This window comes from Cupriavidus sp. CuC1 (assembly GCF_044627735.1).
GTDB classification, from domain to species: Bacteria; Pseudomonadota; Gammaproteobacteria; order Burkholderiales; family Burkholderiaceae; genus Cupriavidus; species Cupriavidus ulmosensis.
The window spans coordinates 1-56831 of the sequence record NZ_JBIUHC010000052.1 but is presented as its reverse complement, the minus strand read 5'-3'; the positions used below and the strand labels follow the sequence as shown (position 1 = coordinate 56831).

At 62.7% G+C, this 56831-nt stretch carries 46 protein-coding genes and 11 pseudogenes (1 of these 57 running past the window's edge); 28 read left to right on the top strand and 29 right to left on the bottom strand.

Annotation, left to right across the window (positions count from 1 at the left end; translation table 11 throughout):
- Window positions 1-118, bottom strand: the beginning of a protein-coding gene (locus ACGLHR_RS22330; protein ID WP_400096402.1) for an SDR family NAD(P)-dependent oxidoreductase. It extends 632 nt beyond the left edge of the window; the window shows 118 of its 750 coding nt (coding positions 1-118); its start codon is at window positions 116-118; its stop codon lies beyond the left edge, outside the window.
- 124 nt (window positions 119-242) lie between these two features.
- Between ACGLHR_RS22330 and ACGLHR_RS22325 the strand changes: the two genes are divergently transcribed.
- The 3 genes from ACGLHR_RS22325 to ACGLHR_RS22315 all read left to right on the top strand — a co-directional run bounded on the left by ACGLHR_RS22325 (window position 243) and on the right by ACGLHR_RS22315 (window position 3193).
- Window positions 243-1163: a LysR family transcriptional regulator gene (locus tag ACGLHR_RS22325; RefSeq protein WP_400096401.1), complete on the top strand. Its 921-nt coding sequence runs from the start codon at window positions 243-245 to the stop codon at window positions 1161-1163.
- A 386-nt stretch (window positions 1164-1549) separates the two neighbouring features.
- On the top strand, window positions 1550-2977 hold the full coding sequence (locus ACGLHR_RS22320; RefSeq protein WP_400096400.1) for an ISL3 family transposase: 1428 nt from the start codon (window positions 1550-1552) through the stop codon (window positions 2975-2977).
- Between the two features lie 57 nt (window positions 2978-3034).
- The gene (locus tag ACGLHR_RS22315; protein ID WP_400096408.1) at window positions 3035-3193 is read left to right on the top strand and encodes a transposase; all 159 of its coding nucleotides are present in this window, start codon (window positions 3035-3037) and stop codon (window positions 3191-3193) included.
- 315 nt (window positions 3194-3508) lie between these two features.
- On the opposite strand, the pseudogene ACGLHR_RS22310 reads toward ACGLHR_RS22315, so the two are convergent.
- Together ACGLHR_RS22310 and ACGLHR_RS22305 are read right to left on the bottom strand one after the other, a co-directional pair.
- Window positions 3509-3673: pseudogene (locus ACGLHR_RS22310) on the bottom strand (peroxiredoxin); the annotation flags it as partial.
- Window positions 3674-3706: 33 nt separating this feature from the next.
- Window positions 3707-4037 (bottom strand): annotated as a pseudogene (locus ACGLHR_RS22305) (hydroxyquinol 1,2-dioxygenase).
- A gap of 374 nt (window positions 4038-4411) precedes the next feature.
- On the opposite strand from ACGLHR_RS22305, the gene ACGLHR_RS22300 reads away from it, so the two are divergent.
- On the top strand, window positions 4412-5461 hold the full coding sequence (locus ACGLHR_RS22300) for an alpha/beta fold hydrolase (protein ID WP_400096399.1): 1050 nt from the start codon (window positions 4412-4414) through the stop codon (window positions 5459-5461).
- Window positions 5462-5526: 65 nt separating this feature from the next.
- Here ACGLHR_RS22300 and ACGLHR_RS22295 read toward each other — a convergent pair.
- Both ACGLHR_RS22295 and ACGLHR_RS22290 read right to left on the bottom strand, forming a co-directional pair.
- Window positions 5527-5913 (bottom strand): annotated as a pseudogene (locus tag ACGLHR_RS22295) (sensor histidine kinase); the annotation flags it as partial.
- 92 nt (window positions 5914-6005) lie between these two features.
- Window positions 6006-6440: pseudogene (locus tag ACGLHR_RS22290) on the bottom strand (winged helix-turn-helix domain-containing protein); the annotation flags it as partial.
- 257 nt (window positions 6441-6697) lie between these two features.
- On the opposite strand from ACGLHR_RS22290, the gene ACGLHR_RS22285 reads away from it, so the two are divergent.
- Window positions 6698-7162 (top strand): RidA family protein, encoded by a 465-nt coding sequence (locus ACGLHR_RS22285; RefSeq protein WP_400096398.1) that lies wholly within the window; start codon window positions 6698-6700, stop codon window positions 7160-7162.
- Between the two features lie 18 nt (window positions 7163-7180).
- On the opposite strand, the pseudogene ACGLHR_RS22280 reads toward ACGLHR_RS22285, so the two are convergent.
- Window positions 7181-8093: pseudogene (locus ACGLHR_RS22280) on the bottom strand (LysR substrate-binding domain-containing protein).
- 282 nt (window positions 8094-8375) lie between these two features.
- On the opposite strand from ACGLHR_RS22280, the gene ACGLHR_RS22275 reads away from it, so the two are divergent.
- From ACGLHR_RS22275 to ACGLHR_RS22265, 3 genes and pseudogenes are all read left to right on the top strand, one after another.
- On the top strand, window positions 8376-9071 hold the full coding sequence (locus tag ACGLHR_RS22275; RefSeq protein WP_400096397.1) for an SDR family NAD(P)-dependent oxidoreductase: 696 nt from the start codon (window positions 8376-8378) through the stop codon (window positions 9069-9071).
- Between the two features lie 133 nt (window positions 9072-9204).
- Window positions 9205-9949 (top strand): annotated as a pseudogene (locus ACGLHR_RS22270) (response regulator).
- Window positions 9946-11240 (top strand): annotated as a pseudogene (locus ACGLHR_RS22265) (ATP-binding protein). Before ACGLHR_RS22270 ends, ACGLHR_RS22265 begins: the two co-directional pseudogenes overlap by 4 nt.
- Window positions 11241-11270: 30 nt before the next feature.
- On the opposite strand, the pseudogene ACGLHR_RS22260 reads toward ACGLHR_RS22265, so the two are convergent.
- The 12 genes and pseudogenes from ACGLHR_RS22260 to ACGLHR_RS22205 all read right to left on the bottom strand — a co-directional run.
- Window positions 11271-11623, bottom strand: a pseudogene (locus ACGLHR_RS22260) (TolC family protein); the annotation flags it as partial.
- Between the two features lie 582 nt (window positions 11624-12205).
- Window positions 12206-12946 (bottom strand): FadR/GntR family transcriptional regulator, encoded by a 741-nt coding sequence (locus ACGLHR_RS22255; RefSeq protein WP_052279582.1) that lies wholly within the window; start codon window positions 12944-12946, stop codon window positions 12206-12208.
- Window positions 12947-13020: 74 nt separating this feature from the next.
- A complete protein-coding gene (locus ACGLHR_RS22250; protein ID WP_400096396.1) occupies window positions 13021-13953 on the bottom strand; it encodes a Bug family tripartite tricarboxylate transporter substrate binding protein in 933 nt (310 codons plus the stop codon).
- Window positions 13954-14099: 146 nt separating this feature from the next.
- Window positions 14100-14987 (bottom strand): fumarylacetoacetate hydrolase family protein, encoded by an 888-nt coding sequence (locus ACGLHR_RS22245; protein ID WP_400096395.1) that lies wholly within the window; start codon window positions 14985-14987, stop codon window positions 14100-14102.
- Window positions 14984-16033: a cupin domain-containing protein gene (locus ACGLHR_RS22240; protein WP_400096394.1), complete on the bottom strand. Its 1050-nt coding sequence runs from the start codon at window positions 16031-16033 to the stop codon at window positions 14984-14986. The genes ACGLHR_RS22245 and ACGLHR_RS22240 overlap by 4 nt, the downstream gene beginning before the upstream one ends.
- A 1-nt stretch (window position 16034) precedes the next feature.
- Window positions 16035-17621 carry an FAD-dependent oxidoreductase gene (locus tag ACGLHR_RS22235; protein ID WP_400096393.1) on the bottom strand — a complete coding sequence of 529 codons (1587 nt, stop codon included), beginning with the start codon at window positions 17619-17621 and terminating at the stop codon, window positions 16035-16037.
- A 578-nt stretch (window positions 17622-18199) separates the two neighbouring features.
- Entirely contained in the window at window positions 18200-18661 is a 462-nt protein-coding gene (locus ACGLHR_RS22230; protein WP_400096392.1) for an alpha/beta hydrolase, read from the bottom strand.
- 570 nt (window positions 18662-19231) lie between these two features.
- Window positions 19232-19551 (bottom strand): annotated as a pseudogene (locus tag ACGLHR_RS22225) (hypothetical protein); the annotation flags it as partial.
- Window positions 19552-19573: 22 nt separating this feature from the next.
- A pseudogene (locus ACGLHR_RS22220) lies at window positions 19574-19927 on the bottom strand (type VI secretion system accessory protein TagJ); the annotation flags it as partial.
- Window positions 19928-20353: 426 nt separating this feature from the next.
- Window positions 20354-21460, bottom strand: coding sequence for an ISL3 family transposase (locus tag ACGLHR_RS22215; protein ID WP_400096391.1), 1107 nt, complete (start codon window positions 21458-21460; stop codon window positions 20354-20356).
- A 118-nt stretch (window positions 21461-21578) separates the two neighbouring features.
- Window positions 21579-22376: pseudogene (locus ACGLHR_RS22210) on the bottom strand (diguanylate cyclase domain-containing protein); the annotation flags it as partial.
- A 117-nt stretch (window positions 22377-22493) separates the two neighbouring features.
- Window positions 22494-22949: a MarR family winged helix-turn-helix transcriptional regulator gene (locus ACGLHR_RS22205; RefSeq protein ID WP_400096390.1), complete on the bottom strand. Its 456-nt coding sequence runs from the start codon at window positions 22947-22949 to the stop codon at window positions 22494-22496.
- A gap of 260 nt (window positions 22950-23209) precedes the next feature.
- Here ACGLHR_RS22205 and ACGLHR_RS22200 point away from each other — a divergent pair, with 260 nt between their 5' ends.
- From ACGLHR_RS22200 to ACGLHR_RS22165, 8 genes are all read left to right on the top strand, one after another.
- Complete coding sequence (locus ACGLHR_RS22200; protein ID WP_400096389.1) at window positions 23210-24580, top strand: acyclic terpene utilization AtuA family protein; 1371 nt, start codon at window positions 23210-23212, stop codon at window positions 24578-24580.
- Window position 24581: 1 nt separating this feature from the next.
- Window positions 24582-24902: a DUF4387 domain-containing protein gene (locus tag ACGLHR_RS22195; protein WP_400096388.1), complete on the top strand. Its 321-nt coding sequence runs from the start codon at window positions 24582-24584 to the stop codon at window positions 24900-24902.
- Window positions 24903-24938: 36 nt separating this feature from the next.
- The gene (locus tag ACGLHR_RS22190; RefSeq protein ID WP_400096387.1) at window positions 24939-25955 is read left to right on the top strand and encodes a TauD/TfdA family dioxygenase; all 1017 of its coding nucleotides are present in this window, start codon (window positions 24939-24941) and stop codon (window positions 25953-25955) included.
- Window positions 25956-25975: 20 nt separating this feature from the next.
- The gene (locus ACGLHR_RS22185; RefSeq protein WP_400096386.1) at window positions 25976-27376 is read left to right on the top strand and encodes an MmgE/PrpD family protein; all 1401 of its coding nucleotides are present in this window, start codon (window positions 25976-25978) and stop codon (window positions 27374-27376) included.
- Window positions 27377-27385: 9 nt separating this feature from the next.
- A complete protein-coding gene (locus ACGLHR_RS22180) occupies window positions 27386-28120 on the top strand; it encodes a class II aldolase/adducin family protein (protein ID WP_400096385.1) in 735 nt (244 codons plus the stop codon).
- A gap of 10 nt (window positions 28121-28130) precedes the next feature.
- Window positions 28131-29129 (top strand): 2-dehydropantoate 2-reductase, encoded by a 999-nt coding sequence (locus tag ACGLHR_RS22175; protein ID WP_400096384.1) that lies wholly within the window; start codon window positions 28131-28133, stop codon window positions 29127-29129.
- A 93-nt stretch (window positions 29130-29222) separates the two neighbouring features.
- Window positions 29223-30632 carry an MFS transporter gene (locus tag ACGLHR_RS22170; protein WP_400096383.1) on the top strand — a complete coding sequence of 470 codons (1410 nt, stop codon included), beginning with the start codon at window positions 29223-29225 and terminating at the stop codon, window positions 30630-30632.
- Window positions 30633-30865: 233 nt separating this feature from the next.
- On the top strand, window positions 30866-31936 hold the full coding sequence (locus tag ACGLHR_RS22165; RefSeq protein WP_400096382.1) for a porin: 1071 nt from the start codon (window positions 30866-30868) through the stop codon (window positions 31934-31936).
- Window positions 31937-32282: 346 nt separating this feature from the next.
- Here ACGLHR_RS22165 and ACGLHR_RS22160 read toward each other — a convergent pair whose 3' ends face one another.
- Window positions 32283-33308: a Bug family tripartite tricarboxylate transporter substrate binding protein gene (locus tag ACGLHR_RS22160; protein WP_400096381.1), complete on the bottom strand. Its 1026-nt coding sequence runs from the start codon at window positions 33306-33308 to the stop codon at window positions 32283-32285.
- A gap of 183 nt (window positions 33309-33491) precedes the next feature.
- Here ACGLHR_RS22160 and ACGLHR_RS22155 point away from each other — a divergent pair, with 183 nt between their 5' ends.
- Window positions 33492-34874, top strand: a complete 1383-nt coding sequence (locus tag ACGLHR_RS22155) for an MmgE/PrpD family protein (RefSeq protein ID WP_400096380.1) — start codon at window positions 33492-33494, stop codon at window positions 34872-34874.
- Window positions 34875-34880: 6 nt separating this feature from the next.
- Here ACGLHR_RS22155 and tcuA read toward each other — a convergent pair whose 3' ends face one another.
- Together tcuA and ACGLHR_RS22145 are read right to left on the bottom strand one after the other, a co-directional pair.
- The gene (gene tcuA / locus ACGLHR_RS22150) at window positions 34881-36377 is read right to left on the bottom strand and encodes an FAD-dependent tricarballylate dehydrogenase TcuA (RefSeq protein WP_400096379.1); all 1497 of its coding nucleotides are present in this window, start codon (window positions 36375-36377) and stop codon (window positions 34881-34883) included.
- A complete protein-coding gene (locus ACGLHR_RS22145; protein ID WP_400096378.1) occupies window positions 36374-37357 on the bottom strand; it encodes a Bug family tripartite tricarboxylate transporter substrate binding protein in 984 nt (327 codons plus the stop codon). The genes tcuA and ACGLHR_RS22145 overlap by 4 nt, the downstream gene beginning before the upstream one ends.
- A gap of 74 nt (window positions 37358-37431) precedes the next feature.
- Here ACGLHR_RS22145 and ACGLHR_RS22140 point away from each other — a divergent pair, with 74 nt between their 5' ends.
- The 4 genes from ACGLHR_RS22140 to ACGLHR_RS22125 are packed head-to-tail and all read left to right on the top strand — an operon-like array spanning window position 37432 to window position 40510.
- Window positions 37432-38385 (top strand): SDR family NAD(P)-dependent oxidoreductase, encoded by a 954-nt coding sequence (locus ACGLHR_RS22140; RefSeq protein ID WP_400096377.1) that lies wholly within the window; start codon window positions 37432-37434, stop codon window positions 38383-38385.
- A 15-nt stretch (window positions 38386-38400) separates the two neighbouring features.
- Window positions 38401-38982: a cysteine hydrolase family protein gene (locus ACGLHR_RS22135; RefSeq protein WP_400096376.1), complete on the top strand. Its 582-nt coding sequence runs from the start codon at window positions 38401-38403 to the stop codon at window positions 38980-38982.
- A 5-nt stretch (window positions 38983-38987) separates the two neighbouring features.
- Window positions 38988-39689, top strand: a complete 702-nt coding sequence (locus ACGLHR_RS22130; RefSeq protein WP_400096375.1) for a hypothetical protein — start codon at window positions 38988-38990, stop codon at window positions 39687-39689.
- Window positions 39686-40510: an aspartate/glutamate racemase family protein gene (locus tag ACGLHR_RS22125; protein WP_400096374.1), complete on the top strand. Its 825-nt coding sequence runs from the start codon at window positions 39686-39688 to the stop codon at window positions 40508-40510. Before ACGLHR_RS22130 ends, ACGLHR_RS22125 begins: the two co-directional genes overlap by 4 nt.
- A gap of 132 nt (window positions 40511-40642) precedes the next feature.
- Here ACGLHR_RS22125 and ACGLHR_RS22120 read toward each other — a convergent pair whose 3' ends face one another.
- The 6 genes from ACGLHR_RS22120 to ACGLHR_RS22095 form a co-directional block, all read right to left on the bottom strand.
- Window positions 40643-41473 (bottom strand): LysR substrate-binding domain-containing protein, encoded by an 831-nt coding sequence (locus ACGLHR_RS22120; protein ID WP_400096373.1) that lies wholly within the window; start codon window positions 41471-41473, stop codon window positions 40643-40645.
- Window positions 41404-41559, bottom strand: a complete 156-nt coding sequence (locus ACGLHR_RS22115) for a LysR family transcriptional regulator (protein ID WP_400096407.1) — start codon at window positions 41557-41559, stop codon at window positions 41404-41406. The genes ACGLHR_RS22120 and ACGLHR_RS22115 overlap by 70 nt, the downstream gene beginning before the upstream one ends.
- Before the next feature lie 149 nt (window positions 41560-41708).
- Window positions 41709-42779, bottom strand: a complete 1071-nt coding sequence (locus ACGLHR_RS22110; protein ID WP_400096372.1) for an electron transfer flavoprotein subunit alpha/FixB family protein — start codon at window positions 42777-42779, stop codon at window positions 41709-41711.
- Window positions 42776-43567 (bottom strand): hypothetical protein, encoded by a 792-nt coding sequence (locus ACGLHR_RS22105; protein ID WP_400096371.1) that lies wholly within the window; start codon window positions 43565-43567, stop codon window positions 42776-42778. The genes ACGLHR_RS22110 and ACGLHR_RS22105 overlap by 4 nt, the downstream gene beginning before the upstream one ends.
- Complete coding sequence (locus tag ACGLHR_RS22100) at window positions 43564-44940, bottom strand: FAD-dependent oxidoreductase (RefSeq protein WP_400096370.1); 1377 nt, start codon at window positions 44938-44940, stop codon at window positions 43564-43566. The genes ACGLHR_RS22105 and ACGLHR_RS22100 overlap by 4 nt, the downstream gene beginning before the upstream one ends.
- A 19-nt stretch (window positions 44941-44959) precedes the next feature.
- On the bottom strand, window positions 44960-46405 hold the full coding sequence (locus ACGLHR_RS22095) for an FAD-dependent oxidoreductase (protein ID WP_400096369.1): 1446 nt from the start codon (window positions 46403-46405) through the stop codon (window positions 44960-44962).
- 249 nt (window positions 46406-46654) lie between these two features.
- Here ACGLHR_RS22095 and ACGLHR_RS22090 point away from each other — a divergent pair, with 249 nt between their 5' ends.
- Window positions 46655-47623 (top strand): Bug family tripartite tricarboxylate transporter substrate binding protein, encoded by a 969-nt coding sequence (locus tag ACGLHR_RS22090; protein WP_400096368.1) that lies wholly within the window; start codon window positions 46655-46657, stop codon window positions 47621-47623.
- 201 nt (window positions 47624-47824) lie between these two features.
- Window positions 47825-48778: a tripartite tricarboxylate transporter substrate binding protein gene (locus ACGLHR_RS22085; protein WP_400096367.1), complete on the top strand. Its 954-nt coding sequence runs from the start codon at window positions 47825-47827 to the stop codon at window positions 48776-48778.
- Here the strand turns inward: ACGLHR_RS22085 and ACGLHR_RS22080 are convergent.
- A complete protein-coding gene (locus tag ACGLHR_RS22080) occupies window positions 48759-49784 on the bottom strand; it encodes an IS1595 family transposase (protein ID WP_400096366.1) in 1026 nt (341 codons plus the stop codon). The genes ACGLHR_RS22085 and ACGLHR_RS22080 overlap by 20 nt on opposite strands.
- A 250-nt stretch (window positions 49785-50034) precedes the next feature.
- On the bottom strand, window positions 50035-51834 hold the full coding sequence (locus ACGLHR_RS22075; RefSeq protein ID WP_400096365.1) for a sigma 54-interacting transcriptional regulator: 1800 nt from the start codon (window positions 51832-51834) through the stop codon (window positions 50035-50037).
- A 429-nt stretch (window positions 51835-52263) separates the two neighbouring features.
- Here ACGLHR_RS22075 and ACGLHR_RS22070 point away from each other — a divergent pair, with 429 nt between their 5' ends.
- From ACGLHR_RS22070 to ACGLHR_RS22050, 5 genes are all read left to right on the top strand, one after another.
- Entirely contained in the window at window positions 52264-53169 is a 906-nt protein-coding gene (locus ACGLHR_RS22070) for a VOC family protein (protein ID WP_400096364.1), read from the top strand.
- A gap of 104 nt (window positions 53170-53273) precedes the next feature.
- A complete protein-coding gene (locus tag ACGLHR_RS22065) occupies window positions 53274-54158 on the top strand; it encodes an alpha/beta fold hydrolase (RefSeq protein WP_400096363.1) in 885 nt (294 codons plus the stop codon).
- 77 nt (window positions 54159-54235) lie between these two features.
- Window positions 54236-54733 carry a flavin reductase family protein gene (locus tag ACGLHR_RS22060; RefSeq protein WP_400096362.1) on the top strand — a complete coding sequence of 166 codons (498 nt, stop codon included), beginning with the start codon at window positions 54236-54238 and terminating at the stop codon, window positions 54731-54733.
- Window positions 54734-54775: 42 nt separating this feature from the next.
- Window positions 54776-55981, top strand: a complete 1206-nt coding sequence (locus tag ACGLHR_RS22055) for an acyl-CoA dehydrogenase family protein (protein WP_400096361.1) — start codon at window positions 54776-54778, stop codon at window positions 55979-55981.
- 72 nt (window positions 55982-56053) lie between these two features.
- On the top strand, window positions 56054-56831 hold a 778-nt coding region (locus ACGLHR_RS22050; RefSeq protein ID WP_400096360.1), incomplete at its 3' end, for a DUF1302 domain-containing protein.

The following is a 56831-nucleotide window of genomic DNA, read 5'->3' as shown; positions in this document are numbered from 1 at the left end:
CCGCTTCTTCGCGGCGACCGCTGATGACGACGCTGTTTCCTTCGTGAGCGAAGGCGATGGCAGTGGCGCGACCGATGCCGGTCAATGCGCCAGTGATCACGACGACGGGTTGGTTCATGTCAGTGCTCCTTGGGGGTGTGGGGTTGCGCGTTTGCGTAAGTGAACTTTGACTGATTCCGGATCGCCGATATAGAGGGTGTATGCTCATATCACTAATTCCAGCTGGGCATATATCGAAGACCATGGACAAACTGCAAGCAATGAAGACTTTCGTGCGGGTCGTGGAAGCAGGGAGCTTTTCAGCGGTGGCCCACGAGGCTGATACGACGCAGAGCGCGGTGAGCAAACAGGTCGCGGCGCTGGAGCGCGAACTGGGAGCTAAGCTGCTGACGCGCACCACGCGGTCGCTCGCGCTGACCGAAGAAGGCGCGCGCTACTTCGAGCAGGCGCGGCGCCTCGTTGCGGAAATTGATGAGGCCGAGAGCGCCTTGCGAGTCGGTGAGCAGCAGTTGTCGGGCTGGCTTCGGATTGCGGCGTCGGTCGGCTTTGGGCGCTTGAAGCTCATGCCGCTGGTGCAGTCGTTTCTGGCCGAGCACCGCGGCGTGAAGATCGACCTGCGTCTTCACGACGGTTTCATCGACCTGGTGGAACAAGGTATCGACGTGGCCGTGCGCATCGGCGAGTTGTCGGACAGCAGCCTGGTCGCGAGGCGCATAGGGACGACCTGCCGGATGGTGGTGGTGCATCGCAACTACCTGCGTTCGCTGCCGGGCGTGATGAAAAGGCCACGTCTTCCTGAAGACCTGATCTACCACAACTGTCTCGTCTACACGGAGCTGGCCGCGCACAATGCCTGGAGTTTTACGGCCGGCCCTGGCGCTCCTGAACCCGTGGGAACGACGCGTATCGTGCGGGTGCAAGGCAATCTGCAAACCAACAGCAGTGAGGTGATGAGGGCATCGGTCCTCTCAGGCATGGGCATCGGCTATTCGCCGACATGGCTTTTCGACGAGGAGCTTGCCAGCGGCGAGGTTCAGCAGTTGTTGCCGGATTGGGAAACGGTCGCCATGCCGATTCATCTGGTCAGCCCCAGTGAGCGTCGGCATTCGGCCAAAGTCAAAGCCTTCGCCGAATATGTCGGCAAGGCACTGGATCGTGGTTGAGACCAAGGAAGATGCAGCAGACGAACAACGCACTAACACCACTTGGCCAAGCTCAGTAACGATCGGCTGCAGGGTGTGCGGGGGCGGAATCGGCTCGCCGGTGCACATCGTTCCGCCGGGCAACGCGGCGATGCACGTTGATCAGAGGACCGGCGTCGAGCTCGCCATAGAGGGAAGACCGCCTTGGGTAGCTATGACAGTCCGCTCGGGCCGGCCAGCGGAAACTGAACGCGCCATTGGTGCTCGCCTCATGTTAGCCGGCAAGCAGGCATTTGCAAATATTCCTCGGGCCTCGAACAAATCAAAAGTGGGTCTTCCGCACTTTGTGTGACGGCCGCGTCGAGGGCTTGATTTCGGGCCGATCTAGCCCTACGTTGATCGTTACCATGAGCCAAGTTCTCGGTGGGATCGATCGTATTCTCGCCCGTGTGGGTAAGCGCGTCGTCTCCAGCGACGCGCGAGGGGAGACCATCACTGTCGAAGCCTGCAGTACGGTTCGCGCGGCACCTTGTCCCGCCTGTCGTCGTTGGAGTAACCGACTCCACGGCGGCTATGTGCGCAGGCTGGAAGAACGTCCGATGCTTGAGCAGCGGGTCGTTCTCGCCGTGGAGGTGCGTCGCTTCAAGTGTACGAATGCCGGCTGCCCCCGTCGTACGTTTGCCGAGAACATCCACGCCTTAGCCGGTCGGCATCAGCGTCGAACGCGATCACAGGCTCGGGCGTTGCACGCGCTGGGCCACGCCCTCGGTGGTGAGGCGGCGGCCCGGCTTGCTAACGTCTTGGGCTTGCGCACCAGTGCCGACACCGTGCTGCGGGAGTTGCGAAGAGCTCCTGGGCGCAAGCGCAAACCACGACCGCGGGTCGTCGGCATCGATGACTGGGCGATCGCGCGCGGTCACCAGTACGGAACGATCATCGTCGACCTGGAGCGACGTGAGCCGATCGAAGTGTTCGCCGGCAGGGAAACAACTGCGGTGACGGCGTGGATGCGTGCGCACCCATCGATCGAGATCGTCGCCAGGGACCGGGCGGGGGCCTACTCCGAGGCGGTCGACATCGCGCTGCCGGCAGCCAAGCAAGTCTCCGATCGCTGGCATCTCCTGTGCAACCTGCGCGACAACGTCGAGAGGCTGCTGTACCGACTCGGACCGCAACTGCGCCACGCCGCGCAGCAAGTCGAGGTGGGTGGCGTGACCCTGGGCCGGCAGGGGGTGCTGAGCCGCACCTCACTCCGGTCATGGCAGCGCCTGAGCGATCAGCGACGCGCCACGCGGCTGGCGCTGTACGAGCGGGTGATGGCGCTACGCGCCCAGGGCGACACGATGAAAGGAATCGGGCGCGAGCTCTCAATCAACCATCGAACCGTGCGCAAGTTCGTCACCGCGGGGGCCTTCCCCGAGCGCGCACCCAAGGCGCGGGGTCCGACGCCTTTGGATCCCCATCGCAGCTATATTGAGGAACGAATCGCCCAGGGCTGTCGCTTTCCTGAACTGATCTGGCAAGAACTCAAGCAGCGAGGCTATACGGGCAGTCGCGCCGCCGTGCAGAATTGCGTGGTCCGCCTCCTCTTTCCGCAGGGCAAGGTACCGCTTGTCCAGGCACCCGTGCGCACGATGCCATGCCCGTCGGCCCGGCGCGTGTTCGGATGGCTTGTCGGATGGAGGAAGCTCGCCGTCGAGGAGCCCAGGAGTGCGGACCACGAGCGCTTCGTGCTGGCGCTGTGCAAGATCGAACCCGTGGTGGGCGAGGTCCGCAGCCTCGCGCGGGAGTTTCTCGGGCTCATGCACCGGCGAAGTCTGTGGCAGTTCGATTGATGGTTGAAGCGTCTGTCGCGCTGCGACGCCGCGGAAATGCGTAGGTTCGCGTAAAGCCTGCGCGCCGACTTACCGGCTGTGCGGGCGGCCTTCAAGCTGCCATGGAGCAATGGCCAGACCGAGGGTCACGTCAACCGGCTCAAGTTCCTCAAGCGCCAGATGTATGGCCGCGCGAACATCGAGCTTCTGCGGCTGCGGGTATTGAAGTCAAACTGAACGACCAGCCTGCCTTGTCTTGCTGGACGCTAGTCCGATCGCCATCGCAGGCGGGTGAACTCGTGCGGCCGGCACGAGGCTGGCGGGCTCGCCCACGTTCGTCAACAAGAAGAATGGTGGTGGGCGGTGGAGACGACGGTCGTTCCACGCTGCAACATCCTCCACGCCAGTGCGTCCTCGTCACACAAAGTGCGGAAGACCCATCTTTACTACACTTCACGCTCACTGCCAGGCATTCGTCGCCTGGTACAACACCGTGCATCGGCACTCGGGCATCGGATTCATGATGCCGCACAGCGTTCATTACGGGCACGCCCCCGTGGCCAGCAACTGCTCCGGGTTTGTGCCGCGGCCTTTGGTGCCCGGCGACGACAACTGCAGGTTCAGGCGGCCATCATCGCGTTGGGCCTCGCCGTCGCGCCCGCCTGCGGTGATATGGACTTTGCCGGAGTATTACAGCACTTTTTCGATACGGGTCATGATTGGCTCCTTGGTCATGCAGAGTGTCGGGGTTCAGGCGTAAGCGCCGTCAAGATAGGGGGTCGACGCTGCGGGCCGGGTCCGCCGAGGGCCCCGTGCGGTCCATGCCGGCCAGGGTACGAGCACCGCCGTAGTACGTGCGGGCGCCGTCGTAGTACGGATCAACGGCTCGCGCACCGTCCGTGAACGGATCGACAGCACGTGCCCCATCGCTGTACGGGCTGCGGGCCTCTTCCACCGAACGGGCACCGTCGGTGAAGGGGGCTCGCGCACCCACATGGGACGGTCCAGCGGCCTGCGCACCGGCAGCGGCGGCAAGCAGGGCGATGGCAAGTACGAAGCGCTTGGCATTGTTGGTAGTCATGATCGGTTTCCTTGAAGGTTTGGGTTGGGTTTCGTGCGGCCGGGGGATCGCATCATTGCGGTTCGCGGCCGGGGCCACGGAACGTATTTAAGGAGACCGGTGTATCGCACCTGTAGCGCGCAACGGCCACTTTTGTCAGAACACGTGTCGTTGCGGCAGTGTGATGCAGACAGGTACAAATCTCGTACGGAAGGGAGTTCGACGGAGGGGGCTACTGAGAGTTTGGGAGTGGTGCAACAGGGCGCGCTTTGTATCGTTTTGTATCTCGCGCCTGCGCCGGACAAGATACCTTTCAAATCGGACGGTTCAAAAAACAGGCGCGATACATTTGCCGCCAATACTCGCTATCGGAATCAGTCCGAATGGAGGATCAAATGTCTGAATCGATCAATCATCTGCGCCGCCGCCTGTTCGGCTCGGCCGCACTCACGCTGGCAGCCGCGCCGCTCGGCCTGCCTGACCTGGTACATGCCGAATCCGGGAGGTCAAAGGCGAGTCTGCCGGCTGTGAAGCCGGGCTCGCATACCCGATTCGCGACGATCAAGCAGGTGGACGCCGGAGAACTCAATATCGGCTACGCAGAGGAGGGTCCCGCCGATGGACCCGTGGTGATCTGCCTGCATGGCTGGCCGTACGACATTCACAGCTTTGTGGACGTGGCTCCGCTGCTGGCTTCCGCGGGGTATCGCGTGATCGTGCCACACCTGCGCGGCCACGGCACCACACGCTTCCTGTCGGCCAGCTCCATGCGCAATGCGCAGCAGGCGGTGGTGGCCCTGGACATCATCGCGCTGATGGATGCGCTCGGAATCAGCAAGGCCATCCTGGCCGGCTACGACTGGGGCGCCCGCACGGCAAACATCATCGCCGCGCTTTGGCCCGACCGCTGCAAGGCCATGGTGTCGGTCAACGGCTACCTGATCAACAACCGCGAGGGCAACCAGATTCCGCTGCCTCCAAAGGCGGAGCATGGCTGGTGGTACCAGTTCTACTTCGCCACCGACCGCGGCCGCGCCGGCTACGACAAGAACCGCAAGGAATTCAACAATCTCATCTGGAAGGTGAACTCGCCGAAATGGGCGTTCGGCGAAGCCTTGTTCGAGCGCAGCGCCCAGTCGTTCGCGAATCCCGACTACGTCAACATCGTGATCCACAACTACCGCTGGCGCCTCAGCCTGGCGCAGGGCGATCCGAAGTATGATGAACTGGAAAGGCGCCTGGCCGCCGCCCCGGCCATCTCCGTTCCGTCGGTCACGCTCGATGGCGACTCCGACGGCGTGGCGCCGGCAACCGACGGCACCGCCTACGCCAGGCTGTTCACTGGCAAGCGCACGCACCGGATCATCGAGGGCGTGGGACACAACCTGCCGCAGGAGGCGCCACAGGCGTTCGCGGAGGCGGTGCTCGAAGCGGACAGCTATTGAACCTGGCCGCCCTGTGCCCTCCGCGGCCTGCGGCGAAGGGCAGGGAGGGACGGTTGCCGGGCCGGTCAGCCAAGCCGGACTTCCGCCGCCAGCCCTCCGCCCTCGCGGTTGCGCAGCTTGAGCGAGCCGCCAATTGCCACCGCAAGCCGCTGCGCAATCGCCAGACCCAGCCCGGTGCCGCCGGTCTCCCGGCTGCGTGAGTCCTCGAGCCGGACAAACGGTTGCAGCACGGCTTCGAGCTGGTCTTCCGGGATGCCGGCGCCGCGGTCGAGCACTTCAATGACCACGGCGTCATGCTCGTGGCGCACGCTCAGTTCTGCCGCCCCGCCGAACTTGATGGCGTTATCGACCAGGTTGATCAGGATGTGGCGCAGGGCGTGGGGGCGCGTCGCGATGGCGCCCCCGATGTTCCGCAGGACAGTTACTGCCTTGCCGGTGTCCTGGTAGTCGTAGGAACGACAGGCCATGTGCGACGATCAGCCCTGGAGGAGGATCAGGAAGAGCCGCGATCCCAGCGTACGAGCCCAGACCCAGCCGCGCCCAATTACTGGCGTGCCTCCTTGATCTCCACCGGCATCGAGAACAGGTAGCCCTCGCTGCGCACGGTCTTGATGTAGCTCGGCTCGTGCGCATCGTCATTGAGGCGCTGGCGCAGGCGGCTGATCATGAGGTCAATCGACCGCTCGAACATTTCCGCCTCGCGGCCCTGCGTGAGGCTGAGGAGTTGGTCGCGGTTGAGCACGCGCTGGCGATGGTCGACCGGCACGCGCAGCAGCCTGTACTCCGCGCCGCTAAGCGCGACGATGGTGCCCCCGCGGTCAATCAAATGTCGCGCGGCGGTATCGAGGTGCCAGTCACCGAACTCGAGGAGTTTCCCGGCCGCGGTGATCTGCAGGTTGGGCGGCAGCATCCTGGTGCGGCGCAGCAAGGCTTTGATGCGGGCCAGCAGTTCGCGCGCTGCGAAGGGTTTGGCCAGGTAATGGTTCTGCCGCGCAAAATCCAGCGCGGCGCGAATGCGGTCAGAGCGCGGTTCCAGGTCCAGCGGCCTTGCTGATACAGAAGCATACAAAAAGGCTGGCTTCCGACTTGTTACGCCAAGTACCAATTCCTGTTCCCGCCCATGCCTTTATCCCCGGCCAATGTGCTCATAGAGTTAGCCACGAGAGCTTAGGTAGCCGAGCACGGCGCGCAGCGCCACTCGCTCGCATTGCGATGATTTATCTGACTGGAGCCACTATGTCTGTTCACACACGACTCGCAGCGCGCGGCCTGGCGCTACCGCATCCCCCGCAGCCTTTGGGCAGCTATACCGCGGTCAGCCAGGCCGGGGATCTGCTGTTCATCTCCGGGCAGCTGCCATCGCAGGATGGCAAGGTGGTCTGGCAGGGCCAGATCGGCAAGGACCTGACTGTCGACGAGGGCAAGCGCGCCGCCGAGCTGGCCGCGCTCAACGTGCTGGCGCAGGTCCACGCTTACCTGGGTGGTTTCGAGCGCCTCGATCACATTGTCCGCGTCGACGGCCATATCGCCAGTGCGCCAGGCTGGTTCGGGCACCCAGCAGTCCTGGACGGCGCTTCGGACCTGTTCCGTGACGTGCTGGCAGAGAAGGCCGGCCATGCGCGAACCATCTCTTCGCATTTCCAGCAGCCAGCGAATGCGGCCGTGATCCTGGTGGTCATTGCCCAAGTCAGGCCTGGGTGAGTGCGGCGTCCGTTGCCGCTACGTTGAGAATTTCTCGATCAGGAAGTCGACCAACGCCCGTACCCGGCGTGTGACATGGCGCGCGGACGGGTAGAGCAGCACAAAAGGCCGCGTACTGCCGCCGTAGTCCTTCAGCACCTCCACCAGCGTGCTGTCGCGCAGGTCCTGTTCCACGACGAAGCGGTAGGTCTGGAACAGGCCGGCGCCGGCGCGCGCCAGCGTAGTCCCACCGAGAAAGTCCTCTGACGCCGCATAGGCGCCGGTAGTGACAATATCCGTGTCATCCCCGCTGACCCGGAACGTCCATGGAATCCTGCGGCCGCTGCTTGGCCGCTCGAACTGGATGCACTCGTGCCGGAGCAAATCCTCCAGCGATTGCGGCGTGCCGGCGCGCCGCAGATACCCGGGCGTCGCCACCACAACCATCTCGGCATCTTCCAGCTTGCGTGCGATCAGGTTCGAGTCGTCCGGCGCGCGTCCTCGCACCGCGAGGTCATAGGTGTCATCCGCGAAGTCCACGTTGCGGTTGCTGATGTGCACATCGATCTCGACTTCAGGGTACCGATCTCGGAATGCCGGCAGCACCGGCAGCACGCGATAGTGGGCGTAAGGCGTTGGCAGGCTGATCCGCAGCCGCCCCGCGGGGGCCGCGTGCTGGCCACTGATCTGCCGCTCGGCATCCACAAGTTGCGCCAGTGCAACGACGGCTCTGCTCGAAGTACACCCGTCCTTCGTCGGTCAGGCGGATCTGCCGCGTGGTCCGGACAAAGAGGCGGACCCCCAGGCGTTCCTCCAGCCTCTGGACCGTGCGGCTGACTGCCGGCGGTGTCACGCCGGCGGCCACTGCCGCCGCGGTGAAACTGCCCAGCTCCGCGGCCAGGCAGAACAGTTCGATGCTGCCAAGCTGAAGGTCGTCGAATTGCCGTTTCATTCCTGGACGTCGGTGGCGGTGGGGGCCTTGCATCAAGCGCTGTCCCGATCATATGTGCGCCATCGCGAGATGTCGATGGCGAAGCGCGCGTCGCCAGTTGAAGTGATCGGGAGCCTACCTCGCAACCACGTCCAGGGCGCGTCAGCCTGCGTCATTTGTACGCAACGCGCATAACTGGCGAGGTCTTCGAAAACCGCAGTAAAACCCCTAGATTGGAACCCATCGGAGCCATGGGCCCCGGTCGGCAAGCCAGCCGATTCACCATGCAGCGTGGAATGAGAAATGAGTGCAGCACAGAAAGTTGTTGTTATCACGGGCGCATCGCAAGGCATTGGCGCCGAACTGGTCAAGGCATTCCGTGAGCGCGGCCATCGCGTTGTCGCCACGGCGCGCAGTATCAAGCCGTCCGATGACCAGGACATCCTGGCGGTCGCCGGCGATATCGCCGATCCGTCGACCGCGCGCCGCGTCATCGCCGAAGCCGTGGCGAAGTTCGGCCGCATCGACACACTGGTCAACAATGCCGGCATCTTTGTCGCCAAGCCGTTCACCAGCTATACCGACGCGGACTACGCCGCGGTCACGGGCATCAACCTGACTGGCTTCTTCCATATCACGCAACTGGCCATCGCCGAAATGGAGAAGCACCGCAGCGGCCATGTGGTCAGCATCACCACCAGCCTGGTCGACCACGCGATCAGCGGCGTGCCGTCGGTGCTGGCCTCGCTGACCAAGGGCGGCCTAAACGCGGCGACCAGGTCGCTGGCCATCGAATACGCCAAGACCGGCATCCGCGCCAATGCGGTCGCGCCCGGCATCATCAAGTCGCCGATGCATGCGCCGGAAACGCACGCGGCGCTGGGTGCCCTGCACTGCGAGATGCGCGACATCGTCAACGCGGTGCTGTATCTCGACGCCGCGCCCTTCGTCACCGGCGAGATCCTGCACGTGGACGGCGGCCAGAGCGCGGGGCATTAAGCGGCGCGCCTATTCGTCACTGCCCGTACTCGACAGCGCGATGGGGGAATACCTGTCGCGCCGTATTGGGTTACCCCCTCTGTGCCCGGTGTCCCGCTGGCAGTTCTCCATCAACCATGCTGAGATGACGCAGATGGACGCAAATCCCGACCATATCCTGATCGTCGATGACGACCGGGAAATCCGTGAAACTGGTCTCGACCTATCTCACCAGGAACGGCTTGCGCAGCACCGTGGCGCCCGATGCCCGGCACATGCGATCCGTCCTGGAAGCCAATACCGTCGACCTGATCGTGCTCGACGTGATGATGCCCGGCGATGATGGCCTGGTGCTGTGCCGCGAACTGCGGACGGGCAAGCACAAGAGCACCCCGGTGCTGATGCTGACCGCGCGTAACGATGAGGCCGATCGCATCCTCGGCCTGGAAATGGGCGCCGACGATTATCTTGCCAAGCCGTTCGCGGCACGCGAGCTGCTGGCCCGCATCAAGGCGGTGCTGCGCCGGACCCGGATGCTCCCGCCCAACCTGCAGATTTCCGAGGCCGGGCAACTGCTGGCGTTCGGCGACTGGCAGCTGGACACCACTGCGCGTCACCTGGTTGACCCGGATGGCAGCATCGCCGCGCTGACTGGCGCGGAGTACCGGTTGTTGCGCGTGTTCGTCGACCATCCCCAGTGCGTGCTCAACCGCGACCAGTTGCTCGGACTGACGCAGCGCCGCGAAGCGGAAGTGTTCGAACGCTCGATCGACCTGCTGGTCAGCCGGCTGCGCCAGCACCTCAGGGACGATGCCCGCGAGCCCCGGTACATCAAGACCGTGCGCAGCGAGGGCTATGTGTTCTCAATGGCCGTGGAGATCAGGGAGGCACGCCAGTGAATTTCCGCTCCTTGCCGTGGCCCCGGACATTGGGCTCGCGCCTGTTCCTGACCCTGCTGGCCGGCCTGGTCGTCGCCCATGGGCTGTCGTTCGGCGTGCTGTTCTCTGAACGCTACATCTCCGCACGCCAGGTCATGCTCGGCACGCTGGAAACCGACGTCTCCACCTCGATCGCCATCCTGGACCGCGTGCCGGCCGCCGAGCGGCCGCAGTGGTTGCCACGCGTGAATCGCGGCAACTATCAATACATGCTGGGGCCGGGCTCGCCGGGCGTGCCCGAGATGACCTCACGCGGCAAGGATATCGCTGACCGGATCACGGAAGCGAGCGGCGGGCGCTTTCCAGTCACGGTGGAGTCCGTTCCCGGCCATGGCAATCAGCTGCAGGCGCATCTGACGCTGAGCGATGGCAGCCCGCTGACCATCGACGTGCATCCGCGCTTGATACCGATCGCGCAGTGGCTGCCCTATGTACTGGTGATCCAGTTGCTGCTGCTGATCCTGTGCTGCTGGATCGCCGTGCGACTGTCGATCCGCCCGCTGGTGGCGCTGGCCGATGCCGCTGATGCCCTCAATCCGAACGCGAAGACACCGCCGCTCGACGAGACCGGTCCAACCGAGCTGGCACGTGCCGCGCGAGCGTTCAATGCCATGCGCGAGCGCATAGCCCGCTTTGTCGAGGAACGCGTGCAGATCCTGGCTGCGATCTCACACGACCTGCAGACCCCGATTACGCGCATGAAGCTGCGCGCCGAAATGGCCGAAGACTCCGAGGAGAAGCGCAAGCTGGTACACGACCTCACCGAGATCGAATCGCTGGTGCGCGAGGGGCTGGCGTATGTGCGCACCGCCCATGGAGATGGCGAGAAGCCGTCGCGCATCGACATCGGATCGTTCATCGAAAGCCTGGCGTACGACTACCAGGACACCGGCAAGGCCGTCACGATCGGGCAGAACATCGGCGGCACGATCCTGACGCGGCCCCACGCCTTGCGCCGCATCCTGACCAACCTGACCGACAACGCGGTCAAGTTCGGCGGAGCGGAGCGTGCGCCGCGACCGTGACGCCGTGGTCATCGACGTGCTGGACCGCGGCCCCGGCATCCCGGAAGACAGTCTCGAGTCCGTGCTGCAGCCGTTTGTTCGCCTGGAGCAAGTCGCGCAACCGGGAGACCGGTGGCAGCGGACTGGGGCTGGCCATTGCACACCAGCTCGCGCTGGCGATCGGCGGCTCGCTCACGCTGCGCAATCGCGAAGGCGGCGGCCTGGTGGCGCAGGTCAGGCTCGGCTGACCGGCAGACGCGTGCACGCGTCTCCTCCGCTCACCAGCCGCCACCCAGCGCGCGGAAGGTTGCCACGGCGGCGCGGGCGTTGTCGGCGCGCACGCGCGCCTGCTGGTCGCGTGAGGCCAGCAGCAGGCGGTCTTCCTCGAGCACTTCAAAGCGCGGGCATGGGCATCGACCTCCGTGGCCAGGTTCTTGCTCTGCAGTTCCAGTTGGGGCAGCGCGATGATTGCGTTCTCAACGTCCTCGGTGGCGTGCAGCATCGCCTTGCGGTAGTTGGCCAGGGCTTCGGCGCTGGCGCCCTTGGCCTGCGCCACCTCGGCGTCGACCCTGCCGAAGTCAAACAATCTCCAGCGCAGTCCCGCGATCGCGGCGGGCTGGGACGCGGCGGCACCTTGGGCGCATTGGCTAATGCATCCTAGCAGAGGCCACAAATGATATAAGACACCCCATTGGAAGCATTTGCCAAGCTTTGTGCATACCCTGGACGAGTTGAGCGCAGAAAAATTCGCATTTAGCATCGTGCCCGATGCGCCAATATCGTGCATTAGGCAAGCTCGCGAGTCGGATTACAGTGGCAGAAAATGCAATTAATCGCTGGCACTGGGCCCTCAACTGCACTGATAGTTCCACGCAGCGCCGTCTGACAACCTCGACCTTTGCAAGGGAACCCTAGCGTTGCCCACAAGGTACGTACGCCGCGGTATCGCCCGACCGCATCTCAGCGCTCGAGATAGCCGCCTCGTGTCACGGGAAATACATCGCGGCAGCATCGCCAAGTCGGCACCGACCAACGAACCGAACAGGTCGTGCAGCCCTGCCTGACGACATCCGTCTCCCCAACTTTTGCACGCTCTCGAAAGAGTGACAACTTTCCTTTGGTCTACGTCAAAGCCGACTCGCGCGTGAGGTTGTGTCGGTCCTGAAACCACTCGCAGCGTGGATGGGCGTCTGCCGCAACCTGCAATCGCCGGCTAAGACGGCTGTTTGAGACGTGCTTTCTCCGCCTTGGCCAGATAGGAGTGCAGCTTCTTAAGGTGCTCGGACATCAACAGGGAGGCTTGCTCGACCTCGCGCGCCCGAAGGTGCTGCAGAATGCGGAAGTGCGTCTTAACGGTCGTCGGCAAGGGCACCGCATTGTCCCTCTGCAGTAGCGAGGAAACCAGGTCGGTAAGGGCGCCGACCAGCAGCACCATCACTTCGTTGTGTGTGGCCCGTGCGAGGACGCGATAGTAGTCCAGCAGTTGGGCTCGGCGCTCTATCAGCTTGCCTTCCTTGGTGAGCGCCTCAGTCAACTCGATGCTGCGCTGTAGCGCGTCGAAGTCCGCCTCGGTGCCGCGCATGCAGGCGAGGCGAATGACTGCGTCCTGAACGATGGCCCGGCTCTCCGTCAGATCCTGGATCGAGATGCTGCCAAAACTCAGCAGGTCGTTCAGCGAGCTGGAGACCACGGACGAGCCAACCTGCGAGATGTAGGTTCCGCCCTTTGGACCTTTGCGCAGTTCGATCACGCCTGAACGCTCGAGGCTTCTCAGTGCCTCTCGGACTGCCGACCTGGAGGTTTGAAATCCCTCGGCGAGATCCCGTTCCGAAGGCAGCCTGTCGCCTGGCTTGAGGGCGCCGCTTGCCAGCTGCTCTTTGATCTTTTCGCAGATGTCCTCGAAGACCCGTGGCGGCCTGTCAGTCGTCGCGCTTGAATCTGGAGTTGGCACCATACCTGGAAATCGCACTGGATAGATAAGCAAAATGTGGGGCCGAGGATGAACAGCACTCTCTTGTCGCGCTGGCGCTACTCAGCAACTACGCCGGCAGCCTTGATCATGGCGGAGGTCTGCTGGCTTTCGGCTCGGATTGTATCAGCCAGCATCTTGCCATCGCCGGCTACAACGGTGAGACCCTTCGCATGGACTTGCTGCTCGACGAACACCGGATCCCTCAGCACTTCCGCTACGGCCGCCCGGATCTCTTTGACTACGGCGTCGGGCGTACCGGCCGGCGCGAACAGCGCATACCAGATCGAGCTCTTGGCATAGGGAAAACCTTGTTCCACCGTGGTCGGCACGGACGGGTACTGGCTCAGTCTGGTATCGGCTGCCACTGCCAGCGGCTTGAGCCTGCCGGACTTGATATGGGTTTCCATCACGGCGACGCTGCCGCTGGCAAGCTGCACGTCACCCGCGAGCAATGCAGTCAGATTCTGCGAGATGCCGTTGTAGGGGACATGCAGGAGTTGAATCTTCTCGTGATCGTTGATCGCGGAGAAGAGCAGGTGCGGCTGGCTGCCGTTCCCGTAGGAGCCGAAGTTCAGGCTGTCCGGCTTCTTCCTGGCCAGATCCACCAGCTCCCTGAGGGAATTTGCGGGCAGCTTGGCATTGGCCACGATCAACTGGTCGGCCTTGACCATCATGATGACCGGCGCAAAACTCGTCTCGGGATTGTACGGCAGCCTTTTGTACAGGAAGCGGTTCGAGACGACAGTCTGGTTCACCGTTGCCAGCAGTGTGTAGCCGTCTGCAGGCGCGCGCGCCACAAATGCCGCGCCAATCGCGGAGCCCGCGCCGGCCTTGTTATCCACGACGATCGGCTGCTTCCAGCGGGCAGTTAACCGACTTGTCATGGCGCGGACGAGGACGTCGATGCCGCCCCCGGCGGCGAACGGGACAATGACGTTGACGGGCTTTTCCGGATAGGCGGCCAGCACCGGCGCGGCAGCGAGCAGCAAGGCGCTGGATGCGAACAGCGTTATTTTCTTGAACATGTTGTCTCCTGATCTTCTTGTCCTGGTGCCGCCGGCAGTCCTTGCCTGCACCGGTTTATCGGACATCACGGCACGGTCGTCGCGACGCTGGCCACAATGCCCGGTCCGTTCTAGTACGCACGTGGTGCAACGGCTTCGCGTTCCTTGACGTCCAGACTCATTTCACCCACGCCCTGGATGGCAATCTTCAACGTATCGCCTGCCGCGAACGCTCCAACGCCTTCCGGCGTGCCGGTGGCGATGACATCGCCAGGCGACAGCGGCAGCACCGACGAGATCAACTCGATCAGCTCCGCCACGCCGACGATCATGTCCTGTGTTGACGCTTGCTGGCGCAGTTCGCCATTGACCCATAGCTGGTTGCTCAACCCGTGCGGATCGCCGACCTCGTCGGCCGTGACGATCCATGGCCCCAGCGGGGTGAAACCCTCAAAGGATTTGCGCATCGAGCGCTCTTCTTCCGCGACGCCGGGTTCGATACGCATGGTGGCGTCGATCAGGCAGGCATAGCCGAACACGTATTCCATGGCGTGTTCGCGCGGAACATCGCGACCCGCTTTCCCAATGATGATCGCCAGCTCGGATTCGTGATCGAAGCGCCGGGTGGAACCCTTGGGCAGGAAAATCGTACCGCCGGCCCCAACCAGGGAGCCGGGTGCCTTCAAGAAGAAGCCTTGTTCCCTGGCACTACGGCCGCCCTTGGTGACGACGCGGTCCCCCAGTTCGCCGATGTGCTTGCGGTAGTTTGCCGGCGCGGCAAATACATGCGGCGGGCAGGGCGTGGCGGGAAGCAGGCGCACCGTATCCAGGCGTCGAGGGAGGCTTGCCGCGCGGCATCGCTTGAGTTCCTCCTGGACACTGTCCCAGTTGGCGATGAGCCAGTTCAATCGCTGCTGCGGAAAAGCGTCGATACCGGCAGGCACCACCGCGGTGACATCGTACAGTTGGTCTCCTTCCACCAGACCAATTCGGTAATCGTCGAACGACCCGATCTTCATGCCAGTTCCTCTCTAAAGTAACCCAGTGATTTCAGTACCGGCAGATCGTTGACCTGCCACAGCAGGGCGTCTTGCCCGCCGGTGTTCTCATGTGCGTGCCAATCCCATGGCGCAACCGTGAAGAGGTCGCCCGCGCACCAAGCGAAGCGCTGGTCCCCGACGCTGGTCGCCCCTTCGCCGCGCATGACGTAGTAGAGCTTGCTGCCGGTGTGGCGCCGCTTCCGCCCCACAAAGCCGGACCGCAGCAGCTGCATCCGCATGGCGAGCGTTGGCATGGCAGGGCCGCCGCCCAGCGGATTGCGATACTCGAGCGCAACATCGTCATACGCATCACCCGGCATGCCCGCGGCGGCTGCGATAGCCTTCTCGGCCATGTCGAAAGGGTAGGCCAGCAGGGGGTTGGCGCCGCCGGCGCGAGGCTGCGCCCCAGGAGGCATCATCAAGCCGCTGCCGAACTGGCGCCAGCTCCGATCCGGCACCGTGTCCACCGGCTGCAGGCCATCCGTGTACGGTTCGAAGAACGTGGCTTCCAGCGCTTGCATCAGCGAGATGTCAAGGACGTCAAGCCAGATCATCGGCTGGTCGCCCCGATGCACGTGATCGTGCCACGCCCACGATGGCGTCAGCACGAGATCGCCCGTGCGCATCGGATAGCACTCGCCATCCACCGTCGTCCATGCTCCCTCGCCTTGCATGATGAATCGCAGGGCGTTGGCAGTGTGGCGGTGCGCGGTGGCAACTTCGCCTGGCAGGATGACCTGGATCGACGCCCAGAACGTATTGGTGGTGCCGCGCGGCAGGCCGGGGTTGTGCAGGCGCAGTGTCCGGCGCGGCCCACCTGCGGTCAGGTCGACCTCCTGACCGATGCGTTCCAGCAAGGGGCACAGATCCTCCCAGCGCCAATGCACGGACTGGGTCGCAGGCCGCGGGCTGCGCGTGAACAATGGGGGATCGTCTGGCTGGTGCACTCGGCAGTGGTACTTTGCCAGGTCCTGCTTCAGTGCACGTCTGCGATCCGCGTCCTGGCCGATGAGCTCGTCTGACATATCAGACCTCGGCCAGTTGGTAAGCGCGGCGCGGAACAGGACTGCCGGCGGCACTCATGCCCCGCACGACATCGACGATGCGGCGGGCATCTGCAGGGACAGTGTCGCCACGCCATGCCACCGAGCCGTCCGGTCGTACCAGCACCAGGCGGCGTCCATAGATGGCCTGGGCTTCGCCTTGCGCGATATCGGCCACCTCCAGCGGCAGACCGACCTCCGCAGCCGCCTGCGTGATGGCATCCACCCCGGGAGGATGATCGCCAAAGCGCAGCAGTACGTAGTGCTTGCCGAAAAGGTCCAGCGTGGACTTTCCTTTGGAAAGCCACACGTGGGGCGCGCGCGATCCCGGCCTCGCGCTCTGCGTGTACCGCGCCACCTCGTTGGGCGGGGCGGACGTGCCATCGGGAACGACGATCGGCGAATCCTCGTAGACATAACCGAGATGGATGCCGATGGAGAACCATTCGCGCTTCATCATCTCCGTATAACGCGCACCGTACTCACGGCGTGCCGCATCGATATGCACGTTGTCGCTGTCGAAGATGGCCGCTTCAGGCTTGACCACCCGCGGCGACAGCATCCGCCGGAGATTCTCTCCGGCTTCTGTGACGTTGCGCACCGCGACAGGCCGCTGCTCATCCTCGTAGGAATCGAGCAGAAGGGGGCCGCCCCAGCCCTGCAGCGTGCCAGCCAGCTTCCAGCTCAGGTTGACCACATCGAGGATGCCCGTGTTCATACCGAAGCCGCCTGTCGGGGAGGTCAGGTGTGCAGCGTCGCCGGCGATGAAAACCCGTCCCTTGCGGTAATGGTCCGCCACCAGTTGCCGCCTGACCCAGGGCAGGACCGAGAGGATCTCGAAGTCGAACTCCCGTCCCACGGCTCGGACGATGGCGCGGCGGATCTCTTCCTCGCCGAGCGTGCGCTTTTCGGCGTTGCCTACCAAAGAGAATCGCCATTGGTCACGGCCGTTGATGGCCACCAGCGTCGCCCAGGTGCCCTCCGGTCCGATGAAGATATAGCGGTAGCCGGGCTGCTTGGTGTGAAGCCGCTCGAGCCCGTCGCAGCGGAAGATGACGTTGGTAGTGTAAGTCAGTACGGCATCGCCCGACATGCCGATACCGAGTGCCTGGCGCACTGCGCTGGCACCGCCGTCGCAGCCCACCAGGTACTGCGCTTCGATCTGGTGGCGTGCTCCGGTTTTCCCATCCTTGACCGTCACGATTACGTGGTCACCACGGTCTTCCAGTGTCTCCAGCTCCGTCTCGTACACCAATTCCGCGACCCCCGTGCTGGCGGCAAAGCGCTGCAGCACCGGATCGAAGAAGTTCTGCGGGCAGCGCTCACGCTTTTGCGGGCTTTGGGGCGGGTAGTCCCGGTTGTAGCCGGCCTGTTCCACCGCCTCGACGATGCCCCAACGCCGGCAGAACTCCATGGTTCTGATGCCGACCATGTCCATGCGAGGCTGAGGAACGACTCCGTTGCTCCTTTCGATCAGGGTGCACTTGACACCACGCCATCCGAGATCGCCCGCCAATGCCAGGCCGACCGGTCCACCTCCCACGATCAGCACCGGGGTCTTCTGGATCATTCTGTCCCTCCATTCTTCATTTAAGCCGACGCTGCTGCCCGCTAGCCAGAACCGTCGACATGACTCGACAAAGCATTCCACCTCGGGGCATGCGCCGGACATTATTAAGTTGGTCAGACCAAATTGGTACGACCATGTTGGTCTGACCAAATTGTAGCGAAGTAGATCATTTGCGCGAGTTGGTAGAAACCCTGAGGCGACGATCGAGAGTTGAGGTGAATGCTCTTGAGGAAACACTGCGCACGTACTGGGAGCGCCGGGCCCGAGAGCCTGTTCGGCGGGGGATTTTGGATCGTTCGGCGACACCCGCAGGTTGTCGAGAATCAGGAGCACCTTCTTGCCTGCGTCGGCCGAGGAAGCTGATAAGGATATCGGTGATAAACGCGCCAACGCTTCACATCGACGCAACTTGCTCGCGCACGAGTGACAGCAGCCCGTCGAGTTCAACCGAGTGTGGCTCGGAGCGCGACACCAACAGCAACTCGACATGGGGGGGATCGCCTTCGAGCGGCCGGGGGCAGATCGCGCCGCCTGTCAGGGATGCGGCATACCCAGCCACATGCCAACGAGGTTGGGATTCAGAAGGATGTTGGTGGCGACCTGTACGACGTTGTGTGGCGGTATTCAAGCGGCAGCTCGTCGTCGTGCTCGACAAGGGAGACAAAGTCCTCGATGGCCTGAAGTTCCCCAGCCGCGGTGATTAGCGGCGCAATCTCAGGCAGGATCCGCCCGGACAGTAGGCCGAAGCCCCCAACCTGGCGCGGCTGCGTCAGCGCCAGGCCGGCGCTCATGATGCCGCACTGGCTGAAACTTGCGATGACAGTCTGCCGTGGCGCTACGCCGAAAGCTTCCTGCTGGGAGCTGACCAGGCGCAGCAGCTGCTGCCGGCTCGTCTCCGCGTGCGCAGAATCAATGCTGGGACCGGCCGGACCGAACCGGACCTGGAACCAGCCGAAAGGCAGATGCTGTACCGCTCGGAAGTGATCGCCGACGCGCTGTACCGGCGCATGGGACCCTTCGCGATACGGGACCTGCGACACGGCGTGGCAGCCGGCCGTTTCCGGCTGGATGATGCGGAGCTGGTATGGCGCCTCACTGTTGAGGACCGTTAATTCTGCGAGCGGCGCCCACTATATCTGCGAGCAATCACACTGGCATAACACATTGATTTGTAAGGGAGAGATGTCGGTTTATGGCGATATGCGCCGTTGCGTAGAGGCAACGGCCTTTCCCGCGCAGGGCCACAAATTCCGCGACTGTGGCTCGGCGGATCGGTGATTCTGCGAATGCGCGAACGCCTATTGCGTGATGGTAGGCAGGCGCTTCATAGCTTGCGAATGGTGAAGGGTACCGGGGCAGGGATGTCCCTTTGGTCGAGCCGCGTATTGGCTGAGCGAAAGATCCTAGAAATAAGGGGGCATTTGTGCGACCCCCGGCCACATGATGATCTGCGGGGCGGAGCTTACCTCTTCGAAGGGCACGCGAGCGTCAGCCGGACAGAGGACGTCCTTCCCCTTCGTCGTACCGATCCTGCTTGGTCGAAAGCCACATTCGCAGAATTAATGGGCGCCATTCGCAGAATTAACGCTCCTCAACAGCCGTTCATGTCATCAAATATCAGCAGCCGCAAAACCAGATGGGTTGACCTCGGTAAAGCGGGAGAGGTTGCTCAGGCCGGCAACCGATTCCGAATTGAATGTTGTGTTGCGGGTCGTCAGCGCCCACGCCATGCGTGCCAGCTTGTTCGCCAGTGCGCAGGCAACCACGTTGGAGTGCCGTCGTGTCAGCAAGGCACGGACCCAGACGGCGAGCCAACCGGATTGCCGGTCGAGTTGCCGCATGTAAGCCCGCGCGCACAGAACCAGTAGGCGCCGTCGCTGATTCCAAGCAGATTGGCCCGCCCACCAGTGCTGTACTGCTTCGGTACCAGAATGAAAGCGGACGGCCGTCAACTGGGAAAGCGGCCAGCAGCACAGCTCCGAGCAGAATTGTCTCTCCCCAAGGCCGGCTTGTTGCCACGCATTGAGCCATATCCAGGCCGTGCCGTGGCCAAGCTTGAGCTCATCGTCGACCCACTGCGATCCGACATAGCGTGCCGGCACGAAGCCGGCGAGCCTTATCCGGTTCCATAAGCGGATCTCGACCGGCCGCCAGATGCGGTCGAGCAGATAGCCGGGGGGCGGGAAGGTCATGGCGCTCATCATCTCGAGCGGGATCCAGAAATAGTTTCCCCCGAGGAACACCTCGCAGATCGGCCCGAGCCGCCCGCCGCTATGACATGACCTTCGGTCTGGCCATTGCTCCATTGCAGCCTGAAGGCCGCCCGCACAGCCGGTAAGTCGGCGCGCAGGCTTTGCGCGAACCGACGCATTTCCACAGCGTCGCAGCACGACAAACGTTTCAACCATCGATCGAAATGTCGCACACTTCGCCGGTGCATGAGTCCGAGAAACTCCCGCGCGAGACTGCGCACCTCGCCCACCACGGGTTCGATCTTGCACAGCGCCTTCACGAATCGCTCGTGATCCGCGCTCCTTGGCTCCTCGATGGCGAGGTTCCTCCATCCGACAAGCCATCCGAACACGCGCCGGGCCGACGGAATCGGCATCGTTCGCACGGGCTCCAGGACAAGCGGCGTCTTGCCCAGCGGAAAGAGGAGGCGGACCACGCAACTCTGCACGGAGCCGCGACTTCCCAAGTAACCTCGCTGCTTGAGTTCTTGCCAGATCAGTTCAGGAAAGCGACAGCCCTGGACGATTCGTTCCTCGATATAGTCGCGATAGGGATCCAAAGGCGTCGGACCCCGCGCCTTGGGTGCGCGCTCGGGGAATAATCCCCCCCCCAGTGACGAACCTGCGCACGGTTCGTTGGTCGATTGAAAGCTCGCGCGCGATTCCTTTCATCGAGCCGCCCTGGGCGCGTAGCGCCATCACCTGCTTGTACAACGCCAGCCGCGTGGCGCGTCGCTGATCGCTCAGACGCTCCCATGACCGTTGTGAGTTTCGGCTCAGAATCCCCTGCCGGCCAAGGGTCACCTTACTGACGTTTACTTGCTGGGCGGCTTGGCGCAGTTGTGGCCCGAGTCGGTATAGCAGCCTCTCGACGTTGTCGCGCAGGTTGCTCAGCAGATGCCAGCGATCCGAGACTTGCTTGGCTGCCGGCAGCGCAATGTCGACCGCTTCGGAATAGGCCCCGGCTCGGTCCCTGGCGACGATCTCGATCGATGGGTGCGCACGCATCCACGCAGCCACCGCAATGGCTTCCCTGCCGGCGAACACTTCGATCGGCTCACGTCGCTCCAGGTCGACGATGATTGTTCCGTACTGGTGACCGCGCGCGATCGCCCAGTCATCGATGCCGACGACCCGCGGTCGTGGTTTGCGCTTGCGCTCAGGTACTCTGCGCAATTCCCGCAGCACGGTGTCGGCACTGGTGCGCAATCCCAAGGCGTCGGCAAGCCGGGCTGCCGCCTCACCACCGAGGGCGTGGCCCAGCGCGTGCAACGCCCGAGCCTGCGATCGCGTACGACGTTGATACCGCCCGGCCAAGGCGTGGATGTTCTCGGCAAACGTACGACGGGGGCAGTTGGCGTTCATACACTTGAAGCGACGCACCTCAATAGCGAGAACGACCCGCTGCTCGAGCATTGGACGTTCTTCCAGCTTGCGCACATAGCGGCCGTGGAGTCGGTGACTCCAACTATGGCAGGCCGGGCACGGTGCCCTGCGAACTGTACTGCTGGCTTCGATAGTAATGGTCTCCCCTTGCACGTCGCTGGAGACGAAGCGCTTACCCACACGGGCGAGAATACGATCGATCCCACCGAGAACTTGCCTCATGGTAACGATAAACGTAGACCAAACCGGCCGGAAATCAAGGGCTTGACTCGGCCGTCACACAAAGTGCGGGAGACCCAACTTTACTTCGCAAGCGGAACATTGTTACTACACTTCACGCCTTGGCGGCAAACATCGCCTGGTCGGCGCACACCAGCAGGGCCTCGGCGTTGTTGGCGTCCTTGGGGTAGGTCGCCACGCCGATGCTGGCCGACACCACCACCAGCTCGCCGGCCAGGCGGTAAGGCGCGGCAATCCGCTCCAGGATCGCCTGGGCAATGCCCCCGGCAACGCCGGCATCGCCCACCGCGGGCAGGATCACGGTGAACTCGTCGCCGGCCAGCCGCGCCACGGTATCCGACGCGCGCACCGATGCCGCAATGCGCCGCGCCGCCTCCAGCAGCAACTGATCACCCTGATCGTGGCCGAGGGTATCGTTCACCTCCTTGAAGCGATCCAGGTCGATGAACAGCAGCGCCAGCGCATCCTGCATGCCGCGCGAGTGCTCGATCTCCAGCTCCAGCCGGTCGAAGAACAGGCGGCGGTTGGGCAGATCCGTCAGCGCATCGAAATTCGCCTGGTGCCGGATGACTTCCTCCGCCTGGCGCTTCTCGGTCATGTCATGGATCAGCGCAACGCGGCGGCGCTCGCCATACGCGTGGGCCAGGTAGGTATCCACGGTCAGGTAGGCGGGAAACTCGCTGCCGTCCTTGCGGCGGATCGAGAATTCGCCGCTCCATCTGCCCTTGGCTGCCACGGTGGCCCGCAGGCGTTCGACCAGCCCTGCCGCATTGCCTGCCCCGCTGACGCTATAGCCCGAGCGGCCCTTGATCTCCTCGACTGTATAGCCGGTGGCGGCGGCAAAGGCCGGATTCACGTCGATGATGGTGCCATCGAGCGACGTCACCACCATGGCCTCTCCTTCGAGCGCTCGAAGGGTTGGGGTTGACTATGCTAGTCGTTCCCAGGGATCACGTACCGTTACTTGAGCAGGCCGCTGCTCACGCGGTCCGCGAGGCACGGGCAGCTGCTATCATCAATCGCTTCCCAAACTCATATCTTCGGCGCGGGCAATCAGCTTGTCGATCAGCTTGCTGAACGTCGCCTGCTCCTGAGGTGTCAGCGCATCGAACAACATGCCGGCGTCCCGTTCGGCACGCGGGGAAATTTCGTCGAATTTCTTCTTTCCCGTCCTCGTCAGCCACAGCAGCACCCGGCGGTGATTGTCGGGATCGCGCGCCTCTTCCACTAGGCCAGACTTGCGCAGGCTGATCACGGCCCGGCTGACGTTCATCGGATGCAGGCCGGTCGCCGCGGCAATGTCCTGCGCGGCACTACCGGGCCGCTTCGCCAGCACAACGATGGCGCGCCACTCGTTGAGCGACAGCGCATGCTGCCGCGCAAATTCCGCGAAGAACGGGCGGCTGATCAGGTTCGAGAGCTTCAGCAAGCGAAAGCCCACCATCTCGGGCATTAGTGACGATTTGCCCATCGGTGCAGCTTCGCCCCCGGCAGGGTTTCGTGTCATAGAGTGTGACGTCTGGTTCATCGATGCAATACGCGCGGTAACTATATCAGGCCGATATTGTCCGCAACGCCTCATGGAAACGGCAGGGTAGGTGTAACCACCGATATCAATAACATTTGTTAAGTATAGCATTCGAGGAACGCGCAGCACATCCGGTCTGAGTTTTTCCGTTCTATGACTAACATTTGATATTGATAACAAATGAAAAATCGGAGCATCCATCCATGACACGCAGCATCCGCTACCTCTCGCCTACCGGCGTCCTGGGCGTAGGGTTCTCGGAACATCACTTCCGCGCCGCCCTCTCGCGCGACCTGGCCTTCATCGGTTGCGATGCAGGCTCGACAGACGGAGGGCCGGCCAATCTAGGTGGCAACAAGCCCTTCTTCTCACACGCCGCCGTGAAGCGCGACCTGCGCATACTGCTCACCGGCTCGCGCTCGATCGGTGTGCCGCTGCTGATCGGCTCTTGCGGCGGCAGCGGTGGCAACTGGAATCTCAACTGGGTGCGGGAGATCGTCCGCGAAATCGCCCAGGAAGAGAATCTGCACTTGCGCATCGCGGTCATCGAATCGGAGCCCTCGCGCGAGACCCTGCTGCGAAAGTACCGAGAAGGCAAGATCCGCCCGCTCGATCCGGCCCCGCCGTTGGATGAAAGCGTGCTCCGTGAGGCCGATCACATCGTGGCGATGATGGGCGCCGAGGCCTATGTCGCCGCGCTGGAAGCCGGCGCCGATGTGGTCCTGGCCGGCCGCTCAACCGACGCCGCCATCTTTGCCGCGATTCCGGTCGCGCGCGGCTTTCCGGCGGGCCTCTGCTGGCACGCCGCCAAGATCATGGAGTGCGGCGGCGCTTCGGTAGTCAAGATGGATAAGCCAGAAGGCATGATCTGCACGATCACCGACGACCATTTCACCCTCGAGCCGGTCAGTCCGACCCAGCAATGCTCACCGCTGAGCGTGGCCGCGCACGCGCTGTACGAGACGGCCGATCCCTACCGGATGCTCGAGCCCGGCGGCGAGATGGACCTGACCGAGGCGAAGTACGAAAGCGTCAGCGATCGCATGGTGCGCGTGACTGGCAGCAAATTTCACCCCAAGCCCTACACGGTCAAGCTCGAAGGCGCGAAAAAGATCGGCTACCGCGCCATGGTGCTCGGCGGCGTGCGCGATCCGGTGATCCTGGAGCAATTCGATGCCTGGTTCGACGGCCTCAAGGAGCACATAGCGGAGAACGTGGAGGGCATCTACGGTCCGTCGATCCGCGGGCAATACCGTATCGACTACAAGATCTATGGAAAGAACGGCGTGCTGGGCGAGCGCGAGACGCATCCGGAACGGGTCGGCAACGAGGTCGGTCTGCTGATGGTCACGCTGGCGCAAAGCCAGGAGGTGGCCTATGCCATCGCCGGTCAGGCCGCACACATGGTGTTGCACCACTCCGTACCGCAATGGGAGGGACTGTTGTCCAACCTGGCGTTCCCCATTGCCCCACATTTTTGGAGCCTGGGCGAAGCCTACCAGTTCGTCCTCAACCACGTGGTCGAACTGGACTGCCCGCTCGAACTCCACCCCATCCGCTATGAGGAGGTCTGACATGCCCCGCCTGCGAGACATCGCCAAGCTTATCCGTACCAAGAATGCCGGCCCGTTCCAGCTCACGCTGGACATCATGTTCCCCGACGCCCGCAGCTACGAACACGTGGTGGCCAGCGGCGTGATCAACAAGCCCGCGATGGCGCGCTTCTTCAAGGTCGACGAGTCGGCCGTAAAACTCTTCAACTACGCCCCGGGCAATGCCATCAAGGTCACGGTGCCGCGCCTAGTGCCCTCGGGCGATCCAGCCGACACCGACCTGTTCGGCGGCCAGCAGTTCGGCCCGCTGGTGGACATCGAAGTGCCACCGCTGGATGACTGATTCGCCTTCGCATACGTGAAACACCTGGATAAAGACATGAGCAAGCCTATTCTCCGTGACATTGTCACTGACACCGCTGCCTGGAAAGGCCCCGACCTGCAGGACGATACCTCCTGGATTTACCGGCTCACCGAGGTCGAAACCGACGAAATCGACCGCGCCCTACACGCCGTTCAGGCCAGCGGCCTGGCCTGGGGCGCCTTCGGCAAGGAGCGTTTTGCTCTGCCCACCTTTGCCCCCAAGCTCGCGGCTATCGATGAACAGATCCGCAACGGCCGCGGCTTTGTGCTGGTGAAGGGCTTTCCGGTTCAGCGCTATTCGCTCGACGAACTCAAGACGATCTACTGGGGCCTCGGCGTGCATATGGGCCAAGTGATCTCGCACAACGTCGCCGGCGACTTTGTGGCGCCGGTGACCGACCTCGGCCTGAAGTCGAGCGATCCGAACCGTCGCAACAACACAACCAACCACTTGCTGGACCCGCACACCGACCTCGCTGACGTGGTCGCGCTCCTCTGCGTAGAAAAAGCGAAGGAGGGCGGCATGAGCAGCCTGGTCAGCTCGGTGGCCATCCACAATGAAATCGTGAAGCACCATCCCGAGTACCTCGACGTGCTTTACGAGGGCTTCTATCACGACTATCGCGGCTACGGTCCCAACGCCGATCCCAACGAGGTTACCGCCACGCCCATTCCGGTTTTTGAATACAACAATGGGCGCGTGAATTGCGCCTTTGCCAAGAAGATCATCGAAACGGGTGCCCTCAAGCGCGGCGTGCCGCTGACGCCACTGCAACAGGCCGCGATCGACTACGTGCACGAGTTGGGCACTCGAGAAGACATGCGCATCGATATGATGTTGGAACCAGGAGACATCCAGATCATCAACAACTACATCACGCTGCATTCGCGTTCCAACTACATTGACCATGACGACGGCCCCAAGCGCTTCCTGTTGCGCATGTGGATCAACCTGCCAGACAGCGTCCAGTTGTCCGACGGTTTTGCCGAATTCGTGCGCCGGGGCATCCCCGCCATCAAACAGGCGGCCTGAGCACCGGCATGGATAGACACATGGAAAAATCAAAGACGCCCCCCGTCACCGCGCAACTCGCCCACTTCGCCGCCGGTCTGCGCTTCGAGGACCTTCCCGCCGAAGTCGTGGCGCGCGCCAGGCTGCTGTTCATGGACTTGGCGGGTATCATCGTGCGCGCTCAGACGCTCGACTCCACCCTCGTGCTCAAGGAGACCTTGCGCGACCTTGGCCAGCATTGCGGCCAGATCCGCGTGCTGGGCAGCAGTGAATCGTGGACACCCCAGGCCGCGGCGCTGCTGGCCGGCGCCGCGGCGCACAGTCTGGACTTCGACGACACCCACGCGCAGGCCCAGCTCCATCCCGGGGCGGCGGTGGTGCCCGCCGCGCTGGCGGCAGCGCAAATGACGGGCGCCGGCAGTCGGGAACTGCTTGCGGCCATCGTCGCGGGTTATGAAGTGATGATTCGCGTGGCCTTTGGCGTCAATGCACTCAGGCACGCCGAGCGCGGCTATCATCCCAGCGCTACCACCGGGGTCTTCGGCGCCACCGCGGCCGCTGGCAATCTGTTCCGCCTGAGCGCGCAGCAAATGGAGCACGCCTTCGGCACCGCGCTGAGCGAGTCCGCCGGCACCGGCCAGTTTGCCGTGAACGGCGCCTGGACCAAGCGCTTTCACGTTGGCAACGCCGCCGCCGGCGGCGTGTTGGCGGCCAGCCTCGCGCGCCGCGGTTATACCGGCGCCACGCAGGCATTGGAAGGTGGTGAAGGCTTCTTCAACGCCTATTCGCCTGATCCGAAGCCAGAAGAGGCGCTGCGCGGTCTGGGTACCGTCTGGGAAATCCTGCAATCCGGGGTCAAGCCCTACCCTTGCTGCCGCGGCATCCATGCGCCGCTGGACGCTGTGATGGCGCTGCACGCGCGGCACCATATCGACATCGCCCGCATCGAATCAGTACGCGTGGGCATGGCCCGGCGCAGCCTGCATGTGGTGGGCGAACCGCAGGCGCGCCGCCGCAACCCGAGCAATGTGGTCGACTGCCAGTTTTCGACCCATCTTTGCATCGCCGTCGCGCTCAAGCATGCGCACATGGGCTGGGACGACTACGAGCCGGCGCTGGCCGATCAGGAGATCCGCGCTCTCATGCAGCGCATCGACGTGTACGAGGATGCACGCTGCGAAGCGGCGTTTCCGCGCGCCTTCTCGGGCGTGGTCGAAATCCGCACCAAGGACGGCGAGCAATGGCGCGAGTTTGTCGAGGTGCCGCGCGGCGAACCCGCCACCATGCTCACGCCCCGGCAGCTTCGGGAAAAATTCTCCTTGCTCGTGACCGGCGTGATCGGCCCCCAGAATGCCGGCGCGCTGTCAGAAACCATCGGCATGATGGAGTGTGGCATCCCGCTTGCCGAGCTTCATCGGCACGCGCAACCGCTGCAAGGCTAGGGGGGACATATGCTTGTCGCCGACGAACAGACCCTGCGCCAGCAGCTTGCCGCCTGCTACCGCATCTTCGCCATGCTCGGCTGGACCGAGCTGATCTACAACCACATCACCATGCGCGTGCCTGGGCCAGCGCTGCACTTCCTGATCAATCCCTTCGGCCTGCACTACAGCGAAGTCACCGCCGCCAGCCTGGTAAAGGTCGACCTGTCCGGAGCGGTCGTCGGCGAATCGCCGTGGCCGGTGAACCCAGCCGGCTTTACCCTGCACTCGGCGATCCACAGCGGCATTGCCGACGCGCATTGCGTCATGCATATGCATACGACCGCGGGCTGTGCGGTGGCGTGCAGCCAGGCCGGCCTTTCCATGGACAACTTCTATGCCGCACAGCTCCATGGCCGCCTCGCCTACCATGACTTCGAAGGCGTCACGGTGCATGCCGACGAGGGCCCCCGGGTGGTGAAGTCGATCGGATCGGCGCAGGCGGTCATCCTGCGCAATCACGGGCTGCTTTCCCTGGGGACCTCCATCCCGCAGGCGTTCAGCTACCTGTGGACGCTCCAGCGCGCCTGCGAGATTCAGGTGGCGGGCGCGGGCCTCGGCGCCACGCTGGCCATACCCGAGTCGATCCAGCGCAAGGCCAGCGCCGACGCCCTGCAGTTCGACGAGCGCTATGGCGCGGGCGCCGACGTATTTTCCGCGCTGGTCCGCATGGTCGACCGCGTCGACCCAACTTACCGCCAATGAGGCCATCGACATGAACATCTGCATCTACGGCCTCGGAGCCGTGGGCGGCCTGATGGCCGCGAAGCTGGCACTGGCGAAGATTCCGAACGCGAAGGTCAACGCCGTCGTGCGTGGCGATACGCTGGAGGCGGTACGGCAGCACGGCCTGACCCTGATCGACACGTATGAAGGCGGCGAGCGAAGCCGCCGCGCATCCCTGGACGCGCTCGGGCGCCCGGAGCAGCTTGGCCCCCAGGATGTCGTGATTCTCGCCGTCAAGGCCACGGCCATGCCCGCCGTGGCACGCGACATCGCTCCGCTGCTCGGCCCGGACACCGCCGTGGTCTCGGCGATGAACGGCATTTCCTGGTGGTTCTTCCATGGCCTCGCGCCTGAACTTGCCTTGCAGCATATCCGGGCGGCAGACCCCGACGGCGCGACCGCCGCGGCCATCCCCGCCGAACGGGTGGTCGGTTGCGTCACGCATCTGTCCGCCACGTCGCCCGCGCCCGGCACGGTCAGGCACATCGCCGGCAATCGGCTGATCCTCGGCGAACCGGATCCGCACCGGCAAGGCAGCAGGGCGGGGCGCATTGCCGGCCTGTTGCGCGAGGCCGGCTTCGAAGTTGAGGAAAGCGAGCGCATCCAGCAGGAAATCTGGTTCAAGCTGTGGGGCAACATGACGGTCAACCCGATCTCCGCCATCACCGGCGCCACGGGCGACCGCATCCTCGACGACGAGCTGGTGCGCCAGTTCATGTCGCGCTGCATGCTCGAAGCCGCCGCCGTAGGCGAGAGCATAGGCCTGCAGGTCGGCGCTGATCCGGAATCCCGCCACGCCGTCACGCGCCGCCTCGGCGCCTTTCGGACGTCGATGCTGCAAGACGTCGAGGCGTGCAAGCCTGTGGAGCTCGATGCGCTGGTCGGCACGGTGCTGGAGATAGCTACCCACGCAGGCGCGCCTGCCCCGAATCTTGAGGCACTCTACGGCCTGGCACGGTTGCATGCTCGGGTACGTGGACTGTACTGATCGCAGCATCCCACCTCGGACCGTCGTGGCGCGCCCCCTTGACGCCATGAGCCACATGCGCCGAGACCATTACAAAGAAGCGGAGACAAATCAATGTCAGCATATCTTGCGGATGCAAAGAGAACCGTACACAGCGGTGCGCGGCTTGACCGCCTGCCGATCGGCAAATTCCACTATCGCCTGCTGTGGCTAATCGGCGGCGGCCTGTTTTTTGACGCCTTCGACGTCTATCTGCTCGCGGGCGTCACCGGCGCGCTGGTTAAGGAAGGGTTTTCCGACTTGCATCAGTCAGCCCACATCGTCTCGGCGACATACGCCGGCCTGGTGGCCGGTGCTTTGCTGGCGGGCTACGTTGGCGACCGCTTCGGACGCAGGGTCTGCTATCAGGTCAACCTGGCCATCGTGGCGATTGCCACCTTCGCCTCCGCGTTCGTGCCCAATGCCGAGTGGCTGATCGCGCTGCGCTTCATCACGGCCGTGGGTCTCGGCGCAGAGGCAGTCATCAGCTACGCGACGCTCAGCGAGTTCATTCCGCCCAGCCGGCGCGGACGGTGGCTCGGCCTGCTCGCCTTCATCGCCAATCTTGCGGTGTTCGCTTCCGCCCTCTGCGGCTATCTGCTACTGCCGCTCTCAGGCGGCTGGCGCTGGATGTTCGGGATTGCGGCAGTGGGTGCGTTGGTCATGTGGATCCTGCGCTGGCGGCTGGTGGAATCGCCGCGTTGGCTGGAATCGAAGGGCAGGCTCGATGAGGCCGAGGCCGTGCTCGGCAGAATCGAGGGCTCGTGCCTCGGAAAGCTGGCTGAGGTCGCCGACGCTCCCCCGCCGCCGCCCGTGGCGCGCGCTTCGGTTTCGACGCTGTTTCGCGGCCTGATCCTGCGCCGCACGTTGCTCGGCATGTTTCTCAATTCGGTGCAATACGTGGCCATCTACGGCCTGCTGGTCTGGCTGCCGGGGCTGTACGTCAAGCAAGGCCTGGCTCTGAGCACATCGCTGGAGTATTCGCTGTTCATGTCGGCAGGTGGGCCGGTGGGTGCCTTGCTTGCAGCCTTGCTCGCCGATCGCATCGGACGGCGGCGCGGCATCGTAGCTTTCTCGCTGCTGGCGTCCCTGCTCGGCATGGTGTATGCGATACAGACCTCGCCGCGCGCGGTGATCGTGGTCGGCTTCCTGCTGTTCACCGTGATCTACGTGCTGGCCACCTATGTATTTGCCGGCTACCTTGCTGAGCTTTTCCCCACCGCGGTACGTTCGCGCGGCGCTGGCCTGTGCAGCGGCGTGGGCCGAGCCGTCTCCATCGGCCTTCCCTATGCCGTCATTCAGCTTTTCGCGCTCGGCGGCATCACCGCCGTTGCGCTCGCGGTAGCGCTGCTTTTGCTGCTGCAGGCCGCCATTGTCTGGCTGTGGGGGCCGGAAACCAACAAGATGGCACTGGAGGCGCTGGAGTCCCAATACGACCGCGAACAGGTGTCTGGCGGGACATCGATGGACTACGCCAAGCCTTGAGCCAAAGGCTCTCCTTTCCGATCGCTGCGCTACCACCCCGTCTGGCAAGTCTTTCCCGCCAAGACGGCAATCCAGCATCCTGAAAGCCGCCAGTCTCCGCCTGCGGGCCTCGCATGGGGTACCCGCGGGGAAGACTGGCAACCAGCCGGCGCTCCGCCAGCTCGCTGAACCTTTGCCGTCTCAATACCGTTAGATACCAATAACATATGTTTTATAAGGAGGAGTGCATTTCCATGAAGAAGACCATCACGGGCCTTGCCCTGCTTGCCGCCACAGTGACGGCGTCGGCCGCCAACTCGGTCACAGTCTACGGCGTGGCCGACGCCAACGTCGAATACAGCAATCACAACTTCTCCGCCGGGCGCGACGGCGGCTCAAAGTTCGCCTTAAGTTCCGGAGGTCTGTCTTCCAGCCGCTGGGGCTTGCGAGGCGTGGAGGATCTGGGCGGGGGCCAGCGCGCTATCTTCGCGCTGGAAAGCGGCTTTAGCCTCGATAACGGCGTGGCCACGCAGGGCGGCCGGCTGTTCGGGCGCCAGGCCTGGGTCGGCATCGGCTCGGGCCAGCATCAGCTGACGTTCGGCCGGCAATACACCTCGCTCTTCCTGACCATGGCAAATTATTCGCCGACGGCCTATGCCACTTCCTACGAGCCGGTACCGACCATCGCCGGCCTGTTCCTGCGCGAGGACAATGTCATCAAGTACCACGGCGACTTCGGGCCACTGAGCGCGGAGATGCACTGGAGTTTTGGCGAGCAGCCCGGCACCTTCCAGGGCGCGGCGGGATTCGGCGGCGGCTTGGACTACCGGGCCGGGCCGTTCGGCGTGGCGGTGGCCTACGATGACGTCAATAGCGCCAAGACCGCCGGTGAATACAGCCGCGCCCAAAAAGCTGCGGTCGGGCTGCGATATCAGATAGGCAAGAACTGGCTTGCGCAAGCGGCATATCGCTATGGCAAGAACGACGCACCCCTTGCCGGTACGGTCGGGCGCGACGACCTGTGGTGGCTCGGCATCCACTATCAAGCCACTTCCGCCCTGGATATTATTACTGCCGTCTACTACGACAATATTAGGGTGTTGCGCACCGGCGGCGGAACAACGAATCCCAGCAATCCGTGGCAGGTTTCGCTCATAGCCGATTACGCGCTTTCCAAGAGGACCGACCTTTACCTGACTGCGGCATATACCAAGAATTCGGCGCTGAACTTTGACAGCTACAACGGCGTGGCCGCGGTCTACCAGCTCGCCCCCAATGCCTCAAGCCAGCTCGGTGGCGCAGTCGGCATGCGGCATCGATTTTAGGCGACACGCTGGCAAGTCGTTTCCTTGCTGACCGGCACCAATAAAAAAGAGTCAACGGATACGGCGTCTCACGAGGGAGGCGCCGTTGTTCAGAGAGAAGAGGCCGGGGTCGGTTCGGCGTGGCACACCCGACGCACACACCAAACGGCGTTTGACGTGCGGCGTCAGTACCTGCCGGTACAGCGATAGATTGCCGATTTCGGGATCTCCAGTCTTGCGCTGTCCTGCAGGCTCTCCGCAAACTGCCAGGTCCGACAAAGTCATCTCGGAAGCGGTCGGTATCCATCCCTAGACCCTGGATTTTGGGGGGCACCGAGGCGTACCTCCCGTACCGCCAACGAGAGATCTATTCAGGTACGATATTCGCCCGCTTGGCGATCTGGCCCCACCGACCATATTCGTCCTTGACCAGAGCGGTGAAGGCGCCTGCTGAATCGGAGGTTGCCGGTGTCATGGCAGCCCGAGCAAGCTGTGTTTTGACCTGCGGATCTCTCGATATTTCGCGCGCTGCCTCATAGAGCCTTCCCAGTATCGGTTGAGGCGTTTTGGCTGGCGCAAACAAGCCGATCCAGTTTTCCGCTATTACCGTTGGTATGCCTGCTTCGGCCGATGTCTGCACGTCAGGCAATGCCAGGCTACGTCGCGTTGCCATGACTGAGAGCGCGCGCAGCCTGCCTTCCTTGATCATGCCAAGGACCGCGGGCAGGTCCATTACGATGCCGTCGACGTGGCCAGCCACCGTATCCATGACGGCAGGCGTGGCGCCTTTATAGGGGACGTGCAGTAGCTTCGACTGTCCGATGCTCTTCAGTTGTTCGATTGCCGGATGCGGCATACCACCATTCCCCGATGACGCGAACGTGACTTCGCGCGCGTTCGTCAGGGCAAGCAGGTCCTTCATGCTTGTAGCAGAAACGGAGGGATTGACGGCAACGACTTCCGGCGCGATGGCAAGTAACGACACGGGCGCAAAATCGCGCAACGTATCGTACGGAACCTTGGCGAAGGTATGGGGGGCGATGACCAGAGGGGAGGCGCTGGCAAGCAGCAGGGTGTTGCCGTCCGGCGCAGACTTTGCCACATAGTTGGACCCGATCACGGCATTGGCGCCCGCCCGGTTCTCGACAACCACCGTGGTCTGCAGGATCTGACCCAGCTTGGGCGCAATGATGCGTGCCGCAATATCGTTCGAGCCGCCTGGCGGATATCCCACTACCAGCGTGATCACCCTGCCCGGAAAGCCTTGCGCGCTCGCGCCTGTACACAGGCCGACTGCGCCTAGCAGCAAGATGGATACTGCGCGCGCTGCGCGCCGCCGCCCGGCGTCGGCGGAACCTGAGCGCTTCGGAATGGCGGAATGTCGGGAAATCATCTTGTCTCGCTCCTGCGAATGGCTTCTTAGAATTCTATGAGCCGAAGTTTACTCCCCGGCCGGTGTCGCATGATTTGACATTCTCGAATGGTCTTTTCGAAAATGCGAAACGTCGATGTCGAATGAAAGCCACTATGCTGTCCAACGAACTTTACACTCGCAGCTCTTCAAGGACACCACCGCATGCAACTTGCTCGCACGCTCATCGGGCACATGACAGCATTGGGCACAGATATCCCGGAGAGGATATTGCGCCAGGTCCGTCTCCATACAGCAGACGCTATCGCCATTGGCTACGCCGGTGCCCGGCTGCCCGAGGGGCGACCGGCGCGAAAGCTGCTTGCAGCGTGTCAAGCGGGCGGGACAAGAGGCGCGAGCATGGTCATCGGCGCTACGCAGGCGCTGCCTCCCGCGCTGGCTGCCGGCGTTAATGCGGCAAGCATGCACGTTCTGGATTTCGACGACATCCATGATGTGGCGCGCCTGCATCCCACCAGCGTCTGCCTGCCCGCGGCACTTGCCGCCGGTCAAGTAGCGGATGTGGACGACGTCACGCTCGTGCGAGCCATAGCGCTAGGGGTAGAACTGATGTGTCGCCTCGGGGAAGCCATACGGCCTACCGGTTCCGGGCACGCCGCCGGCTGGTTCCTGACACAACTGCTCGGATACCTCGGTGCCAGCCTGAGTGCGGGCATCGCCTTGGGCCTCACGGAGGATGAGTTGGTGTCGTCCCTCGGGCTGGCCTATATGCAGGCCGCCGGCGGCAAGGAAGCGGCGAACGGCATCGGTACCGACGCTCGCGGCATCTATCCCGCCTTTGCCGCCATGGGGGGCGTACAGGCAGCGTTGATGGCGCAAGCCGGGGTGGCCGGTCCCGAAACCGCGCTGGACGGCAGGGCCGGCCTCTTCCCCTTGTATCTGGGAGCACCGCTCGGCGCCACTGCGACGGAGCGCGTGCTACGCCGCGGCGCCTGGGCGTTTTCCGCCACGGAAGTCAAGCGCTGGCCCAGTTGTCGGCTCTCGCAACCGTATATTGCTGCGGCTTGTACGCTGCGGCCAAGGATTGCAGACTTGGCGAACATTCGAGACATCAAGGTCAGCATTAACGCGTCCGCCGCGAAGCTCTGCGAACCGCTGGACCAGCGTCGCCGACCGCTTACCTTACACGATGCGAAATACAGCATTCCATTCATGGTGGCGTTTGCACTGACGCATGAAGAGGTGGGCCTGCACACCCTGACCGAATCTTGTCTCGGCGATCCCGCCATTCTTTCTCTGACGGACCGAATCAGTCTTGATCCTTCGCTGCCCGATAACCCCGGGCATCCGCCGGCGCGTATTGCGGTCCGTACTGTCGACGGCACGCGGATCGTCAGCGAGTCGGTGACATCCCTGGCGCTGTCCGAAGAGGCGTTGTATGCCAAGTTCGCGGGCTGCCTGGCGCTAGCTGGCCTTGCCGGCGAGATCGATGCAGCATGGAGCGCAATCACTGACGTTCAAGCGCAGACTTCGGTACTTGGCACGTTGGCCCGCCTGCAAACCGCCACGGGAGCGGCGGCTGCATAGCAGGGACTACTTTCCGGCGAAAGCGGCGGCAGCGGAGCCCGCGCTGCGGCCGAATACCGAGCCCGACGTCAGGCCAGCGCCTCCGGGGTATTTGCCATAGTAGAGACCACCGACCATCTCGCCCGCGGCATACAGGCCGGGAATCGGCGGCCCGTCTTCTGACAGTACTTCGCCCCGCGCGTTGATCGCTACGCCGCCATAGGTGCAAGTGATTCCGCAGGTGACCTGGAAAGCGACAAACGGCCCCGTTTCGATAGGCATGGCCCAGTTGCTCTTGTCGACCTGCAGGCCGCGTGTACGGCGGCCATCCTTGACAGAGGGGTCGAAAGGGATGCTGTGGTCGATTGCCTGGTTGAACTTCGCGATGGTATCGGCGAGCACGGTGCGATCCACACCGTCCAGTTGTGCGATCAGATCCGGCAGCGTGTCGGCCTGCACGCGTGTGGCGTGCCGTACCTGGTATTCATCAGGGAGCAAGGCGGCAGTTTGCGCATCGAAAATTTGCCATCCGTACCCGCCTGGCTGCTTAAGAATCTCGGCTCCCATCCGCGAATAGGTGTAGTTGCGGAAGTCCTCGCCTTCGTCGATGAAGCGCTCGCCACGCGCGTTGACGACGATGCCCAGCGTAAAGTAGTTCTTTTGCTGGTTGAGCAAGTGGATATCGCCGAAGGCCGGGGCATTCGCGTCAAAGAACACGCTGTGGCAGCCAGACCAGTGCCCTGATGTGCGTGCGCCGACGGCGCGTGCCATGCTCAGTCCGTCGCCGGTGTTGTAGCGAGAGCCACGTACCTTGGCGAGATCCCAACCCGGCCCCAGATAGCTCGCTCGCCAAGCCGCGTTCGCATGAAATCCGCCCGCCGCGAGCACTACGGCGCCAGCTCGGTACAGCGACTGAGTGCCATTGCTGGAAGCCGCAACGCCGCACACCTGCCCTCGCTCAACCAGCAGGCGTTCGGCCTTGCTTTCGTAGATCACTTTGACGCCGTGCCGCGCAGCGCTTTCAAAGAGCGCGGTGACCAGCGACAAGCCACCGCCGGAGACCTCGACCGTCAGGCCGCCCCAGAAGCGATAGCGGCCATTGACTCGAAATGCCTGCCGGCCATAGATCGGGATGAATCGCACACCGTGCGACTGCATCCATTGCAACGTTGGCAGGCTTGACTCGACCAGCGTCTCGACGAGGTCCAGGTCGGCGCGGTAGCCGCTTATGGCCATTAACTCATCGAAGAACTGGGACTTTGGATAACTGCCGAAGTCGGAATTTCGTCGCTCGTCGGGGGTCAGGTCCGGAACCAGTAGAGAAATATCATTGATCCCTTCATAGGCCACACGGAATGCGCCCCCAGTGAAGGCGGAGTTTCCGCCGCGCGCGTCTTCCGGTGCGCGCTCCAGCACGATAACGCTGGCGCCCTTCTCCGCTGCGGCAAGCGCGGCGCACAGCGCGGCGTTGCCGCCACCGACCACGACTACGTCAGCGCGGTGTTCCTGATCAGACTGCTTCATTGGATGTCTCCCACTTGTTTCAATAGTGTTTTCCAGCGCACCACATCCTTGCTAATGTAGCGAGCGTAATCATCAGGGGCGCTCAGCACCACGTCGGCGCCCATGGCTTCAATGCTCCGTCGGAAGCCGGCAGCGCTAGCTTCCTCTCGCAGCGCCCCGAAGAGACGCTGGACGCGTTCCTTGGGCATCCCGGCAGGGCCGAGCAGGCCAAACATCGTGCCGATCTCCACGTCTGGTACCCCGCTCTGTGCCAGCGTCGGCACATCCGGCAAGACGGCGAGTCGGCGCGAACCTGCTACCGCCATGACCTTTAGACGTTTGGCGCTGACGAACGGCTCGGCTGAGACATAGGTGGTGAATGACAATTGCACATTACCAGCGGCGACGTCGGTCAGCGCAGGCACCGCCCCGTTGTATGGAACGTGGACCATGTCAAGCTTGGCTTGCCGGCTGAACAGCACTGCAGCAAGATGGGGCGCGCCGCCCACTCCGCTGGAGGAGAAATTGTATTGGCGCGGACGAGCCCGGATACGGGAAATCAGTGTCGCCACGCTGTCCGCCTCTTCATTGGGCGACGTGACCAGCAGCATCGGTGCAAAGGCCACCATGGTTACTGGCGTGAAGTCCTTCTCTGGGTTATAGGAAGGTGCGACCGGCTGCGCGGCGTTGGCGGTCAGATTGGTGGTAGTAAATAGCAGCGTATAGCCGTCGTTGTTTGCGCGGGCGACCATGGCAGCGCCGATATCGCCGCTGCCACCCGGGCGGTTCTCCACCACAAAACCCTGCTTGAGGTGGCGGCTCAGCACATTCGCTACCTGTCGCGCCTGCAAGTCGGTGCTTCCCCCCGCAGCGAACGGCACCACGATCTTCACCGGCCGTGAGGGATATGCCTCCTCGGCATTTGCCTCCATGGCCTGAAGACTGACTAGAGCGAGTGCGCTCAGGAAAAGCCCGGTAGGGCGCCAGAATGGGTACCGCATGTCCAGTCTCCTCTATCAACATGTGGTACCGGATTCTAGGGATGTACCCCCCGGGAGCCAGCCCGTCAGATCGAATGGCATTTTCGGCTTTCCCGAATGGTGCCTGGGACAGCGAACATGAGCGATACCTCGCGAGCCATTGTTATTCACAAATTGCGAAAGCGCCGTTCGGCTTTTTGGCATGGAGTTGCATGGAGGTGCTGCTCACAATGTCGCCTTATACAAACACGATGCGTACAGAGCGCAAGACGGAGTTCGGGATGCTGTCAAACCTGTTGGGAAGAGTTGCCGTGGTGACGGGCGGTGCCGGCGCGATCGGTCATGCCGTGGCGGAGGCGATGGCACGTGCAGGGGCCACGGTGATTGCTGTTGATCGAACGATCGGCGACAACCATCAGTCTGCTTCCGTGCGGACGATCGCCTGGGAATCGCATGCCATGGACGTAACGTCGAAAGAGGACATCGAAGCGATTTTTGCCAATATTGCCAAGCGGCATGGCGCGCTGGACATTCTCGTGAACGCGGCTGGGATCGTGTCGTTCGGTGCAGCGCGCTCACTTGATGAGGCCGAATGGGACCGTGTGCTGGACATCAACCTGAAGGGAACTTTCCTCTGTTGTCAGGCGGCGATGCCATACATGATCGCGCGGCGTTTCGGCCGGATCGTCAACCTAGGGTCGGTCGTCGGCAAGAACGCCGGTAACGCCAGGCCTTGGATCAATGCGGCAGAGTTGGGGAGCGCAGGTAACGTGGCGTATGGCGTGTCCAAGGCTGGCGTCCACATCCTGACGGCCTTCCTGGCGAAGGAACTGGCCGCAGACGGCGTGACCGTTAACGCCGTTGCGCCGGGGCCGATCGCCACCGGTATGACGCAGACTTTTCCCGAGGCGTTGCGCGCGTTGATTCCCGTTGGTCGAATGGGGAATGTAGAGGACGTGGCGCGGGCAGTTGTCTTTCTGGCGGCGCCGAACGCCGGCTTTATCTCGGGGGAAATCCTCGATATCAATGGTGGCATGTTGTGTGACTGAAACTGGAGAACTCAATTGAGCAAGACGTTATATTTAGTGTTGGACATGCAAAACGACCTCGTCCACGACGAAGGTCCGAGCGGCAAGGGACCGCTGGGCGAACAGGTCCGCGCGCGCGGCATTTTACAGCGCACCGCCAGCGCGCTGCGCAAGGCGCGTGAAGCCGGCGCGCTGGTCGGATTCGTTCGGGTCGGATTTTCCGCGAACTATCAGGAATGCCCCCCAAAGTCTCCCGTATTCTCCGGTGCGCCAAAGGTGGGGTTATTCAAGCTGGGAAGTTGGGGCACTGAGATTCATCCGCAGCTCGAAGTGGGCGAATCGGACCTGCAGATTGTCAAACACCGCGTCAGCCCCTTCTATTCGACCACCCTGGAGGCGCAGTTACGCGCCAACGGCGTGACGCGCATTGTCTGCTCCGGTGTCTCGACGCAGGCAGTTGTGCAGGCCACCGTGCGCGATGCGCATGATCGCGATTATGAAGTCGTGGTGCTGGATGACTGTTGTGCGGCTCACTCGGCGCAGGAGCACGCCAATTCCATCGACAGTATCCGGCGTTTCTGCCAGGTAGAAACTTCCGACGCCTTCGATTTTGCCTAGGCATCATGACCAGCGCCGCGCGGCATAGCGCCCGCGCCGCCGTACCGGTGGCGCGGCAGGTATTGCAGGTCTCGAGTCGGCTGCTGCTTGCCAATGTGGCCCCGGCATTCGATATGGAAATCGAGCGGCAGGCGGGCCGTCATCGCCTGATCCTGCTGCGCGCTACCGAATCGGTGGCGTGCGCTAAGGGCCTGAAATTGCGGGCAGGGGCAGTGCTGCACTATGAGCTTGAACCGAGCACCTGGACCGGCGGGACAGCGCGCACCACGCTGTCCTTGGGCGTGCCTGACGAACCTAGTCAAGGGCAGTTGCTGGGGCGCCTTACGCGCGCGGTTGAGTCCCCTGCTGATGTAGGCCAGGCGCCGGTCTCCCTGGCGCTGGCGCAATTGGTCTATTGCTTTCCCGACCAGCAGTGGAACGTTATCTCCATCACTCGCGCAACGGGCTGTAGCGCGCATCAACTTCGGATACGCCTGTTCCGCGAAGGCGCCGCGCTCTCGACGATCGTCAATCGGCAACGTGCCATGCACATCCTGTTTGCACCAGCAACCGAGTTGCCGAGTGAGGTGGCATGGCGTATCGGTCTGGAGACCATTGACGCGGTCGAAACACTTTTCCACGATACTTTTGGCATTTCATTTTCGACGCTGCGCCGCGCCGCAGCGCCATCGCAGATTTTCCATGCCCTTTACAGGAAGACATCATGAGCATCCGCATCTGGCATCAAAGCTTCACCGTCTTGTCGGACCTTGGCGCGTACAGTGAAGCCTTGCGCATGCATTTCAGCACCGTCGCCCGTCCCGATACCGAAATCGTCATGCACGGCATGCATCCAGGTACTTATCGCAGCAACTACCCCGGGGACGACATTAAGTACGCCGCCCTGCAGTACCTGCACGGCTTGCAGTTCCTCGCCGCCGGCGTGCAGGCGGAAGCGGCTGGCTATGACGCCTACGCGATCAGCACGCTGCCGGAACCCGCCTTGCGCGAGACACGTTCGCTGCTCAATATTCCGGTGGTCGGCTACGGCGAAGCGGCGATGTTGACCGCGTGCACGCTGGGCAGGAGGTTTGGCGTCTTGGTCTTTATCGACGAACTTGCGGAACTGGTGGCTGACAACGCAAGCAAGCATGGGCTGGCGCAACGCTTCTCCGGCGCCGCGCATGTCGGATTTCGCTTTGCCGACGTCCTGGAGGGATTCGCTGATCCTACGAGGCTGATTGGGCAGTTCCAAGAAAGCGCGCGGCGCCTGATTGCCGCCGGCGCCGACGTCATCATTCCTGGAGAAGCGCCACTCAATGTCCTGCTGGCGCGCAATGGCGTGAATCAGGTGGATGGCGTGCCGGTGGTGGATTCGCTCGCGGCCTGGGTCAAGCAAGCCGAGGCGCTGGTCGATATGCGGAGGAAGGGTGGGCTTGAGCCCAGCCGCAGGGGATACTTTGGCGGCCAGCCTGACCGGGCGAGGGTGAACGAGTTGCTGCGGTTCTATCGGCTGGACGGCTTGCAGGCATCGACCTCGGCCTATTGAGTGCGATAGTCTATGTAGGCTTCATCATGGCGCGCCCGGTTCACTCCGGGTTCGCGCACCTGAGCCGGTGGCGATTCCTGGCTTGGGGAGGCACAACCAAAGGGGCGCGCCGTTCCTCGGTCCTGCCGTGTTTCAGCGGTTTCGATGCACAGGGATCGGCTCGCGGTGGTCCGGACGCTCTTGCGCACCCACGACGTCGAGCAGGAAGTCAGTGAAGAGCTTGATGCGCGGCGGCGTGAAACTGGTCTTGGCCGACACAAGATGAAATACACGTCCGCCGCTTCCCCATCCAGGAAACACACGGACCAAGGAGCCACTGGCCAGTTCGTTGCGCACGAACAGGTCGAGCACGCAGATGAGGCCAAGTCCCTGGCTCGCTGCGCGTATCAGCGCGTCGGAGTTGTTGAAGCTGACGGGTCCCTCTGGGCGAAGCAGGACTTCTTCGTCAGCGCGCGTCAATAGCCAGGGCTTGGGGGTGGGCTTGCCATCGGGCAATAGCCCCAGGCAGCGGCGCGGATCGAGACTCACCGGTGTAGCGGTGTCAAGCGAATTGGCAACCTCCCGGCTGCCGCATACGATGTAGCTGGCTGCATACAAGGGGCGCGCTACAAGATCGGCATCCTCTACCGCGTCCATGCGAATGGCCAGGTCGATGCCTTGCTGGATCAGCGCGTGCGGCTGGTTGGTCAAATTCACGTGGACCGACAGGCCGGGGTGGCGCGCCAGAAAGTCGGGTAGCGTGGGAAGCAGCAGGGCATGTCCGATTGCGATTGGGGCTTCCACGCGCAAGGCGCCGCGTAAGTCCGCATGGCATTGTGCGGCTTCCTGCTCAGCTTCCTGTACAGCAGCGAGGAGCGTCTTGCATCGGGCATAGAACAGCTCTCCCGGTTCTGTCAGCCGGAGATGGCGCGTATTGCGCTGCAGCAGCGTGACACCGAGATGCTTTCCAGATTGCGCACACATGAGGTGACAGTTGCGTTCGCCAGTTCCAGCGATTCAGCCGCTCGCGAGAAGCTCTCGCATTCAGTCACTCGCGCGAAGACCTCCATCGCCCAAAGTCGATCCATACATCCTCCCGTCAAAGGATCGCGTGCCCAGGCTGTTATGTCTCTCGCCCGCATACCGATCCAGATAGTCAATCAGCGGGCCATATGTTAGCCGACTTCGTGCATCGTCATGGAGCACCGCTTGGCTGCAGTCACGCTGCGGTCCACACCTGCGCTCTGGCTGACGCGAGTCGCGCGATCAGGGCGGGAAGAATCTGCTCCCATTCACCCACCACCCCAAGATCCGCGTGCTTGAATATCTCCGCGTCCGGATCGTTATTGATAGCCACGATGCTCGACTCATCGCCGATCCCCGCCAAGTGTTGGGGTGTGCCAGAGATCCCAACGGCAACGTAGACCCTTGGCGTGACGAACTTGCCCGATTGGCCGACCTGGTGTGTTACTGGCAGCCAGCCGGCATCGACGGCTGGCAGGCTCGCACCGACCGCGCCTTCATAGTGTGCGGCGAGTTGTTCCAGCAAGGCGAAGCCCTCCGCTGATCGCATGCCGCGACCGCCGCTGACGACCAAGCGGGCAGTCTCCACCGGGCGCCGCTGCGAGGTGCTGGGGTACACGGTGATTTCGTCGGGAGCGGATGCCGGGGGCGCATACGATTCGCGTACGATCTCCGCTGGCGCCACCTGTGCGGCGGCACTTGGATACGCGCTGGTATTGCCGGGCGTCCGCGCTGTAGCGCTATTCCCGACGCCACGGAATGCGCAGAGCCACGGGCCATAGTCAGCGCGAATGGTGACCTGGGAGCGACCGCCGAACACAGCCTTGGCGGCAAGCAGGGTGCGGCCATCGAAGGTGAGCGCATGCACCCGGCCAAGCGCCATCGCTTCGTGCGCCATCGCGAGGGTCGCAGCAGCTTCCTCCCCGATGGCCCCCGCGGCGAAGCACAGCAAGTCCTCCACGCACAGTGGTGCCAGTGCACCTTGCGTCAAAGCCTCGGCGAGCACCTTCGCTACGTCGGACGCCAGCACGGGCAAGCGCAGGCCGCAAGCGGTCACCAACACCACGCGGGCATAGCCTAGCGCTGCGATTCGTGCCACCAGCGCATCATCGTGCTCCCCGCCGACGAGCACGGCGATGGCTTGCGCGGCCCTGCCGCTCCCGCGTACGGCGTCAAGTACGGCCCGGGCGTGGCGCTCGTGTGCGTGGGCATCGCTGTCATCGGTGATCAGTACGGCAAGGCAACGTGGAACGGTAGGGGGCATCATGTCGGATAGGAGGCGGAGAGAAACTGGAAGACGGCTTCGACTTGCGCAGCAATGCCGGCGGCGGTGGGAATAGGAGCGCCCTTTGACGAGTGCTCCCGTGCATTCCCTGCCAATGCAATGGGCACTATGCGCGCGGGCGGTTGCGAAACCGGTGCCGCTAAGCAGGTCACGTTCAGCTTCTTGGCTAGCATCACATTCTTCATCAGCGGATGCCTGAGCTTGTTGCCAGCATCGTTGGTGATGGAGACCACGCATTGGTCTGGAAGTGCGATGCGTTCTACCGTCTCGCCGCGCGTTCGCTGAGCGCGCAGGGCACCCTGGTCGTCTGCCTGGATGCCTTCGGTCATGGCAATCAGGCCGATCCCGAGCGCTCGTGCCAGGGCGGACGCGAACACGCCGTCGTCCAGGTCGCCGAACTCACGGCCAACCAGCCACAACGCGGGACCTTCAACGATGGGCGCTAGCTGCGCACGGATGCTATTTGCCAGCGCATAGGCATCCCAGCGCAGGGCTTCCGGGACTGCCAGCCTGGCCGCGATATCCGGCTTGTGCGCGGCCACCCCGCGCATCAAGCCTTCGGCGCCTGGGCCATCCGGCATATAGACAGAGATTCGCGTTGCCGGATCGGCGTCGCGCAGCTTGAGCGCGACTTCGAGCGCCGCCTCATCGAAGGGGCTAAGCTTGCGGGGTATGGCAGCTAGGCTATCCGGGCTGGCCAGGTAGTCAGCGTCCGGTGGTAGCGCCCATTTGGCGTCTAGCACGCTGGCTAGCAGGGCGATGGTGTTCATGCGTGCCTCGCTTCGCCCTTCAGTGCCGATCGCGCGGCGATGCGTCCAAACACGGTGGCCTTGCCCAGTGCGGTACCGGTCATATAGGCCGCGCCGTGGAAGCCGCCCACCACTTCACCCGCCGCGAACAGGCCAGGCAGCGCTTCGTCGAAGACGTTCATCACCTCCATTTGGGGCGTGACCCGGATGCCGCAGTATGTACCGAATACCGCTGCGGTCGACGGGTATGCATAGAACGGCGCCTGCTCGATTCGGCACGGCCGGCCGTGGTGATGGACCAAGGTGGCGCGGCCGAATACACTGTCCTGGCCAGCGTCCACATCGGTGTTGTACTGATCGACGGTCTGCTGCAGCACAGCCTCGGGCACCTCGATCTTGCGCGCAAGCTCGGCAAGCGAGTCGGCTTCTATGAACAAGCCTTCTTGGTGGCGTCGCTGAAAGTCCAGGATCCGCACGCTGTCGTCGCCGCTGTCCATAATGCGTTGGTCGAGGATCTGGAAGGTTGCGCCATAGGGCTGGCGGATCGCGGCATCGCCGAGCAGCTTGTAGGATATGGATTCGTCGACAAAGCGCTTGCCGTCCTGGTTGACCGCGATCGCCCCTTTGTAGACCGCCAGACAGCTATGGTGGTTAGTCTCGTCAATCGGGTGCTTGCCGTAGGTCCCCTTGATATACGCCATGTCGCGCAGGTCGGCGCCGAACTCCATTGCCATCTTCATGCCATCGCCGACATTGCCCTCGCCGCCGATGAAGACCGCTTCGTCATATTGCGGCGCGAAGCGATGGACCATTTCAGCGTTGCGGCAGAATCCGCCGCTGGTAAGTACGACGCCACGGCGCGCGTGGATTTCGCGCGACTGGCCGTCGATCGTGGCGCGCACGCCGCTGAAGCGGCCGTCGGCCTCGCGGAGCAAGCGCTGCGCACGGGCGTTCAGGTGGACGGTCACTCTGCCGGTTCGGACGCAGGCCGCCGCAAGTTGTCGTATTGCGTCGGCCGGATCGACGGAGTGCACGCGTGGCACCGACTGGCCGGACGAGGTCTCGATGCCTTTGCCGAACACCACGCCATTGCCGCAGAGCCATCGGTACGTATGCAGTTGATGTTCGACATAGGCGCGCACCAGCGCTTCGTCGTTTTCAAAGCCGCCAACTTCGCGTAGATCGGAAAAAAGCAGACTGTCGCTGTCGTCCACGCCACAGTTCCTCTGCAGGTCGGTGCCGGCGAAAGCGAGACAGCCCCCGCTCATGACCGAGGAGCCGCCGAGCTCCGGCTGCTTTTCCAGCAGCGTGACGGTGGCGCCGAGTTGTGCGGCTTCCAGCGCGGCGGACAGGCCCGCCATGCCGCCGCCAATGATGAGCAGATCGGTATTCAAGATGACAGTCTTCCGCAGATTATTGAAAGGTCTGGGCGATCGCTTCGCCAGCTAGCTTGCCGAACACGATGCCTTTGAGGACGGAAGTCGCGCCTGTGTAGTTCGTGTAGTACATGCCGACCGTCTCGCCGGCGGCGTACAAGCCAGGAATCGGTGCGCCATCGGTGTTGAGCACGCGCGCGGTGCCGTCCACCTTGAGTCCGCCGAAAGTGAAGACGTTGGCGGAGATGATCGGGTAGGCGAAGTAGGGGCCCAGATTTACCGGCAGCGCCCAGTTGGACTTGCGCGGCTCCAGGGCGGCAGTGCTTAATCCGTCCGCCACCAGCGGGTCATACCGGCCCTCGTGGCACGCCGCGTTGTAGTCGGCGACCGTGCGCATGAGGCGTTCGGCCGGCAATTCCAGTTGCGCGGCCAGCGCTTCCAGCGTGGGTGCCTCGATGGCCGGCTGGTCGGTACGGATCGCCAGTTTATAGTTAGGGATGTCCTTGACGCGCTGATCCAGGATGACGTAGGCGATGCCGTCGTCCTGCTCATAGATGCGCCGTGTCACGCGCTCGTACCACGCGTCCACCGTGCCCGGGGCTTCGTCGGTGAAGCGTTCGCCGCGGCGGTTGACCAGGATCCCATAAGGGAAAATAAAGATCGATGGCTCCGACACGCCCGAGCGCGGATCGACCGGCTCCGCATGGTAGCTGCCGAACTCGCCGCACGGGGCGGCTCCTGCGCGCAATGCCATGGCGATGCCTTCTCCCTTGTTATAGTAGCCGCCCTTGCAAACCGGGCGCAGGTTGACTGCGCGGGGGCCAAGGTAGCGCGCCAGCATTTCGGGGTTGCCTTCGAAGCCGCCAGAAGCCAGTACCACGGCGCCGGCGAAACGACGCAGGCCCACGCCGTTTTGCCATGCGACCACGCCTGCGGCGGCACCCGCGCTGTCCAGCATCAGATCGCGCGCAGTGCATTCATACTGGAACGACACGCCCAGCGCCTCTGCGCGCGTCGCCAGCGCCTCGACGATGGCGGCGCCGCCGCCGACCGGCAATAGCCGAGGCTGCGCGCTGGTGAGGAACTGGGTCGGAAGGAAGTCGAAGCGCACACCGATATCGCCCAGCCAGCCAATGGCAGTGGGCACGTGCGTAGCGAATGCATCCAACGTGTCGGCGTCCGCCACTGCCAGTGAACGTGTTGTCTGAGACCAGGAGGCAGGGTCAAGCGCCATCTCAGCGGTGAGGTCGGGGTCCAGATATTTTCCCGAATGGACCGCCAAGTGCTCTTCAAAGTCGTCCGACACCTCAGTGTGGCTCTTCATGCGCAAGTAGGCTTCGGTATAGCGGCTTTGCCCGCCGCGCTCATCCCTGGTGGCACGTTCCAGCACGCAAACGTTCAAGTCAGCTTGCGCGGCGCTTACCGCTGCAGATAGCCCCGCCACGCCACAACCCACCACCACCACATCGAAGTTCTCGTTCATTTCGCGTTTCCCCATTGAGCTGATACCGGCGCAGCATAGGCCGGGGCACCGCCGTACGACAGTCCAAGGCGGCGAAATCGCCTTTCGAAAAAGCCGAAAAGCCCCGCTACCCATCTCGCGGACCCCGCACATTTCAGGAAAATTGAAAGACATATTTGGTCGGCGCGGCTGTGCTTCGGCGACGGGGCGCCGTAGATTGAGCCAATCGCAGAAGAGACGTTTGTAGGACAACAAAGAGGAGACTTGACGATGATTAGCCGATTCCGCCGATGCTTGCTGCTGGCCGCCACCGTGCTGGTGATTCCCACGGCATTTGCAGATAGCTTTCCAAGCCGCCCAGTGCGTCTGGTCGTGCCCTGGCCAGCCGGCGGCGGCACCGACGTCGTGGTGCGGGTTTTTGCCAAGCACTTGTCCGAACGATTGGGGCAGAACGTCGTGGTGGAGAACCGGCCGGGCGCGAACGGCATGATCGGGACGGAGTTGACGTCGCGCGCGACGCCGGACGGCTACACCCTGGGCATCGCTTCGGTCGAGACACATGCCATCAATCCGCAGGTCTACAGAAAAGTCAGCTACGACGCGTTTCGACAGTTCGAACCCGTGGGCCGCATCGGCTCATTTCCCTATGCACTTGTGGTCGGCGCTAGCGTGCCAGCCGACTCCGTCGAAGCATTTACGGCCTATGCAAAGCAGGCCGGCGGCCGCATGTCATATGGATCCTGGGGGGTCGGTAGCTCTTCCCAGGTTGCGATGGAAATGTACAAAGCGGCCACCGGTGTTGACATGATGCATGTCCCCTTCACTGGCGCGGCGCCAGCGTTGGCGGCGCTGGCCGCGGGTCAGATTGACGCTTTGATGATCCCGGTTTCCATTGCCGCCCCCTATCACCGGAGCGGGAAGGCCAGAATTCTCGCGGTAGCAGCGCCGGAGCGCCTGCCGGAAGTGCCGCGCGTTCCCACGCTCAAGGAGCGTGGCATCGACGTTATCGGCGGCACATGGCTGGTGGTAGTGGCGCCGGCAGGGGTGCCGTCGGGGCTCGTAGAGAAGCTGAACTCGGAGATAGACAAGGTGGTACGCGATCGCCCGTTCGTGGAAGCCATGCAGCGCATGTCGGTGCTTCCGGACGGCGGGACACCCGGAGAGATCCGCAAGATGCTGGCATCCGAATACCAGCGCTGGGGGGTGGCGATCAAGAAAGCAGATATTCGCCTCGACTGAGGGCTTCCGAGCGGATGTCCGCGCCGGCCGCCGCGCGCTCCTGGCGGAATGCCTGGCCATCTGCAGCGGTTCCTCGCGTGGCGGACGCGCGCGTCACTGCACCAGTGTCGCGTCGTGGCTGTTAGCGGCCCACTTGGCCAATGGTAACGAGCGAGCCACGAGATCAATAGTAAAAGAATGATATCAACAACCGGGACTTCGATGTCAGCACTCAAACTCGCAATGCGGCTGGCCAAGACAGTGGCGGCCTTCTGTCTTCTGTGTCCCGGCATAAAGCCGGGAGCCGCGTCGGCACAACCGCTTGCCTATCCAGACAAGCCAATTCGTGTTGTCGTGGGCTTTCCTGCTGGTGGCGCATCCGATATGGCTGCCCGCGCGGTAGGGCGGAAACTGAGCGAACGGCTGGGACAACCGGTCATCGTCGACAACCGACCTGGTGCCGCCAGCAACATAGCAGCGGACATGGTCGCGCACGCGCCCGCCGATGGCTATTCGATCCTGCTCGGCACCATTGCCCTGTCCATCAATCCCAGCCTCTATCCCAAGCTGAGCTTCGATCCGCTGCGAGATCTGATACCCGTTTCGATGATCGCGTCATCACCATTCTTGCTGGTCGTCAATCCCAAGTCGCCATTCAAGTCCGTCAAGGGCTTGATCGCTGGGGCGAGTTCGCCATCGCAGCAAGGGTCGAAAGAGCTGTTCTATGCAAGCGCGGGAAACGGATCCGGCGCGCACCTGTTTACCGAGTTGTTTACCAGCACGGTCGGCATCCATCTATCGCACGTTCCCTATAAGGGCGCATCGGCGGCAATGTCGGATGTCCTGGCGGATGTGGTGCCCATCACTTTCGATAACATCATCACTACGCTACCTCTGGTCAAAGCCGGCAAACTACGTGCTCTCGGCGTGAGTAGCAAGCAGCGATCTAAAGTCGCACCGGAGATTCCGACGCTGCATGAAATGGGGGTGGTCGGGTTCGACGCAACATCTTGGTTTGGATTCTTCGTGCCGGCCGGAACGCCGAAGGAAATCGTTACGCGCTTGAACCAGGAAACAGCAGAAGCGCTCAAGGATCCGTCGGTGCGTGAATCGCTGCTGGCCGTTGGCGCGGATCCAGTCGGAAGTAGTCATCCGGTTAGCTCCCAAACCTACTAGATGTAGTGGGTAGCGATTTTTTGGCATAGAGCTCGGCATAGGTCGGCGCGGTGACGTCACCAGCGATGCCGAGCAGGGAGCGAAACGCGTTGAAGGGATAGAAACGGCGGTTGAAGCGGAAGGTGAATTCGTTGAGATAGGCTTGTAGGTGCTGCGGGCTGACACCGTGATGAATACCGCGCAGCCAGGTCTTGAGATTGGAGAACACAAGGTGAATGATCGGCAGGAAGGTTTCGGCCACTTGCATGTCACCGCGCTGCGCGATGGCGATATGGCCATAGCCGCGCTCGCCCAGCTTGGCATAACCGCTCCAGTCGTCGGTGATGATGGTTGCGCCGGGTGCAACGGTACGCTCGATGAATCCGCCCAGCGACCGGGCACTTCGGTCAGGAACCAGAGCGAGCCGAACTCGTCCGGCATACCGTCCGCTCTTGCGTTTGTTGCGGCTGCCGGCAAGCTTGCGTTGCCGAACCTCGATAGCGCCGGCCACAAGAACCATGTCGTGCACGCCCCTGCCTTTGCCGCGAGTACGCCCACCGACGTAGGCCTCATCGGCCTCGACGTGTTCCTCAGGCTTGCCACCGATCCGATCCTGGTCGGGGCGCACCATGCCGGCGCGCAACTTGTGGAGTATCTGGAAGGCGGTCTCGTAACGCGACAGGCCGAGTTGGCGCTGGAACTGAACGGCCGACATGCCAGGCGTCTGACTGGCGACCAGATACGCCGCCCAGAACCAAACCGACAGCGGTGTGTGCGTGCGCTCCATGACGGTGCCAGCAGTGAGGCTCGTGTCGCGTGTGCAATGGCGACAACGGAAAACGCCGGGGCGATTGGCAAAGCGGTACGGCTCACCAAGCAAGCCACAGTGGTCACAAATGAACCCATCGCTCCATCGAGCGCGCTCAAGGTAGGCCATGCATGCCGCTTCGTCTGGAAACATCCGCTGAAACTCCGGCAGCGAGCCCGGAAACGGCAGATCGCCTCGGTCAAGCACGTCAATAACCATGGTTGCCCCGGGTTGGCACAGATGACCAACATACTATCGGTAGAGGGCTTGGGAGACAACCGGATAAGCACGGTTCTACCGATCTGAACTGGAGAAATGGCGCAAGGTCGTGCGCGAGGGCAATGTCAGAATAGACTGATGATCAGAGCATTTTTTGCGGATAGCACATCGGGTGGAAAGCACTTATCCGGCTCGGTTGGGGGGCAATGGAGTGCGCGTCGGTGCATGCAGGCGTGCACTCCATCGGGCGCTATGGCCGCCCGCAGCGCTTGACCCGATAATCGAGTTGTGCCCGGGTGAGCCCGAGCCTTGCTGCTGCCTTCGAGATATTCCCGCCAGCCTCGCTGATTGCGGCATTGACTAGTGCGTCTTCGACGGTCGAGATGGTCACGGCCTGTTGCCGCAACGCATCGCGCGCCCAGCGGTCCAAGTCGCTCGAGCCCGCCATGTGGCTGTACGCGACAGGTTCGTCAATTTGTGGAGTGCCTAGATCTTTTGCGAGCGCACCGGACTCGGTGAGCCGCATCAGACTGGACGTCCCCAAGGTGGCATCGACGCTGAACAGATGGCGAAGATCAAGCGATTCGGCCGGCTCGGCCAAGATCATGCCACGCTCGACGACATTCTCCAATTCCCGGATATTGCCAGGCCATTTGTAGTTCAGTACCGCCTGTAGTGCGCGCGGTGTGATGCCAGAGACATGGCGGTCATGCATATCTGAGAATCGCTTCATAAAGGACTCGAGAAGCAGGGGAAGGTCGTCGCGGCGCTCGCGCAGCGGTGGGATCAAGATCGGGAAAACATTGATCCGATAGAAGAGGTCTTCACGGAAACGGCCCGCTTTCACGGCCTCGGGGAGGTTCTCGTTGGTTGCAGCGACCACGCGCACGTCGAGCTTGATAGTGCGCGTGGAGCCCAGCCTTTCGAACTCGCCGGTCTGCAGCACGCGCAGCAGCTTGCCCTGGGCGCTCGGACTGAGAATGCCAATTTCGTCGAGAAACAGCGTACCGCCATTCGCCGCTTCGAACCGTCCCGCCCTCGATTCTGTCGCGCCAGAATAGGCGCCCCGCTCGACGCCAAACAGCTCCGATTCAATTAGCTGTTCAGGAATGGCGGCGCAGTTGATCTCGATGAACGATTTGTCCGCCCGGTTGCTATGACGATGTACCTCTCGTGCGACGGCGCTCTTGCCCACGCCGCTTTCGCCAAGCAGCAGGACCGTCGCCTTCGTGGAAGCGACACGTCTCACCTTGTGCAATACGGTGGTAAATCCCGCGGAGGCACCAACGAGTTCCAGTTTCGAAGGTGCGCGAGGCTCCGTTGCGGCTTGTCGCGCGGATTCTGGCGCCGCAAGCGGGACGCTGAACAGCTTCCTTAAAGGTTGGGGCTGGAGTGGCGTGGCGGCGAGAAAGCGCAGATCTTCCTCTGGGTCTTCCCAGTTCTCCAGCGGCTTGGCGATGACCCTGCACTTCGTCTGACCCATGGCGCGGCATTCGACCTCTCTGGCGAGAATACGCTTGCCCATTATCTTGCTCAGAAAGCCGCACGTATAGCCAACGCCCAGCCAACAGGCTGCCTCGGTACCCACGCCGAAGCTAGACAGATGCACTTCGTCCTCGCATCCATGATTCCAAAAGAACTCCGAGTAGCAATACCCCCGGGTACTGTCGATTTCGATGTGTACCGGTTCGGGTTGGACGAAGCCTTGGAGCGCATGGAACTGCGCACCCGCAGCGATGATGTCCAGTTGCGATTGGTTACCGCGCACGCTCCAGGCCAGTTCGGCGTCGCGGGACCCGATGGAATAGCCGAGCCGCGTCATCATTCCCCTAGCCGCGTCTTGGCCAAGCAATTCGATGAGCTCGCGCCGCATGGCACCAAGGATCTCCGAGGGAAGCAGGACCATACGCCGATCTTGCAGCCAGATGCGTCCTTCCACCGGATTGAAATGCAATTGCTCAGCAATGTCAGTGAAGTCCATGGCGTCAAGCAGCGCAAACTCGCGTGGCGCTCGGGCGGCTTCGTCCTCTGGTGTGTGTACACCGTTCATGCAGTCTCCTGGGTTTCTTGCTCTGGTTGAGCCTCTAACCGGCGCCTTCCTGAGCGTACGCTGCGATGTTACGACACCCCCCCTCCAGCGTGTCAATGCGTGAAATTCCGAACGGGTGGCGCTGCGCGCACCCGCATCTTCATCAAATTCTGACTTATGGTCCGACGGGGTGGGCGTATCTCGGCGAATGAAAAAGTGTGGGCATCTCCCGCGGAGCTAGATGCCAGGCGGATCTGCGGGCATCGACGTGGACCTCGTCAATCGCGTTCACATGGCTGGCACGCCGATTGCTCTACAGGGATAGCGCTTCATCAGAATCGCAACCGCACCGCGCAAGCGGTGCCCGCCAAAGTGAATGGGCACGACAGCAATAGCCGATTTACGAAAGATGTAAAAGATTGGGCATAAGCCCATCAAGGAGTGGGAGACATGACTGCTGGAATCTCAAGCCTGGGATATCTAATCCTTGGCGTAAGCGATCTGGGTGCGTGGGCTGACTTCGCAAGAAATCTGATCGGCTTCCAAGTGGACCGGCGCGAGGCAGGCCGTTCGCTAGTGCTTCGCATGGACGACTATGCGCAACGCATCGTGCTCGAGCAGAGTGGCGAGGACGATATCCTCGAAGCAGGATGGGAATTTGCGACGGAGGATGAGCTGGACCGCTATGCCGCGTTGCTGCGTGAGCGGGGTGTCAAAGTGAGCCAAGCGGATTCAGACTATCGTGCAATGCGGCGTGTCGAGAAGCTCTACTACTGCACTGATCCGGTTGGCTACCGCCACGCCTTCTATTTCGGCCCCGAATTGGCGCCCATGACGGAGCCGTTTCGCTCGCACGCATTGATCGGTGCGGGCTTCGAAACGGGTCCGCTGGGGATTGGGCATATTCTCACGTCAGCGCGTGACTACCGCGAATCGGTGGCGTTCTATCACGAGACGATGGGCTTGAAAGTCAGCGACTATATCCGCGAAGAGCGCGCGCCCGGCGTCGTCGTGGACGCGACCTTTTTCCACACGAAGACGGGGCGCCACCACTCGCTTGCCACGGCGGCTATTCCGGGCGAGAAACGCCTGAATCACCTGATGGTTCAGGTCAGGGAAATGGACGATGTCGGCCTCGCCTATGACCGTTGCCTCGCAGCCGGGCTGCCGATTGCACTGCATCTCGGCCGCCATCCTAACGACCGGACCTTCTCCTTCTATGTCCACACTCCGTCCGGCTTCGCGATCGAACTCGGCCATGGAGGCGTCGTGATCGACGAGGCCAATTGGCGGGTAGCCAGCTACTCGAAGATGAGCGATTGGGGGCACAAGCGCTCGCCGCAAGCGCCCGCCTGAGATGACATAGCCGGCGAAGCTGGCCATTCCAACCCTTATGTGCAACTTGCCGCCTCAGTGGCGGTGGGGAGTGCTGCTTTCAAAATTTCCCTATGGAGGATGAAATGAGTATCTGGATTGACCTACTAGGCGCAGAGATTCGCTATATCGACACCCCCCGCTTTGGCCGCACGCGCGTCGCGGAAGCCGGCAAAGGCAATGCGGAGGCCCTGATTCTGATGCATGGCATCGGTGGGCACCTGGAGGCGTATGCGAAGAACGTTACAGCGCTGGCGGATCGCTACCACGTCATCGCTTTCGACTACGTTGGCCACGGCCTATCCGAAAAGAGAACGGACATCGACTACAGCATTGACGACTATGTTGAACAGTTGCGTGAATTGATGGACGCGCTCGGTATCGAGCGCGCCCATATTTCGGGCGAATCGCTCGGCGGCGTGGTGTCCGGCTTCTTCGGTTGCAAGTATCCGCAGCGCGTTCTGCGCATGGTACTCAACACGTCCGGTGGCATCCCTATCGTCTCCGAACAGGGAAAACGGGATCTGCAGCACCTGGCGGAACTGAGCGCGCGCAATTTTGGCAAGGCGCCCACGCGCGAAAGTGTGCGGGCCCGCATGCAGTGGCTCATCTATGAAGGCAACTGGAATCTTCTGGACGACGAACTGATCGATAGCCGTCTGGCTTTCTATTCGCGCGAGGACTTTCAAAAGAGCGCGCCGCTCGTCTTCGGCAGGCTGATGCGCAAGGCCAACGATGACAGTCAGCGCATGGATATGATCGACCTGGAGAAGTTGCAGTGTGAAACGCTGCTGCTGTGGACCCGGCACAACCCCATCCATGACGTGGCGGCGGCCGAGGCTGCCCTGCCCCAACTGCGGCACGGCTCGCTTTACGTGTTGAAGGGGGACGCGGCGCACTGGCCGCAGTATGAACAACCCGACGAGTTCAACACGGTGATGCGTTCGTTCCTCTCCACCGGGCGGATTTGATGGGGTCGCCGTCGCCGCTTCATCCGCTCCAGTCGAGGCAGTTTCCACAGGTAGTCGAAGCCAAGGAGCCGGTCCGTTTGACTAGCTATATCGATGCGCCGACGTTTCGCGCGAGCATGCGCCATCTGGCCGGCGCATGCTCGGTGATCGCATCGTGCAGCATGGGGCGCCGTGCTGGACTTACTGCCACCGCGGTCTGCTCGGTCAGCGCAGAGCCTGCCCAACTGCTGGTCTGCGTGAACCGCTCTGTGCGAGCGCACGAGATTATCGAGCAGTCGGGATTGCTCAGCGTGAATGTTTTATCGGAAGCGCAGGAGAACATCGCCAAGCGTTTCGCAGGCATGGTGATCGATGTCGCAGGCGAGGACCGTTTCAGTCATGGGGGCTGGCGTGACGGGAGGCTTGGCATACCGATACTGGACGGTTCGCTGGTCTCTTTTGGCTGCCGGGTTAAGGATGTGATCCCGGCAGCAACGCACACAGTCTTCCTGTGTGAAGTCATGGAAGTAGTGGTGCCGGCCGAAGACGGTAAGCCGCTACTGTATTTCGGCGGGAGCTTCGCGCGCATCGGCTGAATCAATGCCGGGATGACCGCAATCCTACTCAAGGAGGAGAACATGAAAACAGCACTGAAAGAAGTCGTAGTCAACGTGGTACCCACGGAGGAAGAGCTTGTGGCACGAGCCAGGGCGCTGATTCCGATGTTGCGCCAGCGGGCGGCGGAGGTCGAACGCGAGCGCATGGTGCCTGCTGATATCATCGCGCAGTTTAAGGACGCCGGCTTCTTCCGTATCCTGCAGCCGCGCCGATGGGGCGGCTATGAGATGAATCCATCGGTCTTCTTCAAGGTCCTGATGGAACTGGGCCGGGGCTGCTGCAGCAGCGCATGGAACATGATGATCCTGGGCATCCACAACTGGGAATTCGGTCATCTCGATCCGCGCGCAGGAGACGAGGTCTGGAGCAAGGACGACTCAGTGATCGTCGCATCGTCCTATCCCCCGTTCGGTACCTACCGCAAGGTGGAAGGCGGTTATGTCATCAGCGGCACGTGGCATACGTCCAGCGGCACGGACCATGGACAGTGGGCCTTCCTGGGGCAGATGCTTCTCGACGAGAGCAAGCAGCCCGTCGATCGCCTCTCGTTGCTGGTGCCGCGCAAGGACTACAGCATTATTGATGACTGGCACACATTCGGCCTGGCCGGCACCGGTAGCAAGAGCCTGGTGGTGCGTGAGGCTTTTGTACCCTTCCACCGTGCGCACAGCCTCGCGGACTACAGCATGAGCGAGCGCGGTGAGATGTATCTCTATCCGTTCTCCCAGATCTTCTACGCTGCGGTGTCCTCGGTGATCAACGGCATGGCGCAGGGCGCCGTCGATGTCTTCATTGAGCAAATGCAGACGCGCCGCGATACCACGGGCGGGGGCAAGGCCAGTTTGAGCCCGTACGTCAAAGACCGCCTGGGGAACGCCGTGGCGCGCGTGCGTTCATCGCGGGCGAGAATCCTGAATATGATGCAGGAAACCACTCGCTACGTAGAACGCCGTGAGCTCGTTCCGCTTGACGAGCGCGTCCCGAGCATGCTCGACATCGCGCGCGTCGGCCGAGAGTGCGAGGAAGCGGTGCTGCTGCTATTCAAGGCGCTCTCGGCGCGGGGGATTTTCCTCGACAACCCGATGCAGCGCATCCTGCGCGACACCCTCGCGGCGGCCAACCATATCACGCAAAACGCAGACGACACTGCTGGCGTTCTTGGTGGGTATCTGCTCGGGCAGCCGCTCCCGCCACTGTTCTATTCGCGCGACCCGCTGCCAGCCTGACGGAAGCCGTAGGGCAAACGCGCCGGCGAATGACCGGCGCGGCCGTATTCCCTTAAGCGAGGAGGAGACACGATGATGATAGAAGAGAGAAAGAGCTATCGGCCGACAAGGGCCTGCGCAGCGGTCTTGCTCTTGATCGGCGCAACGGCAGCATCGCGCGTAGGCGCGTTCGAGATGGATTTGGCACCCGACGCCAAGCTACGCTGGGATAACACGTTCAAATATAGTGCGGCGGTCCGCGTGAAAGAAGCCTCACCGGCGCTGACCGGTAACGCGAACTATGACGACGGTGACCGCAACTTTTCCCGCGGCCTGATTTCGAACCGACTCGACTGGTTGAGTGAATTTGATCTGACCTACCGCAACTTCGGTGCGCGAGTCAGTGGTGCGGCGTGGTATGACTCGATCTACAACCGGCACAACGACAATGATTCGCCCTCCACGGTGAACTCGACCAGCGTGCCGTTCAACCACTTTACCGATGCAACGCAGACGCTGCATGGGCAGAAGGCGGAACTGCTCGATGCCTTCGTGTTTGGCAAGTTTGACGTGGGCGAGACCCGGTCCAGCCTGCGCTTGGGCCGGCATGCCTTTCTATATGGCGAAAGCCTGTTCTTTGGCAACAACGGCATTGCCGCCGCACAGGCGCCGATCGACGCCATCAAGGCGCTCTCAGTGCCCAATACGCAGTTCAAGGAGTTGCTGCGTCCCGTCAATCAAGTGTCGGGTCAGATCCAATTGCCCCGTGGGTTTTCGGTCGGCGGCTATTATCAACTAGTGTCCTGCGTCAGAAATTCGCAGACAAAATCTCCTGATGCTGGCGAGGATGTCATCGGCGGACTTCGTCCAC

Coding starts and splice junctions, on each gene's coding strand:
- tcuA (WP_400096379.1), bottom strand. CDS start 36,377: ATGAAGCAGTCTGATCAGGAACACCGCGCTGACGTAGTCGTGGTCGGT.
- ACGLHR_RS22155 (WP_400096380.1), top strand. CDS start 33,492: ATGCAACTTGCTCGCACGCTCATCGGGCACATGACAGCATTGGGCACA.
- ACGLHR_RS22130 (WP_400096375.1), top strand. CDS start 38,988: ATGACCAGCGCCGCGCGGCATAGCGCCCGCGCCGCCGTACCGGTGGCG.
- ACGLHR_RS22320 (WP_400096400.1), top strand. CDS start 1,550: ATGAGCCAAGTTCTCGGTGGGATCGATCGTATTCTCGCCCGTGTGGGT.
- ACGLHR_RS22095 (WP_400096369.1), bottom strand. CDS start 46,405: ATGAACGAGAACTTCGATGTGGTGGTGGTGGGTTGTGGCGTGGCGGGG.
- ACGLHR_RS22200 (WP_400096389.1), top strand. CDS start 23,210: ATGACACGCAGCATCCGCTACCTCTCGCCTACCGGCGTCCTGGGCGTA.
- ACGLHR_RS22180 (WP_400096385.1), top strand. CDS start 27,386: ATGCTTGTCGCCGACGAACAGACCCTGCGCCAGCAGCTTGCCGCCTGC.
- ACGLHR_RS22195 (WP_400096388.1), top strand. CDS start 24,582: ATGCCCCGCCTGCGAGACATCGCCAAGCTTATCCGTACCAAGAATGCC.
- ACGLHR_RS22190 (WP_400096387.1), top strand. CDS start 24,939: ATGAGCAAGCCTATTCTCCGTGACATTGTCACTGACACCGCTGCCTGG.
- ACGLHR_RS22120 (WP_400096373.1), bottom strand. CDS start 41,473: ATGTGTGCGCAATCTGGAAAGCATCTCGGTGTCACGCTGCTGCAGCGC.
- ACGLHR_RS22255 (WP_052279582.1), bottom strand. CDS start 12,946: ATGGTGCCAACTCCAGATTCAAGCGCGACGACTGACAGGCCGCCACGG.
- ACGLHR_RS22205 (WP_400096390.1), bottom strand. CDS start 22,949: ATGGGCAAATCGTCACTAATGCCCGAGATGGTGGGCTTTCGCTTGCTG.
- ACGLHR_RS22175 (WP_400096384.1), top strand. CDS start 28,131: ATGAACATCTGCATCTACGGCCTCGGAGCCGTGGGCGGCCTGATGGCC.
- ACGLHR_RS22140 (WP_400096377.1), top strand. CDS start 37,432: ATGGCATTTTCGGCTTTCCCGAATGGTGCCTGGGACAGCGAACATGAG.
- ACGLHR_RS22065 (WP_400096363.1), top strand. CDS start 53,274: ATGAGTATCTGGATTGACCTACTAGGCGCAGAGATTCGCTATATCGAC.
- ACGLHR_RS22075 (WP_400096365.1), bottom strand. CDS start 51,834: ATGAACGGTGTACACACACCAGAGGACGAAGCCGCCCGAGCGCCACGC.
- ACGLHR_RS22105 (WP_400096371.1), bottom strand. CDS start 43,567: ATGAACACCATCGCCCTGCTAGCCAGCGTGCTAGACGCCAAATGGGCG.
- ACGLHR_RS22115 (WP_400096407.1), bottom strand. CDS start 41,559: ATGGAGGTCTTCGCGCGAGTGACTGAATGCGAGAGCTTCTCGCGAGCG.
- ACGLHR_RS22145 (WP_400096378.1), bottom strand. CDS start 37,357: ATGCGGTACCCATTCTGGCGCCCTACCGGGCTTTTCCTGAGCGCACTC.
- ACGLHR_RS22160 (WP_400096381.1), bottom strand. CDS start 33,308: ATGATTTCCCGACATTCCGCCATTCCGAAGCGCTCAGGTTCCGCCGAC.
- ACGLHR_RS22110 (WP_400096372.1), bottom strand. CDS start 42,779: ATGATGCCCCCTACCGTTCCACGTTGCCTTGCCGTACTGATCACCGAT.
- ACGLHR_RS22240 (WP_400096394.1), bottom strand. CDS start 16,033: ATGTCAGACGAGCTCATCGGCCAGGACGCGGATCGCAGACGTGCACTG.
- ACGLHR_RS22170 (WP_400096383.1), top strand. CDS start 29,223: ATGTCAGCATATCTTGCGGATGCAAAGAGAACCGTACACAGCGGTGCG.
- ACGLHR_RS22090 (WP_400096368.1), top strand. CDS start 46,655: ATGATTAGCCGATTCCGCCGATGCTTGCTGCTGGCCGCCACCGTGCTG.
- ACGLHR_RS22125 (WP_400096374.1), top strand. CDS start 39,686: ATGAGCATCCGCATCTGGCATCAAAGCTTCACCGTCTTGTCGGACCTT.
- ACGLHR_RS22235 (WP_400096393.1), bottom strand. CDS start 17,621: ATGATCCAGAAGACCCCGGTGCTGATCGTGGGAGGTGGACCGGTCGGC.
- ACGLHR_RS22080 (WP_400096366.1), bottom strand. CDS start 49,784: ATGGTTATTGACGTGCTTGACCGAGGCGATCTGCCGTTTCCGGGCTCG.
- ACGLHR_RS22185 (WP_400096386.1), top strand. CDS start 25,976: ATGGAAAAATCAAAGACGCCCCCCGTCACCGCGCAACTCGCCCACTTC.
- ACGLHR_RS22245 (WP_400096395.1), bottom strand. CDS start 14,987: ATGAAGATCGGGTCGTTCGACGATTACCGAATTGGTCTGGTGGAAGGA.
- ACGLHR_RS22285 (WP_400096398.1), top strand. CDS start 6,698: ATGTCTGTTCACACACGACTCGCAGCGCGCGGCCTGGCGCTACCGCAT.
- ACGLHR_RS22275 (WP_400096397.1), top strand. CDS start 8,376: ATGAGTGCAGCACAGAAAGTTGTTGTTATCACGGGCGCATCGCAAGGC.
- ACGLHR_RS22215 (WP_400096391.1), bottom strand. CDS start 21,460: ATGAGGCAAGTTCTCGGTGGGATCGATCGTATTCTCGCCCGTGTGGGT.
- ACGLHR_RS22325 (WP_400096401.1), top strand. CDS start 243: ATGGACAAACTGCAAGCAATGAAGACTTTCGTGCGGGTCGTGGAAGCA.
- ACGLHR_RS22300 (WP_400096399.1), top strand. CDS start 4,412: ATGTCTGAATCGATCAATCATCTGCGCCGCCGCCTGTTCGGCTCGGCC.
- ACGLHR_RS22055 (WP_400096361.1), top strand. CDS start 54,776: ATGAAAACAGCACTGAAAGAAGTCGTAGTCAACGTGGTACCCACGGAG.
- ACGLHR_RS22085 (WP_400096367.1), top strand. CDS start 47,825: ATGTCAGCACTCAAACTCGCAATGCGGCTGGCCAAGACAGTGGCGGCC.
- ACGLHR_RS22070 (WP_400096364.1), top strand. CDS start 52,264: ATGACTGCTGGAATCTCAAGCCTGGGATATCTAATCCTTGGCGTAAGC.
- ACGLHR_RS22165 (WP_400096382.1), top strand. CDS start 30,866: ATGAAGAAGACCATCACGGGCCTTGCCCTGCTTGCCGCCACAGTGACG.